Origin of the sequence: Actinomyces sp. Marseille-P3109 (assembly GCF_900323545.1) — a bacterium.
In the GTDB taxonomy this organism is placed as follows: Bacteria; Actinomycetota; Actinomycetes; order Actinomycetales; family Actinomycetaceae; genus Actinomyces.
Genome location: NZ_OOHN01000008.1, coordinates 1,497,705 through 1,555,375, shown reverse-complemented (window position 1 = coordinate 1,555,375; position 57,671 = coordinate 1,497,705). Strand labels below are relative to the sequence as shown.

Below are 57,671 nucleotides of genomic sequence, written 5' to 3'. Positions count from 1 at the left end.
AGGGCGGGAGGGCTCCACGCTCACCCTGTACCGTCGGGCCATCGCCCTGCGCCGTGAGCGCCGGCTCGGGCTCGGGTCGGTGGAGTGGCTTCAGGCTGATCCCGGGGTCCTGCTCCTGCGCAACGGGCGCACCGGGGTCGCCCTCAACACCACCGAGCATCCGGTGACGATCGAGGGAGCCTGCGAGCTTCTCATCACCTCCTGGTACCCGGCCGACCGGGGTGGGACGGGAGCCGTCGTCCTGCCGCCCAACGGCGCCTGCTGGCTGGAGATGCCCACTGGAGGACCCGATGGCGGCGACCCGCGCTGACGTGGCCAGGGCGGCAGGCGTGTCGCCCTCGACCGTCACCTACGTTCTCTCCGGTCAGCGCTCGATGCGCTCGAGCACCCGCGAGCGGGTCATGCGGGCCGTGCGCGAGCTCGACTACCACCCCAACACCGCCGCCCGCTCACTGGCCTCGCCGGTGCTGCGCACCGTAGGGGTCCTGTTCCGGCGTCAGCGCTCGACCATCGACGCCAATGATCTCGGCTACGTCGACGGCGTGCGCCGGGCCCTGGCTCCCAGTGGAATCCAGGTCGTCATCCCGGTCATGACCTCCTCTGCGCCGCTGATCGAGCTGCGCTCGCTCGTGCGCTCCGGCGCCCTGGGCGGGGTGGTGCTCATGGACGTGGCCGACGGCGATGAGCGCGAGGCGATGCTGCTGGAGGAGAAGGTCCCTGCCGTCCTCATCGGCTCCTCCGATCGCGCCGGTGGGGTGCCCGGCATTGACGCGGACTTCGCTCAGATGGCACACGCCGGCGTCGAGCACCTGGCCGAGCTCGGGCACCGTCGCATCGTCGCGCTCATGCGGGAGACTGCCTCCGACGACGCTCACGCCCGTCAGGACCAGGCCCATGAGCTCCTGCGTGCCGCGCAGGAGCTGGGAGTGGATGTCCTGGTGCGCCAGGTGCCGGAGGCGGCGCTGGCCGGCGCCGACATCGTTGAGGCCGGCGGCCTCATTGAGGGGTGCAGCGCCGTCCTGTCCAACAACCCCGCCGCCGTGGTGGGACTGGCCTGTGCGGCGCAAGCCCACGGACTGTCCGTTCCCGCGGACCTGTCCGTGCTCACCCTCGGGGTCACGCAGGACAGCGGCCGCCAGGGGGAGGCCTTCAGCGAGCTCAGTGTGGACCGTGAGGCCATGGGGATTGAGGCGGGCTCACTTCTCCTGAGCCGCCTCAGGGGAGAACCGGACCCGGCTCAGCACCGCAGACTCATGCCCGCCGTCCTCGCCGACCGCGGCTCGACGGCGCGCTGTTCGAATTAGCCGGAGCCGGTATGGAGTCTGCCTACTCCCTACTTCGGGCGCTCCACATGCTTGACGAAACGGAAGGAACGCTCTTTGTCCATGTCGGGGTCGGAGGGATCCGGATGGCGCTCGTTGAAGAACTCCACGATATGAAAACCGCACTTGTTGACGTAGAAGTGGATGTTGCGCACCTCGAAGTAAGGGGTCCCCAGCTCCCACTCCCGCACGTTGGGATATGCCTCCTCGATGGCGGTCCATGCGCGCGTGCCGACACCGCGCCCGTGCGTGCTCGCATTGATCGCGATAATCTCGACCTCTCCGCGATCTCCCTCCACTGTGAGGATAACGCCGCCGACTGGAGCGCCATCCTCGATGATGCGCAGAGCCTGGACCTCGAACCTGCTGAGCGACTCTTCAATGTCTTCTCGCGGAAGGATCGGAGGGGCAGCGGGGTTGACGGTCCCATCCTCGTAGAGGGACTCGTCGATGAATGAGCCTCGTGCGTCGCCCACGAAGTGCTCGAAAGCCTCCTGCAGGTCGGCGATGAAGGACTCGCGGTCGGCGGCTTCCAGGGGCTTCAGGTTGATCGTCATGGAGGCCAGTGTAAGAAGACCCCGCCTGGAGGTCCGACCGTCTGGACAGCGGGGTTCGGTAACGACAGGTCGCAGCGGTTGAGGTAACACCATCTGAGAAAGCGCCTACTGTGCCAGACTTGACGATGAGCGTGAGATGTTGGAGGAGAAGGGATGGCGCTGAGCAGAACCCGCGTGGTCAACGCTCTCATCGGCCTGCTGGTCCTGACCGTGGTAGCTCTCGCCGTTGTTCCGTGCCTGGTCCCCAGGACCCAGGAGACGCCGCGGAACAGATTCGACTCCGACATCGTCCTCACCGGGGACGTTGCCCGAGACTGCTCGGTGGCCAGCGACGAGGCGATCGACCGGGCTCGCCCCAGTCCTCCCGTTGACATCCAGCACCGCGCCGACCTCACGGGGGCAGGGGTGAGCATCGTGTTCGCCTCCATCGCCGTCATCGCGGTGGTGCTGTCCCGGCGGAATCGAGCCCACCTGACCCGTTGCCTCGCCTGGCTTCCCTTCGGCGGCGCCTTCGCACTGATGATCGGGGTCGTCTGGGGCTACACGGTTGGCAACGCCAGCATTCAGGACCACAACGGGGACGCGATGAACTGCCTCGGGGAACGCCTGACCTCACTCGACTCCCGACTCATCCCCTTCCTCAACCGCGACTGCGTGACTCAAAGCCGCATCGACGTGCTTGCGGCCCTGCTGGCCGCCGTGGTCTTCGTCCTCATCGAGTACCGGATCCTGCTGAGCCTCCGGCAGAGAACCGAAGGCGTGAACCTGCCCGGCAAGCCCTAGAACGACGACGGTGGCGCCGCCCCGAGGGGGACGGCGCCACCGTTCGTCACAGGACCGGGTGCTCGCGGCTCACTTCTTCTTGGCCGGGGCCTCGCCGAGCTCGGCGGCGGTCACCGTCACCGGGGAGGCGCCGTCGGCCGACTCGGAGTCCGCGGCCTGGGTGGCCTGCTCCACGGTGAAGGGGCCGGTCACCTTGGCAGCCTCCGTCAGGTCCGCACGCACCGCCTCGATGGCCTCGGCGTACTCGGGCCGGTCGGCGACGACGGCCAGCGCCACCGAGAGGATCGGCGTCTTCTGGCTCGTCTTGGCCTCCGACTTCACCTTGCGCAGTGCGGCCAGGGCGACTCCCGCGCGGGCCACCAGCTCGGCGTCGGCCCCGGCGGCGGCCTCACGCAGACCCGCGGACTGCGGCCAGGCGGCCCGGTGCACCGAGCCGGTGCGGTACCAGCTCCACACCTCCTCGGTGGCAAACGGCAGGAAGGGAGCAAGCAGACGCACGAAGGTGTCCACCGCGATCGCCAGCGTCGCCCGCGCCGAGCGGACGCCGGCGGGCTCGTGAGAACCGTCGAAGTCATTGGCTCGGTCCTTGACCAGCTCGATGTAGTCATCGCAGAAGGTCCAGAAGAAGGACTCGGTGACCTCCAGGGCCCGGGCGTGACCGAACTCCTCGAAGGCCGCCGTGGCGGTGTCGACGACGTCGGCCAGCGCGGCCAGGACCGCGCGGTCGATCGGCTCGCTGACCACCGAGGCGTCCAGGCAGGGGGCGGGGGCCGCGGCCACAGTGGCCTCATCGGCGTCCCAGGGGATCCCCATGGACAGGGCGAACTTGGAGGCGTTGAGGACCTTGATGGCCAGACGACGGCCGATCTTGATCTGGGTCTCCTCGAAGGCCGCGTCCAGGCCCAGGCGGGCCGAGCTGGCCCAGTAGCGCACGGCGTCGGAACCGTACTGCTCCAGCAGGCCCATGGGGGTGACGACATTGCCCTTCGACTTGGACATCTTCTTGTGGTCGGAGTCCAGGATCCAGCCCGACAGGCCGGCATTCGTCCACGGCAGGGCCGCGAACTCCAGGTTCGCGCGCACCACCGTGGTGAACAGCCAGGTGCGGATGATGTCCTGACCCTGCGGGCGCAGGTCCATCGGGTAGACCCGGCCGAAGAGGTCCTCGTCGCTCAGCCAGCCCGAGGCCAGCTGGGGCGACAGGGAGGAAGTGGCCCAGGTGTCCATGATGTCGAGCTCGCCGACGAAACCACCGGGCTCGCCGCGCTGGTCCTCGGTGTAGCCGGCTGGGACGTCGGAGGAGGGGTCCACGGGCAGCTCGGACTCGGCCGGCGTCAGGATCGCGTCGTAGTCGACCTCGCCGTCGACCCCGACCTGGTACCACAGCGGGAAGGGGACGCCGAAGAAGCGCTGACGCGAGACCAGCCAGTCGTTGTTGAGGCCGCGCACCCAGTTCTCGTAGCGCACGCGCATGAAGTCGGGGTGGAACTCCAGCTGGCGGCCGCGCTCGAGCAGCTCCTCGCGCAGGTCCGCGCCGGAGGCCGGGTTCGTCCATTCCTTGCCGCCGTTGCGGATGTACCACTGGCGGGAGGTGACGATCTCCAGGGGCTTGTCGCCCTTCTCGAAGAAGTTGGTCTGACGCACCGTCTTGACGGGCTCGCCGCGCATCTCACCGGTCTGCGCCAGGCGGGCCACAAGAGCCTCGCGGGCCGAGAAGGTGGTCTTGCCGGCCATGGCCTCGTACATCTCGCGGCCGGACTGGGAGGTGATCCACTCGGGGGTCTCGGTCTCAATGCGCCCGTCCTTGCGCAGGATCGCTCGCAGCGGCAGCTGCAGGTCGCGCCACCAGTCGATGTCCGTGGTGTCACCGAAGGTGCAGCACATGGCGATGCCGGCGCCCTTGTCCTTCTCCGCGGCCGGGTGCGGCAGGACCGGCACCTCGACGCCGAAGACGGGGGAGGACACGGTGGTGCCGAACAGGGGCTGGTAGCGTTCGTCGTCGGGGTGGGCCACCAGGGCCACACAGGCGGGCAGCAGCTCGGGGCGGGTGGTCTCGATGCACACGTCGACGCCGTTCTCCACCGGGGCGCCGGCGGCCTCGGCCTTGGCCGCGGCGGCCTCATCGACGATGTGGAAGGCCAGGCGGTGGTAGAAGCCGGGGTACTCACGAGACTCCAGCTCGGCCTGAGCCACCGCCGTCTGGAAGGTGACGTCCCACAGCCCGGGCGCCGCGGCCTGGTAGGCCTCCCCGCGCTCCAGGTTGTGCAGGAAGGCGGTCTGGGCGACCTTGCGGGCCCGCTCGCCAATGGTCTGGTAGGTGTGCGACCAGTCCACACTCAGGCCCAGGCGACGCCACAGGGCCTCGAACTGCTTCTCGTCCTCCACCGTGAGGCGCTCGCACAGCTCGACGAAGTTGCGACGCGAGACCGGCACCTGGTCGCGGGCCTTGATCGACTTGCCCTCCCCGCCGGTGTGCGGGGGAGTGAAGTCCGGGTCGTAGGGCAGGGAGGGGTCGCAGCGCACCCCGAAGTAGTTCTGGACGCGGCGCTCGGTGGGCAGGCCATTGTCGTCCCAGCCCATGGGGTAGAACACCGCCTTGCCGCGCATGCGCTGGAAGCGGGCCACGGTGTCGGTGTGCGTGTAGGAGAAGACGTGCCCCACGTGCAGGGAGCCGGAGACCGTCGGCGGCGGAGTGTCGATGGAGAAGACCTCGGCGCGCTCGGCGCTGCGGTCGAAGGCGTAGGTCCCCTCGGACTCCCAGCGCTCGCCCCAGGTGGTCTCCAGGCCGTCGGTCGACACCTTGGCCGGCACTCGCGGGCTGTGGGGCTCGGAGGGCAGCAGACGGCTGGATGACGACGGGGGAGCGGAGTGGCTCGTGGGGGTCTCAGACATGGGGCCGATTCTGTCACGGGGCGGCCGGAGGCCTCGACACGGCCCGGTGTGAGGTCGGCAGACGTCTGCTGCTCGTCCACATTGCAGGTCTGAATCCGGGTTACGAAACGAGTATGAATTGGTACGCTTGTACCACTATGGGTTGAGGAGGACCCGGACCGGTGCCGGGCCGCAGGCAGACCGGAATCAAGGAGGATGCGCATGGACGAGGAGCCGGTAGAGCACAAGGCCCCAGGAGGGAAGACGTTGTGGGGCGTCTCCGGGAACCCGTCTGCGGAGGTCATCGGGGATGTCGGTGCGGACGTGACCGACCGGTTGCGCGAGCTCACCGAGCAGGCCGGCGTGCTCAACCGCAAGAACGCCCACCTGGCCAACGCCCTGCGGGCGGCGCGTCAGGAGCTGGAGGCCCTCCACGAGGACGTCAAGGCCCTCCAGCTCCCGCCCCTGGCGCACGCCACCGTCCTGGCCGTGGACGCCACCGCACGCACCGCCGACGTCTCCATCGCCGGGCGGCGCCACCGGGTGGGCGTGGGCCCCGCCGTCGTGGCCTCCTCCCTGCACCCGGGTGACGACGTCGTCCTCAACGAGCACCTCGTCATCACCGCCACTAGCTCCTCGCCGCGCTTCGGGGAGGTCGTCACCGTCAAGGAGACCTACGACGACGCCACCGTCCTGGTCCTGGCCCGCCACGATGAGGAGCAGGTTCTCAGTCTCTCGGCGACCCTGACCGACCACCGCCCCCGGGTCGGCGACGCGCTCGTGGCCGATCTGGCCGTGCGCATGGCGCTGCGCCCCGTGGTGCGCTCCGAGGTCGAGGAGCTCGTCCTGGAGGAGGTTCCCGACGTCGGATACGAGGACATCGGGGGACTGGGTGAGCAGATCGAGCTCATCCGCGACGCCGTCGAGCTGCCGTTCCTGCACCCCGACCTCTACCGCGAGCACCGGCTCACCCCGCCGCGCGGTGTTCTGCTCTACGGCCCGCCCGGCTGTGGCAAGACCCTCATCGCCAAGGCGGTTGCCGCCTCCCTGAGCGGGGGTGACCGGGGCGAGGCCTACTTCCTCAACATCAAGGGGCCTCAGCTGCTGGACAAGTACGTGGGGGAGACCGAGCGGCGCATCCGCGTCATCTTCGCACGAGCCCGGGAGAAGGCGGCCACCGGGGTGCCCGTCGTCGTCTTCTTCGACGAGATGGACTCCCTGTTCCGCACCCGTGGGTCCGGACGCTCCTCGGACGTGGAGACCACCGTGGTCCCCCAGATGCTCGCTGAGATCGACGGTGTCGACGAGCTCGACAACGTCGTGGTCATCGGGGCCACCAACCGCGAGGACATGATCGACCCGGCGATCCTGCGACCGGGCCGCTTGGACGTCAAGATCCGCATCGGCCGGCCCGACCGGCGCGGGGCCGCCGAGATCCTGGCGACCTACCTGACGCCGGACCTGCCGATCAGCGAGGAGCTCCTGACCGCCCACGGTGGCGCTCAGGGGGCGGTGGACGCGCTCATCGACCAGGTGGTCGAGGCCCTCTACACCCGCCGCCGCGCCACCGAGATGGTTGAGCTCACCCACTCCGACGGACAGGTCGAGATCCTTCACGTCGCCGACCTCGTCAGCGGCGCCATGCTCGCCAACATCGTCGACCGGGCCAAGAAGGCGGCGGTCAAGGACCTGGTCACCAGCGGAAAGCGCGGTCTGACGCAGGAGCACCTGCGCTGCGCCGTCATCGAGGAGATCATGGAGAACGAGGGCCTGCCCGCCACCGTCCACCCCGACGACTGGGCCCGCGTCAGCGGACGGCGCGGCGCCCCGGTGGTCTCCATGACCGTGCTCCAGCGCCCCAGAGAGGAGTGAGAACGGTGGGATCGAGCTCCCGGCGGACCCCCGGCCGTGAGGTGACGGTCATGGGTCTGGAGACCGAGTACGGGATCCTCGGCGCAGAGCCCGAGGACGTCGTGGCCGCCTGCCTGGAGGCCGAGGGCGAGCGGGGGCGCAGCCTGGGTGTGCGCTGGGACTACTCGGGTGAGTACCCACTGCGCGACGCCCGCGGCTTCGAGGTGGACCGCAGCGCCGTTGACCCCTCCATGCTCACCGATATCCCCGGAGCCGCGTCCGTCGAGGGACCCGTTCCCGGGCGGTTGCGCACCACCGTCGTCGCGCGCCTGACCGCGCAGGAGGAGGCCTGGCAGCGCGGTACCGCCACCTGCCTGGCTACCGGTGGGCGCCTCTACGTGGACCACGGGCACCCCGAGTACGCCACTCCCGAGTGCACCGGGGCTGCGCAGGCCGCCCTGGCCGACCGGGCCGGGGATCTGATGGCGGCCAGGGGAGCTGACCTGCTGCGCCGGCGCGGGGTAGCGGCCCGCCTGTTCAAGAACAACGTCGACGGCAAGGGCGCCACCTACGGCACCCACGAGAACTACCTCGTGCCCCGCGCGATCGACTTCGACGACCTCGTTCAGGCCCTCGTGCCGCTGCTCGTCGTCCGCCCGCTCCTGGTGGGCTCAGGCCGGGTCGGAACCGGCGCCGTCGCCCAGAACGCCGACTTCCAGATCAGCCAGAGGGCCGACTACCTGGAGAAGGTCGTGGGCCTGGGCACGACGGTGAACCGACCTCTGGTCAACACCCGCGACGAGCCCCACGCCGATCCCGAGCGCTGGCGGCGCCTCCACCTGGTGGCCGGGGACGCCAACTGCTTCGATACCATGAACTGGCTCAAGCTCGGCATGACCTCCCTGGTGCTCCAGGTCCTGGCCGACGGCGTTCCCGCCTCCTGGCGCCGTCTGCGCCTGGCCGACCCCGTGGCCCAGGCCCGGGACGTCTCCCGCGACATCCGCCTGAGCGGCGCGCTCGAGCTCGCCGACGGTCGGCGCCTGAGCGCCCTGGAGATCCTGGAGCACTACCTCGAGACGGTGCGCAGCCACCTGGAGGGCCATGGGCGCCCCGCGCCGGCGCCGGCGGGCGATCCCCTGCGCCCGAACCTGGCCGCGCTGGCCGACGGCACGGACACCGACGGGGCTGAGACCGGCACCATCCTGGCCTTCTGGGAGGCCTCACTGAGCGAGCTCGAGGCCCTGCGCACCAGCGGCGGCGAGCCGGGAGAGTCGCGAGGCCCTGCCGGCCACCTGGAGTGGGTCGCCAAGCAGCAGCTTCTGGAGGCCACCGCGCGCCGACACCCCGGCGCGCGCGGACGCGACGTCCTCCACGCCGTCGACCTGGCCTGGTCCGAGCTGTCCCCGGCCGGGCGGGGCCTGTCCGAGCAGGTACCGGCCGGCGTCGTCGCCAGGAGCGGGCTCGGCGACCAGATGCTGGAGGCCGCCCTGAGCGAGCCGCCCGCCACCACCCGGGCCTGGCTGCGCGGTAGGCTCGTGAACGCCTATCCCGGACAGGTGGTCGCCGCCGGCTGGCACTCCATGGTCCTGGAGACCGGTGAGAAGGACCAGCGCCGTCTGCCCCTGACCGACCCGTTGTCCTTCACCCGTGCCACCGCGTCACCGGCCGTCGAGGGCGCCGCCGACGTCGTCGAGGTTCTCACGCGCCTCACGGGCGAGTGCCTGGACCGCCCGGCGCCGACCACCGAAGCTGCAACCGCATCCGCCACCCCGTCAGGAGAGCAGACATGAGTGAGTTCGCCCAGCCGTCCCGCAGCCGCCAGGACGACCCCGCCCCGGACGATGACCCGACCATCATGTCCAGAACCGAGTCCAGTCCCTGGCCCCGCCCGGGGCCAGGGACTGGACTCGGTTCTGGACATGATCGACGACGTCCTGGCCGTCGAGGCCCAGGAGTTCGTGCGCGGCTTCGTCCAGAAGGGCGGCCAGTGAGCGCCAGTGCCCCAGGACCGCGCGTCACCGGCCTGGAGACCGAGTTCGGCGTCCTGTGCGCCCCCGCCGGGTCGCCGGAAGCGGCGAAGGAGGACCTGCCGGACATCGAGCAGGCGGCGGCTCTCATCTTCCGCCACCGGCCCGTCGGATATCGCAGCACCAACCTCTTCCTGCCCAACGGTGGGCGCCTCTACCTCGACATCGGTGCCCATCCCGAGTACGCCACCGCCGAGTGCGTGCGCGTGCGAGACCTCGTGGCCCAGGACCAGGCTGGGCGCGAGATTTTGGCCGACATGGCGGAGCGCGCTGCCGCGGGCCTCGCCCAGAAGGGGACCTCCGCCCGCTTCCACCTCCTGGCCAACAACACCGACTCCGCCGGCCACACCTACGGCTGCCACGAGAGCTACTCCGTGCCCCGCCGCCTGCTCGACGACGCGTCCGGGACTCAGGGCGTCGATGCTGGGCGAGGTGAAACCACCATGGCGGTGCTCACCTCCTTCCTGGCCACCCGCCCCGTGCTGGTCGGCTCCGGGAGACCACTGGAGTCGGCTGCCGCCGGCAGTGACCCGGACTGTCATGGGCGGGAAGACGAGGAGGCCTCCTGGGGCCTGTCGCCGCGAGCCCCGCACCTCAAGGCCCTGGCCTCGGCCGACACCACCGGTCAACGAGCCCTGGTCAACACCCGCGACGAGCCCCACGCCGATGCCGCCCGCCTGCGCCGCCTGCACGTCACCTGCGCCGACACCACCATGGCTGAGCCGACGACGGGACTGCGCAGCGCCCTGACCCTTCTGCTCCTGGACGCCCTCGAGGCCGGGTGGGACTTCACCGACCTCGTCCTGGCCGACCCGCTGGCCACGCTGTCCGCGCTGGGGGAGAGCCCCTGGGGCGATGTCCCGGCGGTCACCGACGACGGACGCCGTCTGAGCGCCGTCGACCTTCAGGAGGCCTTCCTGGAACGCCTCACCTCCTACCTGGGCGACGTCGGGGAGCCGGACTTCCTCCGTGGCGCTGAGCACCTGCTGACCGACCTGGCCCCGCGCGTCATCTCCTCACTGCGCCACCATGACGACAGCTCCATCGACACCGAGATCGACTGGGCCATCAAGCGCCGCCTCATGCGCGCCCAGCGCGAGCGCCACCCCGAGCTCACGGGGGAGGTGCTGAACGCACTGCGCTCGCGGGTCGACCTGGCCTACCACGACCTCAACTCCGAGACCGGGATGGCCCCACGCCTGGTTGCCCAGGGGGCCATGGTGCGCCTGTGCGAGCCTGCAGAGATCGAGCGCGCCCGTCACACGCCCCCGGCAACGCGCGCAGCCCTGCGCGGAGAATTCGTGGCGGCCTGCCTGGAGGTGGGCGCCGACTTCTCTGTGACCTGGGAGAGCCTGCGCCTGGACTCGCCGCCCTCCGCGCCGATCGACCTGCCCGACCCCCTGGCGACGGTGAACGACGCCGCCCAGTCCCTGACCGAACAGGTGCGGCGCCTGCGCCCTGAGGAGATGCACCGCATCAACCTCGTGGGACGCGGAGGCCTGGGGGCCCCGGGCTAGGCTCCTCCACCCGCCGCGCCGGACTCCGCCATCGCCAACCCGCCAGCCGGTTTTCCCGGCTTTTCAGCGGTTAGTTCTGTGCGCCCCAGTGCTGCTCTGCGCCTGTTCGGCCCTTGCGGGAACCTCCGAGAAGGAGTAGATACTTAGGTATGCCTCACCAAAGCCGACTAGGGGGTGGGGTTCCGCTCGGAGTTGTCATGCTGGATGGGCGGCCCATCTCCCGCATTGTTGCACGACTGAAGTCGAGGCAATTCTCTGTGCAAGTCAATAATGATAATGATTTGCAAATACTGTAGCGTCGGAGTAGATGTGCGGTCATCGCGCTGGCGCGCCTGATGCGGAGCGTCCTCGGTGCTCCGGCACGACGTCGGACTGTTCACCGTGACCTGTGAGAACACGCAAGGAGAAACCATGAGCACCACCAGCCGCTCGCCAGAGGCGACTGAGCAGGAAAGACCCGTCATTCGCACCTCGTCGCGCTCGGGCCTGGCCGACTCCGCCCTGGGAACCCGCAACCTCATGACGATCGCCGCTCTGGCTGTCGTCTCGATGATCCTCCTGGTGCCCCTGAACTATCTGGCTCCTGCGGCGGGAGCCTCCCGAGACGCAGTGCTCCTGGGCTGCGCGATCATGGGGCTGTGGCTCGTTCCCTTCCTGCTGCCCGCCACCATCGTGCGCCGCCCCGGCGCCGTGATGATCGCGGCCCTTCTTATGGGGATCATGAGTGTCTTCACCACTCCGACCGGTCCCGCCGCCATCGTCGGCACCCTCATCGGCGGAGTCTTCGTCGAGGTACCCCTCGCCCTCATGCTCTACCGGAAGTGGACCTGGTGGTCCTTCCTGATCTCGGCGGCGACCTTCGGGCTGCTCAACGGCATCATGTACGTCTCCGTCATGAGCGCCTCGGCGGGCATCGCTTCCGCGGGCACCGGCGTCATCATCGCCGTGGTCTCGGCGCTTGTCGGCGGCGGCATCACCATCGTCCTGACCCGGTTGCTCAACCGCGCCGGCGTCGGCATCGACCACCGCATGACCGGCCGTGCCTGAGTCGGCACCCGCGGCACCCGCGGTGGAACGGCCTCCGAGCGAGCCGGCGGAACCGGCGCTGGTGAGGATCGAGGGCCTCAGCGTCCACTACCTCGGGCGCGAGAACTGGGTCCTGGACTCCGTCGACCTGACCCATCTGAGCGGCCAGGTCACCGCTGTCATCGGCCCGTCGGGCTGCGGCAAGACCACGCTGGTGCGTGCGCTGTGCGGTCTCATCCCGCACTGCCTGCCCTCGGAGTACTCCGGCAGCCTGAACCTGGCCGGCACGGAGGTCGCCGACGCCTCTGTCCAATCCCTGGCCGAGACCGTCGCCTACGTCGGTCAGAGCCCCGATGCCGCGGTCGTCACCCGCAGAGTCCACGATGACGTCGCCTTCCCCCTGCAGAACCTGTGCCTGCCTCGGACCGAGATCACGGCACGGGTCGAGGGCGCCCTGCGTGCGGTGGGGCTGATCGAGCGCATCTGGGACGACCCCTGGACGCTCTCAGGCGGGCAGCGCCAACGGCTCGCGGTTGCCGTCGCTCTGGCCATGCGCCCGCAGCTCCTCGTCCTCGATGAGCCGACCAGCACCATCGATGCCACTGGCCGTGAGGAGTTCTACGACCTCGTCTCCTCTCTGACGGCCTCCGGGACGGCGGTCGTCGTCATCGACCACGATCTCGACCCGGTGCTGCCCATCGTGGACCAGGTCCTGGCTCTCGATACAGCCGGAGGCATCATCGCCGTCGGCACCCCGCGTGAGGTCTTCATGGGGCACCGCAGCGAGCTGACCGACGCCGGCGTGTGGATGCCCCGGGCGCTGCGTGACGTCGAGGATGGCCTCCCCGCGAGCTCTTCCGCACCTGACGTACCACTGACCTGCGCCGAAGCCGGAATCCATGTGCCGCGACTCGCCGATCTGTGCGCGGACGTCGAGGTGCGCTACTTGGAGAAGCAGACGCGGGACTCCGCTGAGAGCTGGCAGCAGGTCGAGGTCATCGATACCCGTGACGCGCTCGCCGGCCGCGCCCGGTCGGAGCCCAGAACCAGTGTCGAGCTGATGGACCTCGAGGTGCCGGGGCGCTCTCCACGCGTGTCGATGCGGCTGGGTGGCGGAGAGCTCGTGGGGCTGGTCGGCCCCAACGGCGCGGGCAAGTCCTCGATCCTGTCCGCCCTGGCCGGCCTCGTTGGTTCCGTCGCGAGCAGGGCGGTCGTCGGTGGCCGGAGGGTGGGCAAGGGCCGGCACCTGGTCGGCTACGTCTTCCAGAACCCCGAGCACCAGTTCGTGGCCACCACTGTCGGGGCCGAGCTCGCCGTCGGAGGGACCTCACAGGCGAGGGTTGACCAGCTCCTTCAGCAGTTCCACCTCGTTGCCCATCGGGACCACCACCCCCTGACCCTCTCGGGAGGCCAGGCCCGCAGGCTCTCCGTGGCCACCATGGTCAGCGAGGAACGCGACGTCGTCGTCCTGGACGAGCCCACTTACGGGCAGGACTGGGACAACACCTGCGAGCTCATGGACTTCATCGACCAGCTGCGCGACCAGGGGCGTACGGTCATCATGGCCACCCACGACCTCGAGCTCGCCCTGGAGCACTGCACCCACATCATCGCCCTGCCGCGGCCGACGGTGCGAACCAGAACGGGCCCGGACCCAACGCAAAGGGTCGCCGCGGCCGAGGACGCCGGTGAGACGGCCAGGACAGTCGACGTCGAGGCGGATGCCTCGCCTTCCGGATCAGCCTGCCTTCCCCCGGTCCCGCCCAGGCCCCAGCCGCGGCGAGGCCTGTTCACCTCCCTCAACCCCTTCACCCTCTTCCTGGCGGTCCTGCCCGTCATGGTGATGATCTTCGCCCTGCGCAACCATCACCTCAACCTGGGCGTCCTGCTGACCTCCTCACTTCTCGTCATCGCCGCGCGTGCCTCCCTGCGGCGCATCATCGCCTCGGTGGTCGCCCCTTGGACGGTCACTGCGCTCATGATCTGGATCTTCAGTAGCGGAAGCCACCACCAGGAGACTGCTGCGCGCCTCTACGACCTGGGTGACGCGGTGACAGGAGGTACCGGCATCGGTGCGCTCGTCGCACTCATCCTCGTCTCCGGCGTCTCCACCGACCCTGAGGCCCTCATCCGGACCCTGACCACCACCTTCCATATGCCCTACCGTCTGGGGGCGGCGGGCACCGCAGCCATCGCCTTCATCACCCGCTTCCATGACGACTTCGTCCTCCTGCGCACCGCCAGGGCATTGCGTGGAATCGGACGGCGCTGGGGGCTGCTGGCCCCTGTGGTCCGCTGGGTCGGATCAATCCTGCCGCTGATGATCCTGGCCATCCAGCACGCCGAGCGCGTCGCCCTGTCCATGGACTCGCGCGCCTTCGGCGCCCACCGACGACGCACCGAGATGACCGACGAGCCCTGGAGAGCGCGCGACTGGGGAGTCGTCGTGCTCACCTGGACGCTGGTGGCTATCGCCTGGCTCGCGGTTGCATGACGGCGGCACCCCTGGACACGAGAGATGAGTCCCTATTTTTACGGCACCATGTAATCAAAGTAGCGGCGAGCTGCGCGTTCGACGGGTGTGAGCAAAGAGAGATGGCCGCCGCGATCAAGAACATGTGCCAGTCTTCTAAAATCCAGTGATTGCAGCGAATATTGCAGCATGTCTGACGGTCGAGCGAATCGGCCTCGCGCGCTGAGCAGAGGGTCGCTCTGGCTGAAGGTGCTCGCCCCATGCGTTCCCGAGTCGGGTGGAACCGATATTGACACGGAACTGCAACTAAGGCAAAGTATACCTAACCAAAGAAACAGTATATTTTGCGGAGAGCAGCCACCGGAGGTGACGTCGCGTCGTGCGCTTCTGTGGCTCGGCTATCGATCTGTGGGGAGGCGTCTTGTCGCAAGCTGCTAGCGGGCACCGCATCGGGGTCATCGGCTCCCACGGTGCTGTCGGGCGGGTGCTGGTCGCCCTCCTGCGCAGTGCGGGGTACGAGGTGGTCTGCGGCAACCGGACCAGGAGAGGCTCCGACGAGGACGCCGTCGTCGTTGACGCTCATGAACCGGACAGTGTGCGGAGGTTCGCCCGTGGGTGCCGTGCGTTGGTGAACTGCGCCGGCCCGTCCTACCTCATCGCAGACAGAGTCGCCGCAGCTCTGCCGGAGAGTGTGGTCTACGTCGATCCTTTCGGCGGTAACCTCTTTGAGGGATATCGCGGGCAGGGCTTGAGAATCGTCAATGCGGGCTGCACTCCTGGTCTCAGCGGGCTCCTGGTGCGACATCTGGCCTCGCGATTGGACGTCTGCAGCGCGGTGACCGTCTGCAGTGGTGGGAGGGAGCAGGGTGGCGTCGCGGGATTCGCCGACGTCATTCTCAGTACGCGTGAAGGATATGGCTATCCCAACCAGATGGTGCTGGATGGTCGCCCTCACCCCTACGTTGAGAGGACGGAGGAGGCGGAGGACACTGACGCCTTCCCAGCGGACGATGACAGTATTCGCTCTCCTTTTGTGACGGACGAGCTGCGCCAGGTGGCGATCGACTCAGGCATCCCTGCCTTGACGGGAATCCTGGTGATTCCGGATCGAGACTCGTTGCACCTCCTTCTCAAGGCGATGACGTGCAGTCAGGAGGGTGATACAGACGATCTCATCGGCATGCTCTCTCAGATCGACGACGCCAAATCAAGACTGGATGCAGGCAAGAAGAACTGGTTCGCCATCCAGGTGACGGCGCGCGGATATCTCCGAGGCAGGCCCCAACGGAGCACGATGACCGTCCGCTCTCGAGACAGCAGTGAGCTGACAGCGGCCTTTCTGGCGCAGTCGGTGGTTCGCGGCCTCGAATCGGACTGTCTGCAGGGGGTCGTGTGGGGCTACGAGCTCATGAAGGTGGATCCGCTTCTGGATGCCTTGCGCCTCATGGGCGTCAGCGTTGAAGCAGAGGGGGCGACGACTGCGGGTGCCAGCGCCCACGAGTCTGAGCTGATCGAATCCGGTTTCCTGTGATCGGGGGTGGTCCTTACTGGACCGTGGTCAGCTGTTCTGTGAAATGCGTGGTTCTGGAAAGTGTGTTCTGAGGGCTTCGGGGGAGTGCAAGTGAGTAAGTTGCGGGCAGTGGTATGTGGCACCACCTTCGGTCGTCTCTACGTTGCGGGGCTTCGGCTCCGCCCTCTGAGCTACGAGCTGGTCGGCATGCTCTCCCGGGGCAGCGAGCAGTCTCGTGATTTCGCGAGGAGGCAGGGAGTGCCCCTGTATACGGATATCGAGGACCTTCCCGGTCACGACGTGTCCTTCGTCGTGGTCCGATCAGGGGTCATGGGCGGGGAAGGGACGCGCTTGGCTCAACGGTTCCTCGCCGCAGGAAAGCACGTGGTCATGGAGCACCCTGTTCACAGGTCCGACGCGGTGAGCTGCTACCGAGAGGCGGCCGGAAGCGGGCGCGCGTTCATCATCAACAGCTTTTACCGGCACAGCTCCACGATCAGGACCTACCTCAAGCTGGTGGAGGCTCTGCGTGTCCAGTATGGAATCATTCATGTTCAGGCCGAGTGCAGCATACATTTTCTTTTCTCCATGATAGACATCGTCGGGAGAACGACCGGCGGGTTCACGCCGTGGAGCCTTGATCTGCAGGGCGGCGAGTCCGAGGTTTTCACAACCGTCCTCGCCTCGTTCAGAGATGTTCCCGTCAGTTTTCGCGTGGTCAACAGGATGAATCCCTCGAATCCGGACGACTTTGCTCACGCGGGTCACAGAATCAGCGTCTTCACCTCGGCCGGGACTCTCGTGCTCACTGAGACGGATGGGAAGATCATCTGGCATCCGAACATTGTCAGCCCTCGTACTGGGCAAGGCGTTCTGGATGTCGATGCCGACGAGCGTATGAGCTCGGCGGTGCTCCACGAGGAACTGGCCGTTGAGACGAACGTGACGCGTCGCAGCCTGTTCGAGCTGGTGTGGCCGGACGCGGTGGCCGAGTTTCTCGATGAGGCCCTCCGTCAGATGAACCACCCGACCGAACGCGCTCATGAAGCCGAGTACACGTTGGCTCTTTGCTCCGTATGGGCTCAGATGGGAGGCCTCCTGGGGTCGTCACGGGAGCTGGGATCTCAGATGTCCCCCGACCATCTCTCCTTGGCGCGGCTCATGGAGTACGCCTCCGTCGGTGCCGGCGGGTAGCGACGGTGACAAGCACGTCGTTCACGGTTGCAAGAGTGTCAGGAGATTTTCTGTGGATATTGAGGAACTGATCGAGGGGCTCCGGCTTCGCGGTGTCGTCCTGTGGGACAACGGCGACAAGCTGGGTTACCGGGCGCCCACAGGTGTGTTGGGCGAGCAGGACTTCGCTGCTCTGAAGAAGCGTAAGCATGAGATCCTGGCCCATCTGCGATCTGTGGGAGCAATCCAGCATGACGCCGAGTCGCGGTACGAGCCGTTCCCCATGACGGATATTCAGCGCGCCTACAACACCGGGCGGCATGCCGGCTACGAGCTCGGGGGAACCGGTTGCCACAGCTACGTCGAGCTGCGTACTCCGCGCCTGGACCGAGCACGTCTGGAGACCGCCTGGCACGCCCTGATCCAGCGGCATGACCTGCTGTCGGCGGTGGTGGTGGCGCCGGACATGCTCCAGGTCGTCCCCTTCGGGGAGGGACCTGTGCTCAAGGAGCGCGATCTGCGCGGGCACGACCCTCAGATCCCGGATGAGGACTACCTGAGCTGCCGTCGCGAGATGGAGGACAGGACCTACTCCCCGGATGAGTGGCCGCTTCATGAGTTCCGCCTGCTCCAGTTCGATGAGTGCAGCATCGTGCAGTTCTCCGTCGACATGACGATCGCCGACTTCGTCAGCGTTCAGGTCATGGTGGATGAGCTCATGGCCCTCTACGCCGGCAGGCCACTCGCCCCTCTGCCCGAGGCGTCCTTCAGAGACATCGTCGTCTCCCGTATCTCTTGGCGTGCTTCCGCAGCCGGGAGGGGGGAGTACGACAGCGCCAGGCAGTACTGGCTGGACGCCATCGGCTCCCTTCCGGCCAGGCCGTCCCTCCCGATTGAACGTGGCGTCGGGGAGGTCGACGGTCCCGTCCGCTTCACCCGCCGCACCTGGAGGTGCTCGCCGGAGTCGTGGGCCGCGTTGGTGACCCGGGCGAAGAAGTACGCAGTGACACCGTCGAACGTCCTCCTGACCGTTTACACCGACGTCCTTCGGCGATGGTCGACCTCACCGGACTTCTGCGTCAACGTGACCTCCATGAGCCGCGGCGACCGCGTGCCCGGGATCGAGCGCGTCGTCGGGGACTTCACGGACGTCACCGTCCACGCCAGCCGCGCGCACCCCGGACCTTTCATCGACAGAGTCAGGGTCACCCAGCATCAGATGGCCGAGGAGCTCTCTCACACAGCCTTCTCCGGGACGGAGGTTTTGCGTGAGATGAGCAGGGCGAAGGGCGAGAGCGTCGTGGTCCCCGTGGTCTTCACCGGTGCGCTGGGAACCGGACCGCGGCGTCAGGACGACGCAGCGGTCGAGCTCGTTCACGGCGTCAGCCGGACACCGCAGGTGTGGATCGACTGTCAGGCGCTGGAGGACGGTGCCACCTGCAACGTCAACTGGGACGTGCGGGAGGGCACCATCCCGCCGGCGATTCTCCAGGACATGTGGGAGAGCTTCACGCAGGCGCTTGACCGCCTGGCCGATGACGAGTCCGTCTGGCAGTCCGACGACGTCGTACGCCTCGGGAGCCGGATGCAGGCCGTGCGTGCCCGCATACGGCGAACGGACACCGAGCGGCCCGCCACGACGCTGCACGCCGGTTTCTGGGATCAGGTCCGGGACCGTCCCGACGACATCGCCCTGGTGCACGGTGGCAGGAGCCACTCGTACCGACATCTGGCGGGATACGTCCAGGCCCTGGACCCGCTGCTGTCAGGCATCGGGGAAGGAGATCGGGTTGCCATCGTCCTGGGCAAGAGCGTCTGGCAGGTGGCCGCCGTGCTCGCCGTCCTGTCCAGAGGGGCGATCTACGTCCCGATCGACCACGACCAGCCGGCCGCTCGCCAGGAACGGATGGTGTCGGTCTGCCACCCGCGGCTGATCATCGCCGACGCAGGCTACAGCGCGGGGAACAGTGCACCCCACGTCGTCGATGTCGACGAGCTGCAGCCCACCACCTGGACCGGTCCGCTCCCGCCGCCCGTGCCGGCCAACGCGCCCGCCTACATCATCTTCACCTCCGGTAGTACCGGAACCCCCAAGGGCGTTGTCATGACGCATGCCGCCGCGATGAACACGATCGCCGACGTCAATGAGCGCTTCGGGCGCTCCCGCCCAAGGACTGTGCTCGGAGTCTCCCGCCTCTCCTTCGACCTGTCCGTCTACGACATCTTCGGGGCCTTCTCAAGCGCAGGGACCCTCGTCCTGCCGACAGAGTCCGAGGTCAGGGACCCGAGCGCGTGGATCGAGCTGATCCGTGCCGGCGGCGTGGACACCTGGAACTCCGTGCCCGCCCTGTTCGAGATGCTCCTGGAGGAACGCCGGGCCGGGCAGCTGTCGCCTGACGTGAACCTGGAGTTCGTCCTGCTGTCGGGCGACGTCATCCCCCGCACGTTGCCGGCGCGCGCCGTGCCGGTCTTCCCCCGCGCCGAGCTCATCAGCCTGGGAGGCGCCACCGAGGCGGGTATCTGGTCGATCTACCACGTGATGACCGATCACACCGGTGAGGAGAACATCCCCTACGGAGTGCCTCTGTCGCGTCAGGCGGTGTACGTGCTCGACGAGCTCCTCAACGAGTGCCCCGACGGCGTCAAGGGCAGGATCCATATCTCCGGAGACGGCCTGGCGGTGGAGTACCTCGATGACCCGCAGACCACGGAGCAGAAGTTCTTCGTCTCCGCGCGGCAGAATCGCCGTCTCTACGACACCGGTGACATCGGCAGCCACCGTCCCGATGGGGTCATCGACTTCCGCGGCCGGGCGGACAACCAGGTCAAGATCAACGGGTACCGGGTCGAGATGGGCGAGATCGAATCCGTTCTACGTGGGCACCAGGACGTGGAGCAGGCCGTCGTCATCGCCGAGGACGTCAACGGGCGCAAGGCGCTGAGGGCATTCGTGACGCCCGCCCGGAAGGAGACCTCCTCGGCCGTCGAAGCGGCTCATGAGGCCTCTAGGAACCCCGGTCCGCTGGTGGAGGCTCTCACCCGTCAGTGGGCCGTGAAGGCCTCACCCGCCGGCCCGGACGCCGCAACCTACGCAGCATGGATGCGGGCCGGTAACGAGGCGTCCCTGGCCGCCCTGCTGGCGGCGTTCACCGAGGCCGGGCTCTTCACTGAGCCGGGCACCCACCATCAAGGTGGTGACGACGGCGATATCGTTGCCCGTCTCGCTCCCGCCCCCGATCTCAGGAGGCTGGTGGACCGCTGGCTTGACATCCTCGTCTCCGAGGGCATCCTGCTGCGCGACGACCGTGGATTCAGCATCACCCGGGACAGCCTCGAGCGTTATCGCATGAAGGAGAGATGGAACCGATTCGCTGCGCTTGATGATCAGGTGGGCAACAGCTCCGAGTCATTCGAGTATCAACGTCGTGCGGCAAATACCCTGCTGAGTCAGGTGCGAGGCGAGGTGAATCCGGTGGAGATACTGTTCCCCGGAGGCGGGACGGGCAAGGCCCGCGCGATCTACGGGGGGAATCGTGCGAGCGGCTCGATCAACACGGCCGTGTCTGATGCGCTGGTGAGCATCATCGAGGCACGCGGGGACCGACCAACCAGGATCCTCGAGGTCGGCGCCGGTGTGGGAGCGACGACCGAGCACATTCTTCCTCGACTTCCCGGCACCGTCTCCGAGTACAGATTCACCGACGTATCCGAATTCTTCCTGCGTCGCGCGAAAGAGAATTATCGTCAGTATGATTTCATGACCTATGGGATTTTCGATATCAATGCCGATTGTGGCCACCAGGATATCGAGGGGGGCTCGTACGACGTTATCGTGTGCGCCAACGTCCTGCACAACGCGATCAACATCGATGATGTCTTCGCCCGGTTGAACCGGCTGCGCAGTCCGGGCGGGATCATCGTCATGGTGGAACCGGTAACTGAGTTGTACATAGCGCTGATCTCGATATTCATCAAACTGAGTCTGACGGAGTTCACGGACGTGCGTGCCGGCGGCCACAAGGTGTTCATCACGGACGAGCAGTGGAGAGATGTCTTCGCCCGAGCCGGGCTGGAACGGGTCGCCGAGTACCCGGCTGCGGGAGACCCCCTTCGCGAGTGCGGTCAACGGCTCCTCGTCGTCGGGGAGGGTGGCGCGCGCCCGGTCCTCGAGGAGGACCTGCTGGACCTCCTACGTGAGAACCTCCCGGGCTACATGGTTCCCGCCTCCGTCAAGGTCGTGGACGCCATGCCGCTGAGCCCTCAGGGGAAGATCGACAGGCGGTCGCTGGTCGGGGCGGGCTCTCCCGGCCCCGCCCCCAGCGCTTCGGCAACCACCCGGCCGCAGGGCGATCTGGAGGAGAGGATCGCCGCGGTGTGGCGTGACGTGCTCGACGTCGAGGGAGTAGGTCGGGATCAGGACTTCTACGCCCTGGGCGGGGACTCGCTCCTGATGGCCCAGACCGTTACGAGGATGCGCCAGGAGGTTGACGCCCTGAGCGGGCAGAGCTGGGACTTCATCATGCGAGAGATGCTCAAGCACCCCACGGTGGCTGACATCGCCTCAGCGACCAGGGAGGCCGCGCCTGCTCAGGGCGACGCACTCATTGAGCCGGACCGGACCGAGCGCGTGCATGTCTACACGATCCCTGACGGCAGCAAGCGGTGCCGAGCCGTGTTCCACACGGGAACCGGCCGGCTCAAGGACTACGAGCACCTCGTGCCGGCCCTCATGGAGATGGACCCCTATGCCGCCCACATCGGGTTCACCGCCGCGGACGCGGACGAGTACCTGGATAGCCCCACGGATTCGCTCATGACCGAGCGGGCGCGACTGTATGCCCAGGATCTCGTGGACCTCAACATGGACAGCTATGAGCTGGTCGGGTACTGCATCGGAGGATTCTTCGCCATCGAGACGGCGAAGATCCTCACCGAGTTGGGAAAGCACGTCGAAAGGGTCGTTGCCCTCAGCACCCACCTGTGCCCGCACCGCATCACCAACGAGCTCCTGTGCGAGCTCGCCTACGGCTGCATTCTCGATATGGATCCTCGTACCATCGGAGCGTCCTTCAGCCTCGGTCAGCTCCACGACGCGCTCAGTCAGATTCTCGACGGCGTCAACCGCGACATCGCCGATGAGGAGCTCTGCTCCCTCGATGGGGACTACGCCGCCATCGGCGCATTCTTCACCGACCTGTCGCGAATGTCTCCACGACGCCGTCGACGGCTCATCTACGAGGCCATCGAGGGAATCGATGCCGACTCCGACAGCGCCCGGACCATGCTGGAGATTCTGTACGACGTCTTCAGACACTCCCTGCGGGGAACGATCGGCTACGTCCCGGACGTGTATCTGGGCAGGGTCCTCGTCCTGCAGCCGGAGCACGGCGTGGACGGCTTCTACCCCTCGCTGGGCGGTGACGTCGACTGGCCCGGCACCGTCCTGGGAGAGCTGGAGACGGCGACCGTCAGAGGCTCGCACGCAACCTGCCTGCTCGAGGGCAACGTCGAGTCCATCATCCGCTACTTCGACGAGAGCAGGTGACGGGTGGTGGCCAGGATCGGGCACGTCATCTACAAGGCCGATGATCTTGCACAGGCCGTCTCGCGTTTCCGGCAGGAGGGCTTTGAGGTCGAGTACGGGCAGGCGAGGAGCCCCAGGAACGCGGTGATCTACTTCTCCACGGGACCGTACCTGGAGATCATCTCCGGCGTGTTCATACCCCGTCTTGCCCGTGCATACCTCAAGATTCTCGGTCAACACCGCATGGTGGCGGTCTCGGACTCCGTTGCGCAGCAGCGTGAGGGATACAGCCGAGTCGTCCTCGAGGTGGAACGGGAGGAGTTCACCGAGCTGGCGAGCATCTGCCGGGAGCACGGTCTGAGAACACTCACCCCGACGATCTCCCGCAAGGATGTGCACGGCAGACGACTGTCGTGCCTCTGCCTCGTACCGGACGACTGGAGTGTCCCGATGTTCGTCACGCCCTTCGACATCGACACGCACCGGCGCTCGGCCCACCCCAACGGGATCACACGGATCGAGCAGATCGTCTTCGAGGGGAGCGCCATCGCTGTGGACATCTGCCGCCGATCCGGGGCCGAGGACAGGCTCAGGTGCCGCCTCGGTGGAGGAGACATCTCGGTGAGGTTCGCGTGATGGGGGCAAGGATGCAACCCGAACGGGTGCTTACCGAGTACGAGTCGAGCGGATATCTCTCCAGGAAGACTCTTGGCGAGGAGCTGAGCGAGGTGTGCCGGCTCCGGCCGGGCGCGCGGGCCGTTGTCGCCACGGACGCCACGCTTACCTACGAGCAGCTCGACCGGGCCATCACCGGGTACGCACGGAGCTTCCTGGCCAAGGGCCTGGCTAAAGGTGATCAGGTGCTGCTGCAGCTGCCCAACAGTGCGGCCTACGTGGTAACGCTGTTCGCGCTCATGCGTATCGGCGTCGTGCCGACGCTGCTGCTGCCATCCCACCGCCGCAGCGAGGTGGTCTCCCTGGCCCACGAGCTCCACCCCGTCGCCTACATCGGTGGCCGGGACCAGCTTGGTTTCGACTGCGTCGAGATGGTGGAGCAGATGGATCCCGGGTCTTTGGGAATCGGGTTGATCTACGCCGACTCCGGGCCCGAACGCGACGGCGACGTGCCTCGTCACCGTTTACCCGGCCTGCAGGTCGGCGAGCCTTCTGACTGTCCCAACGCAGTCGACGGTGCCACCTCGGTGGACCCGCCGCACTACCGGGACGTGGCGCTCAACCTGCTCTCCGGTGGTACCACGAACAACCCGAAGATCATCCCGCGGGTGCATGAGGCGTACGCCTACAACGCGCAGGCCGCCGCGCGGCGATGCGGTGTCGACTCCGACAGCGTCTACATGGCGGTGCTCTCCACCTCTCACGACTTTCCGCTGGCCAACCCCGGCATCCTGGGAACCCTTCTTCACGGTGGAACAGTCGTCATGTGCCACACCGCAGCATTCGACGAGGCCTTCGCCGCGATCGAGGCCAACGCAGTGACCATGACAGCCATCGTTCCGGCGATCGCCGAGGTGTGGAACGAGGCATGGGACTGGTACCCCGCCGACACCTCCTCCCTGCGACAGATCCTTGTGGGCGCGGCCAGGTTCGAGGAAGCGTTGGGGCGGGAGATCATCTCGAAGACCGGAGTGACGATCCAGCAGGGCTACGGGCTGGGTGAGGGGATCACGACATTCACCTCGCTTGACGACCCCCTACCGGTGGCACTGAGAACGCAGGGAAAACCGATCTCCTCCGGAGACGAGCTGCGGATCGTCGATCCGCAGGGGCGGTGCCTTCCTGCGGGGGCCTCTGGGGAGATCATCGAGAAGGGTCCCTACACCTTCCTCGGCTACCAAGGTTCACACGCCTCGGACGACAGCTTCACCGACGACGGCTTCTTCCGGACCGGCGACCGGGGGTACCTCGACGAGGAGGGCAACCTCGTCGTCCGTGGCCGCGTCGTCGAGCAGATCAACCGGCTGGGGGAGAACGTCTCGCCTCAGGAGATCGAGCAGCTGCTGGAGCAGCTCGAGCAGATCCGGGAGGCGGCCGTCTTCGGTGTGCCGGACGCGGAGCTGGGGGAGAGGACAGTAGCGGCTGTTGTGACCGAGTCGTCGGGACTCGATCGCCGAGCCGTCCTGGACAGCTTCGTCAAACGGGGGATAGCCCGCTACAAGGTGCCCGATGAGGTGGTCGTCGTCGAGGCGATTCCCCTGACCAACATCGGCAAGACCGACAAGAAATCGCTTCGAGCGCTGGTATCGGAGCGACATGCCGACCAGGCGGATTGAGGAAGGACGACGCGTGCTGACCAAAGACGAGATCCGTGAGCGGCTCCGTAAGTCCCTGTCCACGTTGATCGGTGATGAGGTCGCGCTGGAGGACACGGACAACCTTCTTAAGCTGGGGCTGGAGTCCCTCCCCACCATGCGGCTGCTCGCCGAGTGGATCAAACAGGGGTACCGCGTGTCCTTCGGCTCCTTCATGCGCAGTCCTACCATCGCTCAGTGGGCCGACATGCTGTACGAAGCCGCTCCCGGAGGGCCGGCCGACGACTCGGCTGACGACCAGGCTGACGGTCCTGACGAAGCCGCTCCGGCGGATAGCAACCCTCATCCCTCCGACGCTGCAGACTTCGAGCCCTTCGACCTCACAGACGTCCAGTACGCCTATTGGATCGGTCGTGGTCGGGAGCAGCAGCTGGGCGGTGTCGGTTGCCACGGGTATGTCGAGATCGAGGCCGGGGCTATCGACGCGCCACGGCTGGAGGCCAGTTGGAACGCCGTGCTGCGAGCACACCCCATGCTCAGGGCCTGCTACACCCGAGACGGCCAGCAGCGCGTGCTGCCCGAGCCACCGGACGCCACCGTCGTCGTGCACGATCTGACCGACCTGGATGAGCAAGGACAGCAGGCGGCGCTCCTGGAGATGCGCGACACGCTGTCCCACCGGCTGCTGGACATTGAGAACGGCCAGGTGTGCTGCCTCCAGGTCAGCCGCCTGAGTCAGGACCGCGCCATCGTCCACTTCGACATCGACCTTCTCGTGTGCGATGTGCGCAGCTTCCAGATCATCCTGCGCGACCTAGCCCATCACTATCTCACTGGACAGCCACCCAGGGTGGACCCGTCCTGGAGCTTTGCGACCTATCTGAAGGAGAAGGCGCGTCGGGACGCGGCGAACCGTGAACAGGACGAGGAGTACTGGCGCTCGCGCCTCCCCGAGCTGACCGGAGGTCCTCAGCTCCCTGTGCGCCAGGGCTCCGAGCTGACGACGACGATCCCACGTTTCACCCGCCGTTCGCACACCTTCAACCAGAAGTCCTGGCAGGACCTGCGGGCACTGTGCGAGGACCACGGGACGACCCCGGCCATGGTCCTGCTGACCGCGTACGCGCGCACCATTGCCGGCTGGAGTGAGGACAAGCGGTTTCTCATCAGCATCCCACTGTTCAACCGGGACTCCGATCCTGCGATCGAGGACGTCGTCGCCGACTTCACCACCCTCACCCTCACCCAGGTCGATCAGTCGTGTCACCGCCGCTTCGTCGATGACCTCGGCGCCATCCAGGACTCCTTCTATGAGGATGTCTCCCACTCGGCGTACTCCGCGGTCAAGGTGCTGCGTGACCTGCGCTCTCAGCGGGGCGAGCAGGTCCTCGCCCCGGTGGTGTTCTCCTGCAATCTTGGCAGCCCCCTGGTGGACGAGGAGTTCGTCGAGGCATTCGGCGAGATCGGATACATGATCTCGCAGACTCCTCAGGTGTGGATCGACCTGCAGGTCTTCAACACCATCGACGGGTTCACCCTCATCTGGGACGCCGTCGAGCAGATCTTTCCCACCGGACTCCTGGATGAGATGTTCGACTGCCTTGTCCGTGAGATCGAACGGGTCATCTCCGCCGGGCTGGATCACGGCGACGTCGTCGAGAGCCGCGGCGTGGCTCAGCGCCGTTGGGCGCTTGCGGACCTGCCCCGGTGGCGGCTGCCCGACTCGACGCTCATCGACCGCTTCTTCGACACCGCGGCACGTCACCCGCAGTCCGAGGCCGTCAGCACCGGCGACGGCCAGGTGACGACGTACCATGAGCTGGCCGCTCGCGCGCGAGCAGTCGCCCAGTCCCTGGTGGCAGCCGGAGCGGGCACAGGAGACCTGACGGCCGTGATGCTTCCCCGGGGACCGGAGCAGATCGTCGCGGCGCTCGGAGTGATGGCCGCCGGCATGGCCTACGTACCGATCAGCCCGAGCCAGCCTCAGCAACGGGTCGCCACCATTGTCTCCTCTCCTCGACTGCGTTTCCTCCTGACTGACGACCCCTCACCGGACCACTGGGCGCAAGCCGGCGTTACCGTCATCACCTTCGATGAGGCCCTTGCCGGTGACCAGGACGTCAGTCTTCCCGCCGTGGGGCCGGCGGATTCCGCCTACGTCATCTACACGTCGGGAACGACAGGGACGCCCAAGGGTGTGGAGATGAGCCACGGGGCCGTGTGGAACACGATTGAGACGGTGAGCAGAAGGATCGGGCTAGGCCCCCAGGATGCGGTCCTGGGCGTCTCGGCCTTCGACTTCGACCTCTCGGTCTACGACGCCTTCGGCACTCTCTGCGCCGGGGGGACGCTGGTGACGATTCCCGAGTCGGCTCGTCGAGACGCCGACTACTGGCTCAGGGCGGTTCAATCTCACCGCATCACCGTGTGGAACTCGGTTCCCGTGCTGTTCGAGATGCTTCTGACCAGCGCCGAACAGGACCCGCGCCCGCTGGCGAGCCTGCGCCACGTCCTGCTTTCCGGCGACTGGATCGACGTGAGCCTGCCGGCACGGCTGAGGACGCTCTTGCCCAGCTGCCGCCTGCTCGCGATGGGAGGGGCCACCGAGGCCGCGATCTGGTCGAACGCTCTCGACGTCGATGAGGTTCCCGAGGAATGGGTGTCCATCCCCTACGGGCGCGCGCTGGATCGCCAGGCCTACCGCGTGGTCGACGCCACCGGGCGGGACTGCCCGGACTACGTCGTCGGCGAGCTGTGGATCGGCGGGCTCGGTGTGGCCAGGGGATACGTTGACGACCCCCGACTCACGCAGGACAAGTTCGTCGTCCACGAAGGAAGCCGCTGGTACCGCACCGGCGACCTGGGAAGGTTCTGGCACGACGGCACCCTGGAGTTCCTCGGCCGGTCCGACACCCAGATCAAGCTGCGCGGTCACCGCATCGAGCTCGGTGAGATCGAGGCGGCCTGTGAGGCGCTGCTCGCCGCGAAACGGGCCGTGTGCGTCCTGCACCCGGGGCAGAGCGCCCAGTCCCTGGTGACGTTCATCCAGCCGGAGACCGCTCCGGTTCCCGATCCCGCGCCGTCCGAGGCAGTGAGCCTGGAAGCCGCCGACGTGCTCGCGCCTCTACTCACCGACGACGCGATGCTTGAGGCCATCGCGCACGACGAGAAGGTACAGGACGCATACGCCCGCCAGACCATGCGGCGGTGGATCCAGCGCCTCGCAGATCGCGATGCCGGTCCCGACGCAGCCGACTCACCCATCCGGCTTGATCGACTGAGGCGACGGTGGGCGCAGTGGCTCACCCAGGACACGGTGACGACTCCTGTGACGGCAGCTGAGCGAGCGGAGCTCGACGGCTTCATCACCCCCTTCGGCAAGACGTTCATCGACGACGAGGCGCCGATGAACGCGGCCGATCTTGTTCAGTCACCCGACTTCCTGCCCATCGAGGCCTTCATCGCCGATCGGCCTCTGGGCCGGCTCACCCATCGTGCGATCCGAGCACTCCTGGACGAGATCCACCGACAGCTCGGCAGCGGGCTGAGGGTGCTCGAGGTCGGTGCCAGACGGATGAACGAGACCGAGGAGTACCTCCGCGCCACCCAGCCGTCCCTCTATGTCGTCGCGGACTACTCCCGGTACTACCTGGACCAGGTGGAACGGCTTGCAGACGGACGGTTCGAGCAGATGCTGCTCACGCCCCGGGCTCAGGCCCCGGCCGCCGAGAAGGGGACTTTCGCCGACCAAGGGATCGACCTGGCGATCTGCAACCAGACGCTCCATCAGTCCGTCGACATCGACGCGACTCTTCGCAGAATCCGCAAGCTGCTCAAGCCGCAGGGAACGCTGATCCTCCTCGAGCCGACGGGGGCGTCCCCGTTGGCCGACATCAGCGCGGCATTCTTCAGCCCCGACTATCGAGATGCTCGCCGTCATACCGGAGACATGCTTCTCACCGCGGAGGAATGGGCCGAGGCGCTGGAACGCACGGGCTACACCCGGGTCTCGCGCACCAACCTGACGGACTCCCTGATCCTCCTCATCGCCTCCGGGACTGGAGCGGAGACTCCCACCCTCCTGTCGCAGCAGCACTACGAAGAGGCCATCGTGCTGTTGTCGAGGCGATTGCCCGACTACATGCTGCCCCACAGGATCGTGCGCGTATCGGACTTTCCTGTGACGGCCAACGGCAAGGTGGACCGCAAAGCGCTCGCGGCTCTGGTACCGCTGGAGCAGTCTGAAGACGGCCAGGGCACTCGCGCAGAGCCTGTGACGCAGACCGAGGCCAGGCTGATCGAGATCTGGAACGCTCTGCTGGGGACGGATGCCAGTCCCGACAGCGACTACTTCCGACTCGGTGGTGACTCGTTGATGGCCACCAGGCTCAGGCGGCAGATCGAGGAGTGCTTCGAGATCGAGTTCAGCCTGGAGGTCGTCTTCGAGGCTCCGGTACTCGCTGATATGGCGGCGCGAATCGAGGCCAGTGCGAGCCAGGTCCCTTCCAAGGCCGAGCTGCCAGCGATGGAGCACGGTGAGGACCAGTACGAGCCCTTCCCCCTGACCGATGTGCAGCAGTCCTACCTCATCGGGAGCTCGGGAGCCATTGAGCTGGGGGACGTATCGAGCCACTGCTACGTCGAGATGGACGTGCCCGTGCTCGATCTGGAGAGGTTGGAGGACTCCTTCAACGCTCTCATCAGCCGACACCCTATGCTCCGCGCCGTTGTCTGCGATGACGGTCTGACTCAACGCTTCCTGCCAGAAGCGCCTCACTACACGATCGTCGAAGTCCCGGACGACAAGACACCTGAGGACAGACGGATCGCCGAGGTGAGGCGGGAGATGTCGTGTCAAAGGTTCGATCCCCGCCGCTGGCCGTGCTTCGACGTGCGCTACACGGCCTTCGGGGACCGCGGAGCACGGCTCTTCCTCAGCTTCGACAACACCTTCGTCGACGGTTGGAGCATGTTCCAGGTGTTCCGCGAGTGGAAGGAGCTGTATGAGGTAGGCCCCCTGTCCATTGACGCGGAGGCGACCGCATACTCCTTCAAGGACTACGTGGAGGCCACAGTCCGTCTGAGGGCCGGCGATGCGTATCGCCGGGACCTGCAGTACTGGGAGGATCACCTGAGCCAGATCCACCCGGCGCCGCAGCTGCCCGTGTCGCCCGTCGACGCCTCCTCGGAGTTCGTGAGGCAGCAGGCACGTATCGACGCCCCCGTCTGGGGCGCTGCCAAGGAGCGGATACGAGCCGAGGGCCTGACCGAGGCCGCGTTCCTGGCGGAGGTCTACGCGGAGGTACTGGCTGCCTACAGCGAGAGCCCGAGGCTCAGCATCAACCTGACGCAGTTCGACCGGATCCGGTTCGCTCCCGAGGTCGACTCCATCGTGGGTGACTTCACGAGCCTGTCGATCCTGAGCGTGGACACTCACAGCGGCTCCTCCTTCAGTGAGCGCGCTCGTGCACTTCAACGGCGGATGTGGAGCAACCTCGCTCACAGTCACGTCTCCGGAGTCGCGGTGGAACGCATGCTCAACCGGCAGCGCAGGTCCCAGATCACCATGCCAGTGGTGTTCACCTGCGGGCTGGGCGTCGTCGAGCAGGGCCCAGATACTGCTCATCCGTATCTGGGGAGTATCGACCACGGTCTGTCTCAGACACCTCAGGTGTGGATGGACCTGCAGGTGTACGACGACGCCGGAAGCCTTGTCCTCAACCTCGACTCCGTCGAAGGCATCTTCCCCGACGGGATGGTGGCCGAGATGTTCCGGGCGCTCACTCAGGCTGTACGGCTACTGGCGACGACCTCAATCTTCTGCGATGAGACGCTCACGGTCTGCCCGAGGTTCAACACGGAGGCGATCGCCGAGCTCAACGCCACCGAGACATCGGATGCCGGAGCCTTGGACACGAGAACCACCGACCCGACGCTGCTCGAACTGTTCCATGAGAGCCGTCATCGCCACGCCGAACGGGCAGCGGTGATCGATCAGTCACGCGAGCTGACCTATGCCGAGCTGGACGCCGAGTCGGATCAATGGGCCCGGCTCATCGCCGCCCAGGCGCTTGCACCGGGCAGCGTCGTGGCGATACTCATGGAGAAGTCGGCCTACCAGGTCAGTGCAGCTCTCGGCGTGCTCAAGGCGGGCTGCGCGTACCTGCCGCTCAATGCCACTCATCCTCAGGCCCGCAACGGCAGAATCATCGCCGACGCCGGAGCCCGCATCATCCTGACCGATAGCCATGACCACGTGAGCGAGACCATGGTGCGGCAGTGCGTCGTCATGTCAGTGCCGGAGGTGCAAGAAAGTACTGCCGGCACAGTCGATGCCGTCCGTCCTACCCGCGCAACGGGTGAGCAGGATGATGATGCATGGCGCGGGTCAGCGAGGGCGTCCGTGGAACCCTTCCCGCGTCACACGGACTCCCGCGCGGATGAACCGGCCTACATCATCTATACCTCGGGGACCACTGGAAGACCCAAGGGAGTGGCGATCACCAACCGCTCCGCGGTGAACACCATCCGTGACGTCAACCACCGACTCAATGCCGGGCCCGACGACCGGATTCTGGCCCTGTCTCAGATGAACTTCGACCTGTCCGTCTATGACGTCTTCGGAATGCTCGCCTGTGGCGGGGCAGTGGTCATGCCCTCACCGGCAGCCGAGCTCGAGCCGTCGCACTGGTGGGATCTGGTGCGGTCACATGGCGTCACGCTGTGGAACTCCGTACCCGCGCTCTTCTCGATGTATGCCGGCCATCTCAAGGACAGAGCACTTGTCGACGAAACCACCCGAGCGGTGCTCCTGAGCGGTGACTGGATCCCGGTCGACATCGCGCTGCGCGTCGCAGAGACCTTCAAGAGCTGTCGAGCCTATGGGCTGGGCGGAGCGACGGAGGCATCGATCTGGTCCAACTGGTACGAGATCAGCGCCGCGGACGCCATGTTGGCGAGCATACCGTACGGCCGGCCACTGGCGAATCAAAAGATGTACATCCTCGACTCGGCCCTTGAACACCGTCCGAGTCTCGTCCCCGGAGACCTGTATATCGGAGGTCGGGGGCTGGCACTGGGCTACTGGAACGATCCTGAAAAAACAGCAGAGTCGTTTATCCACCATCCGAGATCGGGCGAGCGGCTCTATCGTACGGGTGACCGGGCCATGTATGGTCGCGATGGCAAAATCGTGTTCCTCGGACGGAGCGACAGCCAGGTCAAGGTCGGTGGCTACCGGATCGAGCTGAAGGAGATCGAGTCCGTCGCCCTTGACCTGCCCGGTGTGCGCGACTGTGTAGCCACCGTCACCGACGGCGTCATCCTCCTGTACGCCGTTGTCACCGATAAGACTCGGGACGCCCTGATAAGCCAGCACCTGGCCGAGTTCCTCCCTGACTATATGCAGCCTCGCCGAGTCATTCTGCGTGATGATCTTCCTCGTACGTGGAACGGAAAAATTGACAGAAACCTTTTAGGGTCGGAGTCGTTTGATCGGCGGGCGGAACCCGCTGCTCCAGGTAACGACAGGGAAAGAAGAGTTCTTGAGATGTGGACAAGAATCCTGGATGAGAAGGAGGTTGGCATTGATGACGACTTCTTCCAGCTCGGAGGTGATTCTCTCGCCGCCGTTCATCTTGTCAACTCGATCAAGCGAGAGATGTCGGTGGAGGTCTCTATACAAGACGTCTTCATGGCTCCGACGATTCGTTCTCTGGTAGAGCGCATTGAGAAGAGTCTTGGGGCAGATGTCGATGAAGGTGAGTTATAGGTGAAGCCTGCAGGCTGCCTCATTGAAAGGATCGGTGACACGTGAACAGCTGATGTTGAGACCTGATGCCGGCAAGAACCGCACGGCTTTTGTCGGTGAGAGATGAAAAGTATTCCGTAGCCGCTGAAGTGGAGATGAGATGGAAGACAAGGTGAATGACCGCAGTCAAGCGTCGAGATATCAAAGACTCAATATTACGGACTTCATGACGATAGGTATTTTCTTCGTCATCATCACGCTGGTGGGAACGGTCGTGGCATTCGTGGGGATCACTCCAGTGACGTTCGTGATGGTCAGCTCCATCCAGGGTCTGGTTCTCGGCATCCCCACCATGCTGTTCTACTCCAAGGTCAAAAAGCCCGGGATGCTGCTGATCACGGCGATATTGTCGGGGACGTTCAGCCTTCTCATGGCGCTCGGTCCGTATCACTTGATCGTTGGGGTGCTGCTGGCTCTGGTTGCAGAGCTCATCCTATGGTCCGGTCAGTACAAGAGTGCCCGCAACAGCGTTATCGCATATATGCTCACCTCGATCGCCGTCACAGCGAACTATATTCCGCTGTTCTTTGCCACAAGAAGCTACATTCTGAATAGTGACATGGCGGGGAAATATAGTGAGGGGATGGCCAGGGGGATGACCGAGATCGGCGAACGAGGCTTTGCTCTGTATGCCGTCATCGTTGGAGCGACGGCCGTGACGTCCCTTCTTGGTGGTATCCTCGGAAGAAAAGTGTTCAACAAGCACTTCCGGCGCGCAGGAATCGTGTGATGCGTGCGGCATCCCCAGGGCTGGGTGGATCCACTGGTGGGCTGGTGCTGGATCCGCGGACGAAGCTTCTCATTGTCGTAATCGTCTCCTGGGTGCTCATGTCCACCTCCGGTAGCGAGTCCAGGTCTGTCATGGTGGTGAGATGGCTTCTTATAGCCCTGCCCTTCTTCCTGCTCGTTCTCTCGAGGATCTATGGGCCTGCCCTGCGCTATGCAATAACCTACGCAGCTCTTGCCGGCCTGCCTCCGCTCATATGGAGGGTCATGACTGCGGGCAACGCCATGCTCGATATCACTCTTACATGGCTGGGGGCGCTCTCTCTCATTGTCCCAGGAATGACGTGCGGACTTTACATGCTGCGTACCACGACCGCTAGTGAGTTTCTTGTGGCGATGCAACGTATTCACTGCCCGGACGTGCTCACCATCCCCACCGCCATTATCTTCCGCTTCTTCCCAACCGTGAGGGAGGAGTATCGAGACATCAAGACCGCCATGCGGATGCGAGGTGTCGGAGGCATCCGGCAACCGATCAGAATGCTGGAGTACCGGCTTGTTCCTCTGTTGGTCTCGGTAGTCAGTATCGGTAACGAGCTGTCGCGGTCCGCGGTCACGAGGGCGCTGGGGGCCAAGCGCAAGAGAACCAGTGTTTGCGACATCAGGTTCCGGATCATTGACGGCGCAGCACTAGTGCTGCTTGCAGCCTGTGCCTGGGTCGTGTTTATCGGAAAGGTGTGGTAGTGCATGCTTGAACTGAAGAACGTGACGATGGCGTATGGCGAGGAGGACGGCCCTCCGGTGCTTGATGACATCAGCCTGCGTATCGAGCAGGGTGAGGTCGTCCTGCTTTGTGGTGAGTCCGGTTGCGGCAAGACGAGCATGCTGTGGATGATTAACGGGGTCGCGCGCTACTTCTTCCAGGCTCAGGTATCCGGCGAGGTTCTGCTGAACGGTGAGAACATCGCTCATCAAGAGGCGAGCGACATCGCCCAGACGGTCGGCTCAGTGTTTCAGAACCCGAAGTCTCAGTTCTTCACGCTTGACGTGAGAAGTGAGCTCGCATTCGGCTGCGAGAACCTCGGGATTCAACCCGATGAGATCATCAGACGCCTGGCGGACGTTGAGCAGGACTTCAGCATGGGACACCTTGCGGAAAGGAGCCTCATTCAGCTCTCCGGGGGTGAGAAACAGAAAATTGCTTGCGCATCCGTAGCAGCGATGGAGCCGCAAGTTCTCCTGCTTGACGAGCCCTCTGCCAATCTCGACGTCGGTGCCGTCGAGGATCTGAGACGGACCGTGACGACCTGGAAGGAACAAGGGAAAACCATACTGATCGCCGAACATCGTCTCTACTATCTTGCCGACGTCGTCGATCAGGTGATCTATCTGAAAGACGGACGCATCGCTGCCGAGTTCACGGGAGAGGAGTTCCGGTCCCTGGGAGACGACTATCTGCGTGAACTTGGTCTCAGGTCTATTAATCCGGTGCCGGAGGTGGCGGATGAACGCGGCTCAAGTGACAGGGAGCTGCTTCTGGAGTCTTTCAGCTTCCGCTATCGGGGAACGTCTCATCCGGCTCTGAACATCGAGCGCCTGACGCTCCCCGAGGGGCGAGTTATCGGCGTTGTCGGTAAGAACGGAGCCGGTAAAACGACGTTTGTGCGGTCACTGGCGGGACTTGATTCCAAGGCCAAAGGAGTTCTCCACCACGGAGGGTGCACCTATCGCAGGCCGAAAGAGCGCCTGCGGCACGTCTACCTTGTCATGCAGGACGTCAATCACCAGCTCTTCGGCGAGAGTATCGATAGTGATCTGTTCATTGACTCCGAGAGTTTTCTTCGTGATCGAGAATCTGAGATTACCGAGATTCTGACGTCACTGAACCTGGCTGACAAACGGGATAGGCACCCGATGTCACTTTCCGGTGGTGAGCGTCAGCGGGTCGCCATAGCCGGTGCCTTGGTGTGCGGCAGAGAGATCCTCATTTTCGATGAGCCTACCAGCGGGCTGGACTACAGGCACATGAAGCAGGTCGCCAAGGAGCTCGGCGATCTCGCCCTACAGGGCAGAACAGTTTTCGTCGTTACTCATGACATCGAGCTCCTCGCTGAGTGCTGCGACTTCCTTCTGCTCATTGATGGCGGGGAGGTCGGGATTGCGAAGCACTGCGATACTGATGTGCTACGTGAAATTATGGGACTGCTGAAGGAAGGAAACTGACAGGGAGGATCTGTGAATGGGGTCGCGTCGTCTGTGTCGTGCGCCGGTCCGATTCGGTGCCGATCTGCTTGCATGTCTCGTGTCCCGCCGCCGGTGAGTCGTCTCATACTTCAGGCAGCATCTGGTGCTCTTGGTAAGAGTCGATTAAGGTGAACTTCGTTCACGCTTACGTCTGTGGTCCTACGTCTTCGTGGATGACGAGCTGCTCGTTGACAGCCGCGTCGTGAAGGGAGAGCACTTATGTTCCAGTTACCGACAGCAGAACATGATCAAGCAGCACTGCGTGTGTGTGACCTGTGTAAGACGTTCGGACGCGGGAGCAAAGCGACTGATGTGCTCAAAGGGCTCACGTTTGAGGTGCCGCAAGGACACGTTGTGTCTCTGCTCGGCGCTAACGGCGCCGGTAAGACGACACTGGTCAACATAGCCTCCACGCTCATGCTCCCGACCTCGGGTGAGATCTCCGTGTGTGGCACGGATGTGGTGGCGGACCCCGCGGCAGTGAGGCGGTGCATCTCCCTGACGGGACAGTTCGCCGCGGTGGACGGAGAGCTGACCGGCAGGGAGAACCTGGTGTTCTTCGGCCGCCTGCACGGACTGAGCGCGGCCGGGGCTCGTGAACGTGCTGACGAGCTCCTAGAGGCTTTCCGGCTGGCCGACGTCGGCGATCGACGAGTGGCGAACTACTCGGGTGGAATGCGGCGCCGTCTTGACATTGCCGCCTCGCTGATCGTTGAGCCCTCCCTGCTCTTCCTCGATGAGCCGACGACCGGCCTGGACCCGTTGTCCCGTCATGAGCTGTGGGACGTGATCGACGACCTGCGTGACCGTGGGGTGTCGGTGCTGCTCACCACCCAGTATCTCGATGAGGCCGAAAGGCTCTCCGATGACATCGTGGTGCTGCGCGAGGGGCGGGTGGTGTCCCAGGGCACTGCCAGTGAGCTCCGCCGTCAATTCGGTGCACCGATGTGCCGCCTGGGCTTCGATGAGGCCGATACGGCCAGACGATGCGCCGAGTCTCTTCTTCCGGAGGTACTCGATCGTCCAGCCAGCGACTTCCAGGTCGATACTCTGGAGGTTTTGTTCACTTCACACGACGGGATTCACGACCTGTCCCGAGGGGCGGAGGGGCTGGCGGCCCTCGGGATCGACGTGGTTTCGGCTTCGCTCAGCCCTCCGTCCCTCGATGAGGTCTTCATGGGCACAGCATTCGAAGCTGTTGCGGAGGACTGAAGCATGGGCCGTTCCTTGACGTCGGACGCCGAGATCCTGCCGAGCAATCTCACCGCGTTATGGGGCGCCACCTGGCGCAACTCGGTGCGTCTGTCACGAAACTCGGCGTCCTTGGTCTCGGCGCTGGTGATCCCCGGAGTATTCATGCTGGCGTTCTGGGCCGTTTTCGGTCATGCCGCCAGCCGCTCCGGATTCGACTACGCCCTGTTCCTCATGGCGGCATCCATGTTCCAGGCGGTGATGTTCGCCGCCGGAGGGTCGGCGATGGCACTGGCCGTTGACGTGGAGTCCGGACTTCTGGGGCGGATGCGAGCGATGCCGATCCACGCCATGGTAGTCATCGGTGGTCGTATGCTCGCAGACCTGGTGCGCTCGATCGCCTCGTTGTGCGCTGTGATCGGAGTTGGGCTCGCCTGCGGTGCAAGACCGGCGAGCTGGACAAGGCTCGGCCTGACGTTCCTCGTGGCTTTGGTGATGGGTGAGGTACTGGTACTGGTTTTCCTGGGCATCGCCCTGCGTTCAAGTCATCCGGTTCAGACGGCGGGACTCATACAGGCTCTGGAGATGCCGTTGCTCATGCTGTCAACGGCGTTCATTCCACTGAGCACGTTACCGGACTGGCTCGAGCCGATCATCGCCCACATGCCCTTCTCTCCGATGATCGATACCAACCGTGCCCTGTTAACGGGTGTCTCTCCCGGCGGCTCTGGCTGGGAAACGCTGGCCTGGCTGGCCGGCGGGCTCGTCCTGGGGTCGTGGTGGGTGTCTCGAGAGTTTCGGAGGCGGAATGACTGACACCGAGAAGCTTCGTGTCAGCTGGCTGCAGGCCGTCGAGGTGCATGCAGGCAGGCTGCTGACGCGCTGGATGCGGTCACCGGCTGCAATCGTCTATACCGTGGGCGTACCGGTAGCCATGGTTGCCATCATCAGGTTGATGTTCTCCGGGATGGTCCAGCAGTTCAGCGGGACACCGATGGATATGACCGATGTGGCCATCATGGTCGCGGTCTCCCAGGCCTTCACCGGCGGGCTGTCTGGGGCGGGCGCAATCGTTCAGGAACGTCACGAGGGACTGCCGCAGCGGCTGGCCACGTTACCGGGACCCCGTGGCACAGCAATTTCTGGACGCATTCTCGCCGAGTCGATACGCGCTTTCGCCTCGATGCTGGTGGCCTTGGCCGTCGGGGCACTGTGCGGTGCATCCTTCGGTGGGCCGGTGCACCTCCTGGGGATCATTGCCAGCCTGACGGTCGTTGCCATGGCGGCGGGTGCTTTCGGAGTCATGCTCGGCTACGTCGTGGAGACCCCGCAAGGCGCTTTCAGTTTCACTCCTCTTGTCATGGCGTTCACGGTCTTCAATACAGCCATGATGCCGCGGGACATGTACGCGGCTGCACTTCGTCCTTTTGTCGACGCCTCTCCGGTAACCGCGGTCTCACGTCTTGTCGATGCTATCGTCTCCGAGCGGGTCCAAGCATGGCAGATTCTGGTTTTTTTCTGCTGGTTCGTAGGGCTGGTCCTTCTCAGTGCGCTGGTCCTGAGTCGCAAGATGAATGGTCTCCAGCGCTAGGATGGTCGACAGCATTTCTGTCGGTAAAAGAAGAGGAGAAAACGGTGGGGCTCGACATGAGGCCGTTTCCATTTTTTGTTGACTCCGCTGGTGATCGGTTGTTGTTCTGTTTCCATCATGCGGGAGGGAGTGCTTCAGTATACCGTTACTGGGTGGAACGTGATCCTCGGGTCGCCGTCGTTCCGGTTGAGCTCCCGGGCAAGGCGACCCGAATGAGTGAGCAGTGGATTGATGATTTTTCTCTGTTGGTCAGAAGCCTTGCTGACAACATTCATCTTCTGGCGCACGGAGTTCCGGTGGTGCTCTATGGGCACAGCATGGGGGCAGCCCTTGCATATCAGTGCGCTGCCCATCTTCAAGAGACTTACCACCATGTTCCATTGGCTGTCGTCGTCGCCGCGCGCCAGGCCCCCGGGGAGGTGGTCGAGGGGGAGTACCGCAGCTGCATGGGGCTGGCTGCGTTGCGCGAGGAGCTGGTGAAGGTGGGGGGTACCCCTCCCGAGATCCTCGCAGATGACGCTCTCATGGAGGTTCTGCTTCCAAGTGTGCGCCGCGACTACGCGCTGCATGAGTCCTTCTGTCACGCTTCGACGGTGCTGAGGTGCCCCATCCTCGCTCTTGCAGGTTCTGAGGATCCGACGGTGACGCCGCAGATGATGGAGAAGTGGTCTCAGTACACTTCCGCTTCCTTCATGCTCAAGACTGTTCCTGGAGGTCATTTCTTTCCCGTGGACTGCGGGATCAGTTTTCTTGAGGATCTGGTGGATGACATCGATCGGATTGCGTTGGGAGATAAGTTGATCTTTCCCCAGAACTCTGTGAAGGAGTGATGGGTGCGGTATTTTGCGGTCTCGTTCATCCGATGACTCCGGGTGCTGTATCTGTGGGAAGAATTGTTGTCGGTTACGGCGAGGAGCTAGGGCGATGGGGCTCCGCAGACGCGCACGCGGAAGTTCGTTGGTGGGTGGTGAATCCTGGTGGAGTGCCCCTCAGTGCATGGTTCGCCGACTCGGAGACTGACCGCATCATGCGATTGAGGAGAATGGAGGACCGTCGCAGTCACTTCTTGGCGCACTGCCTCGCCAAAAATATGCTGGCGGACCATGTGGAGGGGATCGATGGCCCAGGTTCTGTTATCAGTCATGAGGCATCCGGTCGTCCTGTGGTTGCGTGCGGAACTGAGCTGAGCATTTCTCATTCGGTGTCAAGCGTTGCGGTTGCGGTGACTCACTCCGGGGTCGTGGGCGTAGATGTCGAGGATCTGTCTAGAGCCAATGACGTGGCGGCGGTTCGCGATATTATGTGCAGTCAGAGTGAACTGAGAATTGTTCATGAAGAAGGTTGCGATGAGATCGACCTGCTGCGGCTCTGGGTGGCCAAGGAGGCCTTGGTTAAGATCGGCGCGGTCACCCTGGATGGGTTTCGTCGGGCGGATCTTTCGGCACTGTTGTTGAACGGGCCAGTCAGCACTCAGGTGAACCGGCGCTGGTGGAGTGCGACTTGTGGAGAGGTCGATCTGACTGTCTGGCGGGACAGTCGATGTGTTGGTGCTGTGGCGCGCGCCGCATGGAGAGGCTGCTCGCAAGTGTCAACGACTGAGCGAGTGTGAGTGTTGATGCAGCGGGCGTGGTCGTTTGACGAGCGCCCGGAGCGCTGAGTCGCTGGCCGCTTACTGTCCGTATCGGAGGGTGAACATTAAAGTTCATGCGCCCATGTCGGGACAGGTGTCGTCAAAGGATCTGACCTGACTCCTGACTTTTTTGTTGGTTGAAGGTGTTGGTGGTGGGTTTTCGTTGGGATTGTGCGGGTGGCTGAGTTGGTTCGGGCACTAATTCGGGGTGTGTAGGGTTGGTGGGTGACGCCTTCGATCAACACTTATGTGACGTCTTCTGGGGCGACGGCGGTCAAGGTCGTGTTCAAGAGCCGCGGTAGGCGCATGGTTAAGCACGTTGGCTCGGCTCATGATGAGGCCGAGCTCGCCGTCCTGATGGAAAAGGCTCGCCAGATCGCTCAGGCGGGCCAGACGAGCTTGGACCTGGAAGCCCTGGTCGGCGCGCCCAAGCCGATCGTGTCGGGCAGCGCCCTGATGGGCGCTACGACGAGCGCGCTGCTGATCCAGGTCCTGTCTCATGCCTGGGAGGTCCTTGGTCTGGGCGAGGCGGTCGACGGCGATGAGGGCTTTAAGCAGATGGTCTTCGCACGGCTGGTGGAGCCCACCAGCAAGGCGCAGGTTCCGCGGGTGCTGGGCGAGATCGGGGTTCAGCCGCTGACGGTCCGTACGCTCTACCGGTCGCTGGCCAGTTGCGTCGACAATGACTGGAGGAGCAGTATCCAGGCCGCCCTCTACAAGCGTGTCAACGCCTGCGGTGACCTCTCACTGGTCTTATACGACGTGACCACGTTGTACTTCGAGACGGAGACGGAGGATGACCTGCGCAAGGTCGGTTTCTCCAAAGAGCGCAGGGTAGATCCGCAGATCACGGTCGGCATGCTCGTCGATAGAGGCGGCTTCCCCCTCCAGGTGGGGTGCTGGGAAGGAAACCACGCCGAGACCAAGACCATCGTACCCACGGTCCAAGGCTTCCTGGACGCCCATGGTGTCGATCCGGCAGACCTGGTGGTGGTGGCGGATGCCGGCATGATGTCCTACACGAACCTGACCGCCTTGGATAAGGCTGGTTTGTCGTTCATCGTCGGGTCCAAGACCACCAAGGCGCCCTGGGACCTGGCCGAGCACACGCATTTCCACGGTGAGGCCTATACCGATGGCCAGATCATCGAGACCACCACTCCCAGGAAGGGAATCAAGTCTCTCAAGGGCAGGTCGAAGTTCAGGAGCCGCCCGGCCTGGACGCCGCAGGACAACCCGGAGTCGTGGCGGGTCGTGTGGCACTACAGCGCCAAGCGCTTCGCCCACGACAACACGACCCTGACGGCGCAGGAGAATAAGGCCAAGGCTGTGATCGACGGCGAGAAGACTGCCCGCCGCCCCAGGTTCGTGAAGGGATCCGCAGACCACTTGTCACTTGATGAGGCATCCCTCAAGCGGGCCCGCGCAACAGCGGGCCTGAAGGGCTATGTCACCAATATGACAAGTAAGCGCATGAATGCTGCTGAGGTCGTCAGCTCCTACCGGAGCCTGTGGCACGTGGAGCAGTCATGGCGAATGAGCAAGCACGACCTGCGCGCCCGCCCGATCTTCCACCACCGCAAAGACTCCATCGAAGCGCACTTGACCATGGTGATCACCGCTCTCGCCGTCGCCCGCTACCTCCAAGACACCACCGGCACATCAATCAAGAAGATCATCCATACACTCAAACCAATCCAGACCGCCCAGATCCACCTAGCCGGCCAGACGATCACCGCTAGCCACCCACTCACGCCCCAAGCCCAGACCATCCTCAACGCGCTAGACATCGCCCCCGAGATCTGACACCCCAAACGGGCACTAAACTGTCAGGACTCAGGTCTGACACCAATGCATCTAAACCGTGGAAAATCTCACTGAGGCTCCGCTGATGCCTGTCATCTGTTAGATTTGGAGACGTGCTTATTGCGCTGCTGCGTAGGTGTCTGTGTCCGTATGTAGCCCTGTTGCTGTGTGTGTTGGTGCTTCAGTTCGCTGAGGTGATGGCCTCCCTGTACCTCCCCACCCTCAACGCCGACATCATCGACAAGGGTGTGGCCACCGGGGACACCGGCTACATCTGGCGGATGGGCGCGTTCATGCTGGGGGTCAGCCTGGCCCAGGGCGTGTGTTCGGTCGCGGCGACCTATCTCGCGGCGCGCGCGGCGATGAGCATGGGCCGGGACCTGCGCGGCGAGGTCTTCGACCGGGTCAGTGGCTTCTGTGAGCGGGAGATCTCCGCTTTCGGGGTGGGCTCGCTCATCACCCGTAATACCAATGACGTCCAGCAGGTCCAGATGCTGGTGATGATGAGTGCCACGATGCTGGTGACGGCGCCATTCATGGCGGTGGGCGGCATCATCATGGCGGTCACCCGGGCGCCGGGCCTGTCGTGGTTGATCGGGGTGTCGGTGCCGGTCCTGCTGGTGGCGGTGGGCGGCATCGTGGGCCGGATGCTGCCCCTGTTCCGCTCCTACCAGGACAGGCTCGACGCCATCAACCGGGTGATGCGCGAGCAGCTCACCGGTATCCGGGTGATCCGCGCCTTCGTGCGCGAGCAGGCCGAGACGCGGCGCTTCGAGGGGGCCAACACTGATATCGCCTGGGTCGGTGAGAGGGTGGGCCAGCTCTTCGTGCTGCTGTTCCCGCTGGTGATGCTGGTGCTGGATGTCACGATCGTGGGTGTCATCTGGTTTGGCGGGCACCAGGTCGGTGACGGTGACGTGGAGGTCGGCACCCTCATCGCCTTCATGTCCTACCTCATGCAGATCCTCATGGGCATCGTCATGGCGAGCTTCATGACGATCATGATCCCGCGCGCCGCCGTGTGCGCCGAGCGCATCAGCGAGGTACTGGCCACCGCGCCGGCTATCGTCTCGGTGCCGGGGGCCGTGACCAGCTTCCCGGCTCCCGGAACGGTTGAGATGCGGGACGTCACCTTCGTCTACCCCGACGCCGACGCCCGTGTCCTGGCGGAGGTGAGCTTCACGGTCCAGCCCGGTACGACGACGGCGATCGTCGGCTCGACGGCGTCGGGCAAGTCCACGGTGGTGCGGCTGCTGGCCCGGCTGCTTCAGGCCAGCAGCGGGCAGGTGCTCATCGGCGGCACCGACGTGCGCGAGGCCGACCCCGAGGCGCTGTGGTCGCAGATGGGGCTCGTGCCCCAGCAGCCCTTCCTGTTCGCCGGGACCGTGGCCTCCAACCTGCGTCTGGGGCGCGAGCAGGCCACCGACGACGAGCTGTGGGAGGCCCTTCAGGTCGCCCAGGCCAAGGACTTCGTTGAGGCGATGGACGGGGGCCTCCAGGCCTCCATCGCCCAGGGTGGCACGAACGTCTCTGGCGGTCAGCGTCAGCGCCTGGCGATCGCCCGGGCCCTGGTGCGCCGGCCGGACATCCTCATCTTCGACGACTCCTTCTCGGCCCTGGACGTGTCCACTGACGCGCGGCTGCGCGAGGCCATGGGGCCGGCGACGGCCGGCATCACGAAGGTGATCGTGGCCCAGCGCATCTCCACGATCGTCGAGGCCGACCAGATCCTCGTCCTGGACGGCGGCCACCTGGTGGGCAGCGGCACCCACAAGAGCCTGCTGGCCACCTGCCCCGTCTACCGCGAGATCGTCACCTCCCAGCTCGGGGCGGAAACCACAGCATGAATGCCTCGGTAAGTCCTCGGAAGCGATCGCGACTGTCCGGTGGGCCGCGGCACGCGCGCAGGGCCACCGGCTGGTTGTGCTTTTCACGGAGAGCCCGGAGAGGTCGTCGTGTACCTGCGCAGGCCCCGGTCCGCGACTCGGTGATCATGACGGCGCCGGAGTCCGGCGGGGAGGACGTCGAGCCGGTGGCTGGGGCGCAGGCATCTCTTGGTGAGTTGGCTTCTGGTCCGGCCTCGGGCAGGGCCGAGGTCTTCTGGCCCTCCTTCAAGCGGATGGTCGGGCTGCTGGGCGCCTACCGGGTCTCGTTGGTGGTTGTGGCCCTGGCCGCGGTGGGCACGGTGGTGCTGGCGGTGGCGGCCCCCAAGGTGCTGGGTCAGGCCACCAACGTCATCTTCGAGAGTGTGCTGCAGGGTGTGGGCATCGACTACACCCGTCTGGGGCGGGTCCTGTCGGTGGTGCTGGCCCTCTATATCGGCTCGGCGGTCCTGAACTGGCTGCAGGGCTGGCTCCTCAACCGCGTCACGGTCAGGGTCCTGTTCCGGTTGCGCGCCCGGGTGGAGGACAAGGTCCACCGTCTGCCGCTGAGCTACTTCGACACCGTCGCGCGCGGAGAGCTGCTCAGCCGGGTGACCAACGACGTCGACAACATCACCAACACCCTCCAGCAGTCCCTGTCCAGCGCCCTGACCTCGATCCTCACGGTCGTGGGCGTGCTGGGGATGATGTTCTCCATCTCCTGGCGCCTGGCGCTGGTGGCGCTGGTCATCTTCCCGCTCATGGGCGTGGTCTTCGCCGGTATCGGGCCGCGCTCGCAGAAGGCCTTCACCAGTCAGTGGGCGCGCACCGGGCGGATCAACACCCGGGTGGAGGAGTCCTTCTCCGGACACGCCCTGGTCCAGGTCTACGGGCGCACCGAGGCGGTGCGCGAGGCCTTCGCCGCCGAGAACGAGGAGCTCTACGCCGCCTCGCTGCGCGCGCAGTTCCTCTCCGGGATCATGATGCCGATCATGCTGGTCATCGGGAACCTCACCTACGTGGCCATCGCGGTGGTCGGCGGCGCCATGGTCGCCTCCGGGTCCCTGCGCCTGGGCGACGTGCAGGCCTTCATCCAGTACTCCCAACAACTTAACCGACCAATGAGTCAGCTCGGCGGCATGGCCACGGCCGTGCAGTCCGGCACCGCCAGCGCCGAGCGGATCTTCGAGCTGCTCGACGCCGACGAGGAGCGCCCCGACACCCCCGCTACCCGCACCGCCGGCAGTACATATGGCGTCGCTGGAACACTCGCGTCCGCCGGCAGGCAAAGCTCCCCGGTAGCGGGGACGACCGACCAGGCGGGGTCCTCACAGTTGCCCAATGTGGTCGGCCAGCAGGCGGGTGTTATCGAGATGGAGCATGTGCGCTTCTCCTACAGCCCGGAGGTCGAGCTCATCGGTGACCTGTCGCTGCGGGTCGACCCCGGACACACGGTCGCGATCGTGGGGCCCACGGGAGCGGGCAAGACCACCCTGGTCAACCTGCTCATGCGCTTCTACGAGCCGGACGGCGGGCGCATCCTGCTCGACGGGCGCGACATCGCCACCATGACGCGCCACAACGTGCGCCGTCGCACCGGCATGGTCCTGCAGGACCCGTGGCTGTTCGCCGGCACGATCCGCGAGAACATCCGCTACGGGCGCCCCGGGGCCAGTGATGCCGAGGTCGAGGCCGCTGCCAGGGCGTGCTTCGTCGACCACATCATCAAGGCCCTGCCGCAGGGATACGACACTGTTCTGGAGGAGGACGCCGCGAACATCTCCGCCGGCGAGCGCCAGCTGCTCACGATCGCGCGGGCCTTCGTGGCCAACCCGGCCGTGCTCATCCTCGATGAGGCCACCAGCAGCGTGGACACCCGCACCGAGCTGCTGGTCCAGCAGGCCATGAACGCGCTGCGCCAGGGCCGCACGAGCTTCATCATCGCCCACCGCCTGTCCACGATCCGCGACGCCGACACCATCCTGGTCATGGAGCACGGCGACATCGTCGAGCAGGGCAGCCACGATGAGCTCATCGCGGCCGACGGCACCTACACCCGACTCCACGCGGCCCAGTTCATGGGTCACACCTCCATCGGTTCAGAGACATCAACATCCAGGGTTTCCTCTCAGCCTCCGAAGTGGAACTGGAGGACAGGCGTCCTGGCGTCGTTGTCATCGGCACCGTTGTCGGAGGTCGCCTGCTGGGCCATGGCTCATGGTTCTCCTGGAGCGGTGAATGAGGATATGACGGCCACGATAGAGCTCCCCGCCTTGACGTGATGAACTGATGTATTTGGATGATTGGGAGGTGCTGTCACGGTGTCGTTTGTGCGTCATGAGTTTTTCTTGTGTCGTCAATATCTGACTGGATGGTTGTGGCCGCGTATGAGTGGCTTGCATCGGAAAATAGTTGCGTTATTTCACTGCGGTTAGAAGGGTGTTGTATTGTGAAGGCTCTTGCAGTCGTTCTGGGTTCTGAAGGTGATGTCTCCCCGTTCATCGTGCTGGGGAGGCGTCTTGCTGAGCGCGGTCATAAGATGATGATTGCGGGATTCCAGGAGTTCGCTGCTCGCGTAGAAGCGGACGGAATTGACTACATTGCTGTTCCTGGAAGCTGTGAGCAGCTCATGAGACGTTTGCTGGGTGATGTTGAGAGTGTTGCGGATGCGGTTCGGGGTGTTCGCGAGATGCTCGGCAACCCCGGGATATTCGATGCCCTGGAAGGGGTGATGCGAGATGTCGACGTCGTCATGTACAACCAGTTCGGGGAAGTGGCGCGTCTTCTCTCTGCGGCAGCAGGTGTGCCGTGCGTACGCGTGCAGGTCTACCCCAGTGATCCCTGTCGGTCGTACAGTTTAGTGGATCCTCGTCGCCATGACGGTACATGGCGAGCGCCAGTCATACACCGGTTGTCGAACCTCATGATGGTCTGGGCAATGGCTCCGGTGATGAGCGCGTGGCGGCGCCGTCTAGGCCTTTCTCGGCGGTCTGTTCCAAGGCGTGTGAGAACGATCTACCAGTTCAGTCCTTCGCTCAATCCGCCGGATCCGGCTTGGGGGAGCAATGTGTATGTAACTGGGGAATGGATTGATAACTCCTCTGCCTCTGAGCGTCTCGATGCGCAGGTGGAAAACTTCCTTGGTCGCGGAGATGCTCCGTTGCTCGTCACTTTCGGTAGCGTGGTGTCCTTCCGTCTACCGCAGGCTCGGACCTGGATTGAAGAGATTCTGCTGGAGCGGAAATTGCGGGCAATTATTGTCGACCCCAGCCGTCCCAACGGTGAGAGGAATGGAATTATTGGTGTTGCGAGGGTGCCGTACGGCGCCGTGTTACCGCAGTGTCGCGGGATGATCTGCCATGGTTCCTTGGGTGCTACGGGGGCCGGGGCGCGTGCCGGCGTGCCGTGCTTGGTGATTGCCTTCGGGGGAGATCAGCATTTTCACGCGCAAACCGTGTTCCGTAATGGGGCGGGGCCGGACTATATCGATGCTCAGCGGGGAGAGCTGACGCGTCCTGTTCTTGTGTCGCGTATCGAGGAGCTCGTGAGCGGGTCCTATGATGAGGCTGCGCATGGCTTGGCTTATCGAACGGCGGACGATCCGGGAGTTGATGCAGCGGTTGACCTGCTGCTCGAGCTTTCCCTCGTTGGTGGTGGCTCGTCTCGGGCCTGATTCAACGGTGCTCGGATGGAGCACCAACCGCACTGGCCCCGATCTCGTGCCTCAGTTGAGCCTGGGGGTGTTGGAGTCGACGTCGATGTGGATCGCCGGAGGCCGTGAGGCGCTGATCCCGGCCGCCTGTCGGAGCGTCGTCTCCAGGTAGCCCCCAGGCCGCGTCCTGGCAGCGCTCCTGCCATCCTGGCCTGCCTGATTGCCGCGACTCTGCCTGATTCCACCCTCACCCGCGGGCATATCCCGGTATCCTTCACCGCGAAGGTACCTCTTCTCTGGAACGCCCGGACTTCAATCGTCCGCATTATTCCAGACGGAACGGAACCTTCACCCCTCGTTCAGCACATGGACGATGAAATCTTGCGATTAATATGTTCTCGACTGAGAGCTGCTCTTTCGCGAGATCTGTCATGAGTCTGCCCCTCCCCGGGGCGGCTCCGACGAGGCAGGACGAATCGTTCTTAGGGGGATCAAGGAACCTGAGGAGAGGACAGCAGCATGACAGTTACTGTCAATGAGCTCATCAGACCTGCGCGACGGGCCATGGTCGTTTCGGGAGTACTGACCGCTATGGGGGCCCTGATGTCCATCGTCCCCTTCGAGGCCATGCGCAACATGGCGGCTATCTGGCTGGGGGAGACCTCGCCGGAGGGATGGCGCGGCAGCCTGTGGATCTGGGCGGCGATCGCAGTCGTCGCCCTGTTCGCCTCCCAGGCCCTGTACCTGGCCGGCCTCGGGATCACGCACCTGGCTGAGGCCAGACTGCGTCACCGCCTGCGCCAGCGGATCGTTGACGCCATCAGCCGGCTGCCTCTGGGCAAGGTTGCGCAGATCCCGCACGGCACCATCCGCAAGATGGTCTGCGATGACACCGCCTCCATCCACACCCTCGTGGCCCACGTCCCCGGGGACGCCACCAACGCCGTCGTCATGGCGGGTGCCGGGGCGGCCTACCTGCTGTGGACCGACTGGCGACTGGCCTGCGCGCTGCTCGGGCTGTGGGTACTCGCCCTGGGGATCATGTCTCTGACCCTGGCCGGCATGTCAGGTATCACTGAGCGCTTCGGCGCCGCGCAGACCGCGCTGGCCGCCGCGACCGTCGAGATGATCGAGGGCATCAAGGAGATCAAGGGGTTCCAGGCCACCGACGCCTCCCGGACGCGCTTCAGCCAGGCCCGCGCCGAGTTCTCTCGGCTGTCCTACTCGTGGGTGAGCCGGTCCGGCCGCAGTATGAGCGCCATGACCGCGGTCCTGCGCCCCTCCACGGTCTTCACCACGGTCGCGCTGCTGGCCGTCCTGTTCACCTCCCAGGGGTGGACGCCGCTGTCAGCCACGCTGCCGTTCTTCCTGGTGGCCCTCGGGCTGCCGGAGGGGCTCATGATCCTCGTCGGTCTCATGCAGCACATGTACGAGTCCAGGATGGCCGCTCAGGCCACCGCCGATCTGCTCTCCCAGCCGTCGATGCCCGAGGGGACCCACGACGACGGTGAGGGGGCCGTCCCCGGGCGTGTCGAGGTCGAGGGCGTCACCTTCTCCTACGAGGTGGGCTCCCCGGTCCTGCACGGTGTGTCCTTCACCGCCGAGCCGGGAACCGTGACGGCGCTCGTCGGCCCCTCCGGGGGCGGCAAGTCGACCCTGGCCCGCCTCATCGCCCGCTTCTACGACGTCGACGACGGCGCCGTGCGCCTTAGCGGCATCGACGTGCGTGAGGCGACCTTCCCCTGGCTGCTCTCACGTGTGGCGATCGTCCTGCAGGACGTGGCCCTGGCCCACGAGTCCGTCCACCACAACATCGCCCTGGGACGTCCCGGCGCCACCCGGGAGCAGGTCGAGGCGGCGGCCCGCGCGGCCTGCATTCACGAGCGCATCACACGTCTGCCCCACGGCTACGACACGGTCCTGGGAGATACGGGCGGCTTCCTCTCCGGTGGAGAGCGCCAGCGCATCACCCTGGCGCGCGCCTACCTCCAGGACGCCCCGGTCCTCGTCCTGGATGAGGCCACAGCTCAGGCCGACCCCGCCTCCGAACGAGACATCCACCGGGCCCTGTCCCAGCTGGCGGCCGGGCGGACCGTCATCATCATCGCCCACCGCCTGTCCACGATCCGCGATGCCGACCAGATCCTCGTCGTCGACGCCGGACGCATCACCGAGCGCGGCACGCACGAGGAGCTTCTGGCCGTTGGTGGTCGCTACGCGAGGATGTGGACCAGCCAGGACCTGAGCGAGGAGACCGACGCCGCGGCACTGACGGCCTCAGCCGCCCCGGCCGAGCCGGCCGGAGACAAGGCCGTGGGACAGGAGGAGAAGTAGCCATGTGGAAGCTGCTGATGCGAGTCGTCAACGCCGCCGAGATGCGGGCTATCACCGCCTGGTTCGCTGCCTCCGCCGTCCTTCAGGGCCTCACCCTGGCTCTCATGATCCCCTTTCTGCGCGCCCTCTACTCGCGCTCGGAGTCGCTGACCGGTTGGCTGATCGCTGTCGTGCTCATGGGAGTGAGCACCGTCGTCGTCGACACCACCGCCATGCACCGGTCCTACCGGGTCAGTGTCTTCGAGGTCTGCGACACCATGATCGACCGCATCGCCGAGCACGTCCTGACTCTGCCCCTGGGATGGTTCAGCGCCGAGCGGGAGGCCGCGGTCGTCAACGCCACCTCCAAGGAGGTCAACACCCTCTCCCACCTGGCCTCCTTGGTGATCCCCAACCTGTGCAACGCCTTCATCGTGCCACTGGTCATGCTGGGGGTCACGGCCGTCGTCGAGTGGCCCCTGGCGCTCATCATGGCCGCCACCATCATCCCGCTGACCCTCGTGTGGCGACTCATGGGAGTGGCCACCACCCGCGCCAACGAGATGGAGGACCGCACCTCGAGCGCCGCCGCCGGGCGCCTCGTGGAGCTCGCCCGGCTCCAGCCGGTGCTGCGCGCCACCGGTGTCATCGGAACCGGCTGGGAGCCGGTGCGCACCGCCCTTGAGGACGACTCCGCCTCCACCCTGGAGGGGCTGCGAGTCAAGGGCAGGCCCGGACAGTACTTCAACCTCATCGTCAACATCGCCTTCGCACTGGTCATGGCAGTCGGTCTGTCACGCGTGAGCGGGCACCGGCTCGACGTCGTCGGATACCTCGCGATCATGGCCGTCACCGCGCGCACGCTGCTGCCGCTGACGAAGGCCGCCATGTACGCCTCCGAGGCCAACAACGCGAAGGTCGCCCTGCGGGCCGTAGGGGGCATCCTCGACGCGCGTCCACTGCCCGACCCCGAGCCCGGCCAGGAGGTCGAGCCCCGGGGAACCACGATCGCAATGAGCGACGTCTCCTTCTCCTACGACGCCGGCCGCCCCGTCCTGGCCGGCGTCTCCCTGACCGCGCCCCAGGGCCGGGTCACCGCCCTGGTCGGCCCGTCGGGTGCGGGCAAGTCCACAATCCTGCGCCTGGCAGCCCGGTTCTGGGACGTCGACGACGGGACCGTCACCATCGGCGGGGTTCCGGTTCGCTCCATGCGGGCCTCGACGATCATGGGTATGACCTCCATGGTCTTCCAGGACGTCTACCTGTTCGACACGACCATCCGGGAGAACCTGCGCATCGCCCGGCCCGAGGCCACCGACGCCGAGCTGGCCGAGGCCGCCCGGCGTGCCCGCCTGGACCGCGTCATCGAGGCGCTGCCGCGCGGGTGGGACACGCAGGTCGGTCCCGGTGGGCTGAGCCTGTCCGGCGGGGAGCGTCAGCGCGTCGCCATCGCCCGAGCCTTCGTCAAGGACGCCCCGATCCTCCTGCTCGATGAGATCACCTCGGCCCTGGACGGTGAGAACGAGTCCGCCATCACCGAGGTGGTGCGCGAGCTCTCCGAGGGGCGCACCGTCATCGTGGTGGCCCACCGTCTGTCCACTGTCCGTCAGGCCGACGAGGTCGTCTTCCTCGAACCGGCCGAGGCCGGTGCCCGCGTGGCCCAGTGCGGTACGCCGCAGGAGTTGGCTACCGTCCCCGGACCCTTCCGCGAGTTCATCGAGGCCTCCTCAGCCTCCTCGCGCTGGCACATCCGCCAGCGGGTGTGACCCCGGACGGAAGAGGCTGACCCCGCTGCACGCAGACCGATGCCGTTTCCATACCACTCGGTATGGAAACGGCATCATTGTGTTTGCTAGTCAAAAGCAGGAAAGTATCGTATGGTTTCGTCCATACTGAACGGTATGGATCTGTTGTTGACCTCATGCCTTCGATTCCAGACACAACGCCGAAAGGAAAGGGATCCATGGCTGACGTACTGACCATCGAGGACCTCCACAAGCACTTCGGAAGCGGTTCGCACATCGTCCAGGCCAATGCCGGGATCACCATGACGGTGGGGGCGGGCGAGGTGGTCGGCCTCCTCGGGCACAACGGCGCCGGCAAGACCACTCTGGCCAACCAGGTAGTGGGCCTGTTGCGCCCCACCTCTGGACGCATCGTGCTCGACGGCGTCGACGCCGTCGCCAACCCCGCCCTCGCCCGTCGCCTCACCAACGTCCAGGCGCAGGCCAATGTCCCCATCACGGGGCTCACTCCTCTAACGGCGATCGACCTCGTGGGGCGCATGCGAGGAGGGCGTCCGCGTCAGACGCGCAGGCGCGCCGAGGAGCTGATCGACGCCCTTGACCTGGGGGAGTGGGCGAGGACGCCGGCTCAGAAGATCTCCGGCGGCGTTGCCCGTCTGACTGCCTTCGCCATGTGCGCCGTCGTCCCCGGGCGCCTGGTCATCCTCGATGAGCCCACCAACGACGTCGACCCGGTACGCCGCCGCCTGCTGTGGGACCAGATCCGTCTCCTGGCCGAGGCCGGGTCCGCGGTCCTCCTGGTGACCCACAACGTGCGGGAGGCCGAGCGGGCAGTCGACCGGCTCGCCGTCCTGGATCACGGCCACGTCATCGCTGAGGGAACCCCTGCGGCACTCGTGGCCGGTCACGGATCGCCCTTCGTCATGGAGGTCACCCGGGTTCCCGGCCGTGAGCTCGAGCCTCCGACAGATATGAGCCTGACACGGCACGACGACGTGCGCACATCCGTGGCGGTTCCCTCTCACCTTACGACGCAGGCCGTGGAGTGGGCCGCTCACGCCCTCGAGGACGGAGTGATCGAGCGCTACGAGCTGGCACCGATCTCACTGGAGGAGGTCTACGTCGACCTCACCGGAGAAGGGGGAGATGGGCCGCGACGTCGTGCCGCGTGAAACCGGCTGAGCCCCAGCCACATCTGATGATCCGTGTCGATCCGCATCGAACCCCGCCGCTGCCGCATGGGCGGATGCGACCCCCGACCCCACAAGATCAAGGAACGAAGGAGACCCTGATGACTACTCCAACCAGTGCGAGCACCGAAACGAGCCAGGTCGGTACGACCGATCCCGGAGCGGCGCCCCAGACGACTCCGCTCCGGCGCCAGCTCGGCCTCCTCATCCAGTGGCGGTTCCGCCGCAGCCTGCCCGTGCTTCCTCTCTTCATCATCGTCCAGACGCTGCTGTCCGTTTCAATGGTCCTGGGATACGGGCTCATCGCGGGCCACCCGGGACGCGAGGCGAGCCTTCACCTGGCCGGCGGCGGCCCGGCGATCGCGCTCATCTCGCTGGGACTCATCATGACGCCCCAGTGGGTCTCCCAGTCCCGCACTGAGGGCAGCCTGGACTGGATGCGCACCCTGCCCGTCCCCAGGATCGCCTTCCTCCTGGCCGACCTGACGATCTGGACCCTTCTGGCGCTGCCCGGGCTGTTGATAGGCATCCTCGTCGCCAACGCCCGCTTCGACGTCGACCTCGCTCCGCAGTGGTGGCTGGCTCCCGGAGCCGTGCTGGTCGCCCTGACGGCCGCCTGCATCGGTTACGCCATTGCCGTTCTCCTGGCCCCGGCCCTGGCCCAGGTCCTTTCCCAGGTGCTCGCCTTCGGCATCATGTTGTTCTCGCCCGTCAGCTTCCCCGCCGACAGGCTCCCCGGCTGGGCCCAGGAGACCCACCGGTGGCTGCCCTTCGAGTCCATGGCCCAGGTGGTGCGCGCCGGTCTGTTCTCCCACGACGCCGCCATGTCCGTCCGTTCCTGGATTCTGCTGGGCGGATGGTGCCTGGTGGCCGTCGTCGGAGCGTCATGGGCCCTGGGAAGGCGGCCCTGAGCCGGCCGAGGTCTACGGATGGTTGGGGAATAGCGGGAAAGCACGGTGGGCTGCGGAGGAAGTGCCGTGGCCCCATCCTGAGAAGCCTCATCTACAGTGGGGACATGACCGCCAGGAGCTCCGACCACGGGCAGAACAGTGACAGCGACTCCAGGGCCTCCGCCTCTGACGACATCAGGGAGGCGACGCGCGCCCTCAATGAGGCGATCAGCGCCTTCTCCCGAGCAGTGGGAGCGGCCGGTCAGGGAGCGCGCCGGAGCAGCGAGAGTGCGGTAGCAGCCTCCCTGGATCTTGCCTCCCGGAAGCTGGCCTCCGCCTCCACTGCGGTCGGTGCTACCGTCCCGGGGCGGGGCGGCGGACGTCGTCGCAGCGAGGAGACCCGGGCGCGAATCCTTGCTGCGGCCAGAGAGGTCTTCGCTGCCAAGGGCTACGAGGGGGCGTCGGTCAGTGACATCGCCTCGGCGGCTGGATTCACCAAGGGCGCCTTCTACTCCTCCTTCCCCTCCAAGGAGGCCCTGTTCCTGGAGGTCGTCACCTGTGGTGAGGAGAGCTCGGATGAGGTCGCTCAGGAGCCGGCGAGTCCCGACCGGTGGGGCGAGCAGCTTCAGGAGCTTCCCGTGGAGGATGTTGTCCTGCACCTGGAGACCTGGCTCTACGCGATTCGTCATGAGGACTCCCGGGACCGGCTGGCCGGCAGCTGGCGCCGATGGCTGAAAGAGACCTCCCTCATGGTGGCCCGTTCCCACGGACGCCGCGAGCCGAGCCAGCAGGACGAGGAGACGGCCTTCGGGCTCCTCGCGGTGAGCATCTTCGGGCGCGTGAGCGCCGCAGCCACCACCTCGCAGGAGGTCGAGCCCATCATCCAGAGACTGTCCGAGCGACTCCTTGAGAATGGTGGTGACTGACGTTCCTCCTCCGCCGAGAGCGGCATGTTTCTCGTAGGGGTACGGAAGAACGGTTGCCCTCCGTGAGGAATGCCCGGCTCGGCGGTGGGGTGCGCTCGCGGTCAGTCGATCAGCTCCCGGTAGCGGTGGACCACCAGGTCGGCGACCGCCGGATGGTCGCCGATGGGAGCGGCCACGACGTCGGCGCCCGTGGAGTGCAGGGCCCGGTGGAAACGTCCCTCCGCCAGCAGGTAGGTGGCCACGCCCACCCGCCTGGCACCCCGGGCCCGGGCCGTGCTCACCGCGTCACGGACGCTGGGGCGCGCAGCTGAGAGGTAGGCGGGCGTCACCTCGCGTCCCAGGTGCGCCCCGAGCAGGTGGGTGATGTCCTCGACCTCCTCCAGTGCCGCCCCCTGACGTGATCCGGCCGCGCCCAGGACGATGTGGTCGAGTCCTGCGAGCCCGCCCAGGGGTGCGGATGCCTCGTGGAGACGCTGCGCGACGGCCTCCACCAGGTGCTCCTCGACCCCCAGGTGCCCGGTGACCGTCCCTGAGCCGTGCCGTTCCACCGCGGCCGGTACGTCATTGAGGACGTGGTAGCCCCGGGCCAGGAAGAAGGGAAGGACCACCGGATCCACCAGCCCCTCCATCGCCGTGGCCGGATCCGGGTGCTGGAGCTCGACGTAGCCGGTGCGCACCTCCACCTCCGGCAGGATCGTGCGGACGCGCTCGGCGGTGCGCGACAGCAGGCAGGACGGCCCGGGCCGGCGCGAGCCGTGGGCGAGGAGCACCAGAGGACGTGCACTCATACCGGCTCCACCACCAGATCTGCGCGCGTGCGAGAACGGGCCGACTCGATCGACGTCGACCCGCCGGTGCCACCGGCGGTGGCCGGCTCGTCCGGTACGGCGGCCTCAGGTGCATGGTCATGCCGATGAGCGGATCGAACCTCCTCAAGCACCTGATCGGTCTCCTCCCGGACGTCCTTGGCGGCAGTCCGCGCCTTGCGCACCGCCAGGGCCAGGAAGGCCGTCCAGGCCGCCCCGAGCGCGCCGTACAACAGGACCCCGGTCCGGACTGAGGCCTCGGCCCAGGACAGCAGGACGCGCAGGTTCGTGGCCAGGATCAGCCCGCCGACGGCGGTGCCCAGCACCGCTCCGGGCAGACGGGAGACCAGCCAGGCGGCGATCGGTGCAGCCACCAGACCGCCGGCCAGCAGGGCCAGGACGATCCCCGGGCTGATGCCCGCCGTTCCCAGGCCGGTGAGGAAACCGGCCGAGGCCGCCACCGTCACCAGGAACTCCGAGGCCCCCACCGAGCCGACTACTGTGCGCGGCGCCGTGCGACCGCCAGTGAGCAGCGTCGTCGTCACCACCGGTCCCCAGCCGCCACCGCCGGTGGCGTCGACGAAACCGCCCACCAGCCCCAGGGGAACCAGGAGCCGCCTGCCGTGCGGGGAGCGCCGGTTACCAGAGCCGCGGGGCGGGCGCAGGGCGAAACGCCCCAGGACGTAGGCCCCCAGCAGGATCAGCAGGCTCGCGGTCACCGGGGTCGCCGCGCGGGTTGACAGGTGAGACAGGACCGTGGCGCCGCTGAAGGCACCCACCGCACCGGGCAGCCCCAGCCGGACCACCAGGCGGGGATCGGTGTTGCCCAGCCGCCAGTGGGAGGCCCCCGAGGCCAGGGTCGTGCCGATCTCAGCCAGGTGCACCGAGGCCGAGGCCAGTGCCGGGCTCAGTCCGGCCAGAAGCAGCAGGGAGGACGAGGTCATGCCGTACCCCATCCCGAGGGAGCCGTCGACCAGCTGAGCGGCCAGGCCGACGAGGGCGAGTAGAACAAGCTTGCGCATCAGTGACTCCAGGACGTTCGGTCTGTGTGCGCCGAGGCGGGCTAGGCGGCGGGGCTCGCCGGCCTGGTCTCCTCGACGACTCGATCAGCCCAGTGAGGACTGAGGGTGACGACGTCGCCGATGACGATGACCGCGGGGGCGGTCACGCCGTACCGGGCGGCGACGTCGGCCAGACATCGCAGCTCGGTGGTCATCACGCGCTGGTCGGGGTGGTAGCCGCGCTCGATGACCGCCGCCGGAGTGGCCGGATCGCTGCCGGCCTCCAGCAGGGAGGTCACCGAGTCCCGCAGGCGGGAGACACCCATGAGCAGGATGAGCGTATGGTCGCGGCGCTGAGGGAGGACCCCCAGGTCGGCGTGGGCCGTGATGACCGAGAAGCCGCGCGACAGACCGCGGTGGGTGACGGGGATGCCCGCCGCAGCCGGGACGGAGACGGCGCTCGTGATCCCCGGGACCACCTCGACGGCCACGCCCGCACGCTGGCAGGCGACCGCCTCCTCCCCGCCTCGCCCCAGGACGTAGGGGTCCCCGCCCTTGAGGCGGACCACTCCCTTGCCTCGACGGGCCAGGTCGACCAGGAGCGCATCGATCTGCGCCTGACTCATGACGTGCTCGCCACGTCGCTTGGAGGCGTCGATGACCTCCGTGTCCGGGTGCAGGTCCTTCAGCAGCCCGCGAGGAGCCAGTGCGTCGACGACGACCACGTCCGCCTGGTCCAGCAGCTCCAGACCACGGGCGGTGATGAGGTCGTTGCTGCCCGGGCCTCCGCCCACCAGGGCCACCCACCCCTGTCCGGATCCGGTGAAGGACTCCGGGAGGACCTCGGGCACGGGCGGCACCGGGGAAGGAACGGAAGGAGACGGAGGTGCCGGTTGCGCCGGAGCGACCTCGGTGATCTGTGCACGTGACATGACGATGCTGACCCGTCCCTCACGCCCGACCGGCCCTGGCGGGACGGTTGGGCAGTCTCACCATTCCGGCCGCCAGCGTGCCGCCCTCGTGGGCGTCGATGAGGAGGAAGGCGCCGTCGGACCGGGAGAGCGAGTAGTCGGCCAACGGCACCGGGGAGGCCAGGCGCAGCTGCACCAGGCCGATGTCGTTGAGCTCAAGGGCGTCCGCCGGCACCGTGGTCAGGTCGTCCAGGTCGAGGCGGCCCTCGATGGTGCGCACGATCGCCTGGACCGTCTGGGCGCCGTGCTTGAGCAGCACCCGTGCCCGGGGGCGCAGGGGCTCCTCGCTCAGCCAGGACACGCGGGCCTCGACCTCGGTGAGCACCTGGGGCGCGTCGCCCGCCGCGGCCAGGGTGTCGCCGCGGGCGACGTCGACGTCGTCGGCCAGACGAACCGTGACGGACTGGCCCTCA

39 protein-coding genes (2 of these 39 cut by a window edge) are annotated in these 57,671 nt (G+C 65.9%); 32 read left to right on the top strand and 7 right to left on the bottom strand.

The window, feature by feature from the left end; genetic code table 11:
- Both BQ8008_RS06910 and BQ8008_RS06905 read left to right on the top strand, forming a co-directional pair.
- On the top strand, nucleotides 1-310 hold the 3' portion of the coding sequence (locus BQ8008_RS06910) for a glycoside hydrolase family 13 protein (protein ID WP_108833372.1). It extends 1,451 nt beyond the left edge of the window; the window shows 310 of its 1,761 coding nt (coding positions 1,452-1,761); its start codon lies off the left edge, out of view; the stop codon is at nucleotides 308-310.
- Nucleotides 291-1,304 carry a LacI family DNA-binding transcriptional regulator gene (locus BQ8008_RS06905; protein WP_108833371.1) on the top strand — a complete coding sequence of 338 codons (1,014 nt, stop codon included), beginning with the start codon at nucleotides 291-293 and terminating at the stop codon, nucleotides 1,302-1,304. Before BQ8008_RS06910 ends, BQ8008_RS06905 begins: the two co-directional genes overlap by 20 nt.
- A gap of 29 nt (nucleotides 1,305-1,333) precedes the next feature.
- Here BQ8008_RS06905 and BQ8008_RS06900 read toward each other — a convergent pair whose 3' ends face one another.
- Nucleotides 1,334-1,879: a GNAT family N-acetyltransferase gene (locus BQ8008_RS06900; RefSeq protein ID WP_108833370.1), complete on the bottom strand. Its 546-nt coding sequence runs from the start codon at nucleotides 1,877-1,879 to the stop codon at nucleotides 1,334-1,336.
- A gap of 153 nt (nucleotides 1,880-2,032) precedes the next feature.
- On the opposite strand from BQ8008_RS06900, the gene BQ8008_RS06895 reads away from it, so the two are divergent.
- Nucleotides 2,033-2,662, top strand: a complete 630-nt coding sequence (locus BQ8008_RS06895) for a hypothetical protein (RefSeq protein ID WP_108833369.1) — start codon at nucleotides 2,033-2,035, stop codon at nucleotides 2,660-2,662.
- Between the two features lie 69 nt (nucleotides 2,663-2,731).
- Here BQ8008_RS06895 and valS read toward each other — a convergent pair whose 3' ends face one another.
- Nucleotides 2,732-5,554: a valine--tRNA ligase gene (valS, locus tag BQ8008_RS06890; RefSeq protein ID WP_108833368.1), complete on the bottom strand. Its 2,823-nt coding sequence runs from the start codon at nucleotides 5,552-5,554 to the stop codon at nucleotides 2,732-2,734.
- A gap of 201 nt (nucleotides 5,555-5,755) precedes the next feature.
- Between valS and arc the strand changes: the two genes are divergently transcribed.
- The 24 genes from arc to BQ8008_RS06770 all read left to right on the top strand — a co-directional run bounded on the left by arc (nucleotide 5,756) and on the right by BQ8008_RS06770 (nucleotide 47,437).
- Nucleotides 5,756-7,405 (top strand): proteasome ATPase, encoded by a 1,650-nt coding sequence (arc, locus tag BQ8008_RS06885; RefSeq protein WP_108833367.1) that lies wholly within the window; start codon nucleotides 5,756-5,758, stop codon nucleotides 7,403-7,405.
- Nucleotides 7,406-7,410: 5 nt separating this feature from the next.
- Nucleotides 7,411-9,174 (top strand): proteasome accessory factor PafA2 family protein, encoded by a 1,764-nt coding sequence (locus BQ8008_RS06880; RefSeq protein ID WP_234415274.1) that lies wholly within the window; start codon nucleotides 7,411-7,413, stop codon nucleotides 9,172-9,174.
- A complete protein-coding gene (locus tag BQ8008_RS06875; protein ID WP_234415273.1) occupies nucleotides 9,175-9,375 on the top strand; it encodes a ubiquitin-like protein Pup in 201 nt (66 codons plus the stop codon).
- Complete coding sequence (locus BQ8008_RS06870; protein WP_108833366.1) at nucleotides 9,372-10,928, top strand: proteasome accessory factor PafA2 family protein; 1,557 nt, start codon at nucleotides 9,372-9,374, stop codon at nucleotides 10,926-10,928. The genes BQ8008_RS06875 and BQ8008_RS06870 overlap by 4 nt, the downstream gene beginning before the upstream one ends.
- A gap of 411 nt (nucleotides 10,929-11,339) precedes the next feature.
- On the top strand, nucleotides 11,340-11,975 hold the full coding sequence (locus tag BQ8008_RS06865; RefSeq protein ID WP_108833365.1) for an ECF transporter S component: 636 nt from the start codon (nucleotides 11,340-11,342) through the stop codon (nucleotides 11,973-11,975).
- A gap of 61 nt (nucleotides 11,976-12,036) precedes the next feature.
- Entirely contained in the window at nucleotides 12,037-14,448 is a 2,412-nt protein-coding gene (locus BQ8008_RS06860; RefSeq protein WP_108833364.1) for an ATP-binding cassette domain-containing protein, read from the top strand.
- A 358-nt stretch (nucleotides 14,449-14,806) separates the two neighbouring features.
- On the top strand, nucleotides 14,807-15,958 hold the full coding sequence (locus tag BQ8008_RS06855; protein ID WP_267896216.1) for an NAD-dependent epimerase/dehydratase family protein: 1,152 nt from the start codon (nucleotides 14,807-14,809) through the stop codon (nucleotides 15,956-15,958).
- Between the two features lie 90 nt (nucleotides 15,959-16,048).
- Complete coding sequence (locus BQ8008_RS06850; protein WP_108833363.1) at nucleotides 16,049-17,131, top strand: Gfo/Idh/MocA family oxidoreductase; 1,083 nt, start codon at nucleotides 16,049-16,051, stop codon at nucleotides 17,129-17,131.
- Nucleotides 17,132-17,183: 52 nt separating this feature from the next.
- Entirely contained in the window at nucleotides 17,184-22,655 is a 5,472-nt protein-coding gene (locus BQ8008_RS06845) for a non-ribosomal peptide synthetase (protein ID WP_108833362.1), read from the top strand.
- Between the two features lie 3 nt (nucleotides 22,656-22,658).
- Nucleotides 22,659-23,270, top strand: coding sequence for a VOC family protein (locus BQ8008_RS06840; protein WP_234415271.1), 612 nt, complete (start codon nucleotides 22,659-22,661; stop codon nucleotides 23,268-23,270).
- A gap of 26 nt (nucleotides 23,271-23,296) precedes the next feature.
- On the top strand, nucleotides 23,297-24,925 hold the full coding sequence (locus BQ8008_RS06835; protein WP_234415270.1) for an AMP-binding protein: 1,629 nt from the start codon (nucleotides 23,297-23,299) through the stop codon (nucleotides 24,923-24,925).
- 13 nt (nucleotides 24,926-24,938) lie between these two features.
- The gene (locus BQ8008_RS06830; RefSeq protein WP_234415269.1) at nucleotides 24,939-32,675 is read left to right on the top strand and encodes a non-ribosomal peptide synthetase; all 7,737 of its coding nucleotides are present in this window, start codon (nucleotides 24,939-24,941) and stop codon (nucleotides 32,673-32,675) included.
- A 139-nt stretch (nucleotides 32,676-32,814) separates the two neighbouring features.
- The gene (locus BQ8008_RS06825) at nucleotides 32,815-33,444 is read left to right on the top strand and encodes an MptD family putative ECF transporter S component (protein WP_108833359.1); all 630 of its coding nucleotides are present in this window, start codon (nucleotides 32,815-32,817) and stop codon (nucleotides 33,442-33,444) included.
- A complete protein-coding gene (locus tag BQ8008_RS06820; RefSeq protein ID WP_108833358.1) occupies nucleotides 33,444-34,184 on the top strand; it encodes an energy-coupling factor transporter transmembrane component T in 741 nt (246 codons plus the stop codon). Before BQ8008_RS06825 ends, BQ8008_RS06820 begins: the two co-directional genes overlap by 1 nt.
- 3 nt (nucleotides 34,185-34,187) lie before the next feature.
- Complete coding sequence (locus BQ8008_RS06815; protein WP_108833357.1) at nucleotides 34,188-35,663, top strand: ABC transporter ATP-binding protein; 1,476 nt, start codon at nucleotides 34,188-34,190, stop codon at nucleotides 35,661-35,663.
- A gap of 240 nt (nucleotides 35,664-35,903) precedes the next feature.
- Nucleotides 35,904-36,896, top strand: a complete 993-nt coding sequence (locus BQ8008_RS06810; RefSeq protein ID WP_108833356.1) for an ABC transporter ATP-binding protein — start codon at nucleotides 35,904-35,906, stop codon at nucleotides 36,894-36,896.
- Nucleotides 36,897-36,899: 3 nt separating this feature from the next.
- Nucleotides 36,900-37,691: an ABC transporter permease gene (locus BQ8008_RS06805; protein ID WP_108833355.1), complete on the top strand. Its 792-nt coding sequence runs from the start codon at nucleotides 36,900-36,902 to the stop codon at nucleotides 37,689-37,691.
- Nucleotides 37,684-38,466, top strand: coding sequence for an ABC transporter permease (locus tag BQ8008_RS06800; RefSeq protein ID WP_108833354.1), 783 nt, complete (start codon nucleotides 37,684-37,686; stop codon nucleotides 38,464-38,466). The genes BQ8008_RS06805 and BQ8008_RS06800 overlap by 8 nt, the downstream gene beginning before the upstream one ends.
- Nucleotides 38,373-39,296 (top strand): thioesterase II family protein, encoded by a 924-nt coding sequence (locus BQ8008_RS06795; protein WP_325048125.1) that lies wholly within the window; start codon nucleotides 38,373-38,375, stop codon nucleotides 39,294-39,296. The genes BQ8008_RS06800 and BQ8008_RS06795 overlap by 94 nt, the downstream gene beginning before the upstream one ends.
- 212 nt (nucleotides 39,297-39,508) lie before the next feature.
- Complete coding sequence (locus tag BQ8008_RS06790) at nucleotides 39,509-40,075, top strand: 4'-phosphopantetheinyl transferase family protein (protein ID WP_159086778.1); 567 nt, start codon at nucleotides 39,509-39,511, stop codon at nucleotides 40,073-40,075.
- 246 nt (nucleotides 40,076-40,321) lie between these two features.
- Nucleotides 40,322-41,902, top strand: a complete 1,581-nt coding sequence (locus tag BQ8008_RS06785; protein ID WP_108833352.1) for an IS1634 family transposase — start codon at nucleotides 40,322-40,324, stop codon at nucleotides 41,900-41,902.
- Between the two features lie 113 nt (nucleotides 41,903-42,015).
- Nucleotides 42,016-43,749: an ABC transporter ATP-binding protein gene (locus tag BQ8008_RS06780; RefSeq protein WP_108833351.1), complete on the top strand. Its 1,734-nt coding sequence runs from the start codon at nucleotides 42,016-42,018 to the stop codon at nucleotides 43,747-43,749.
- A gap of 146 nt (nucleotides 43,750-43,895) precedes the next feature.
- Nucleotides 43,896-46,046 (top strand): ABC transporter ATP-binding protein, encoded by a 2,151-nt coding sequence (locus BQ8008_RS06775; RefSeq protein ID WP_325048124.1) that lies wholly within the window; start codon nucleotides 43,896-43,898, stop codon nucleotides 46,044-46,046.
- A 95-nt stretch (nucleotides 46,047-46,141) separates the two neighbouring features.
- On the top strand, nucleotides 46,142-47,437 hold the full coding sequence (locus tag BQ8008_RS06770; protein ID WP_234415267.1) for a glycosyltransferase: 1,296 nt from the start codon (nucleotides 46,142-46,144) through the stop codon (nucleotides 47,435-47,437).
- 51 nt (nucleotides 47,438-47,488) lie between these two features.
- Here the strand turns inward: BQ8008_RS06770 and BQ8008_RS06765 are convergent, their stop codons facing one another.
- Nucleotides 47,489-47,677 carry a hypothetical protein gene (locus BQ8008_RS06765; protein ID WP_108833349.1) on the bottom strand — a complete coding sequence of 63 codons (189 nt, stop codon included), beginning with the start codon at nucleotides 47,675-47,677 and terminating at the stop codon, nucleotides 47,489-47,491.
- Between the two features lie 258 nt (nucleotides 47,678-47,935).
- Here BQ8008_RS06765 and BQ8008_RS06760 point away from each other — a divergent pair, with 258 nt between their 5' ends.
- The 5 genes from BQ8008_RS06760 to BQ8008_RS06740 all read left to right on the top strand — a co-directional run bounded on the left by BQ8008_RS06760 (nucleotide 47,936) and on the right by BQ8008_RS06740 (nucleotide 54,480).
- Nucleotides 47,936-49,750: an ABC transporter ATP-binding protein gene (locus tag BQ8008_RS06760; protein WP_108833348.1), complete on the top strand. Its 1,815-nt coding sequence runs from the start codon at nucleotides 47,936-47,938 to the stop codon at nucleotides 49,748-49,750.
- Nucleotides 49,751-49,752: 2 nt separating this feature from the next.
- Complete coding sequence (locus BQ8008_RS06755) at nucleotides 49,753-51,495, top strand: ABC transporter ATP-binding protein (RefSeq protein WP_108833347.1); 1,743 nt, start codon at nucleotides 49,753-49,755, stop codon at nucleotides 51,493-51,495.
- A gap of 197 nt (nucleotides 51,496-51,692) precedes the next feature.
- Nucleotides 51,693-52,646, top strand: a complete 954-nt coding sequence (locus BQ8008_RS06750) for an ABC transporter ATP-binding protein (protein WP_108833346.1) — start codon at nucleotides 51,693-51,695, stop codon at nucleotides 52,644-52,646.
- Nucleotides 52,647-52,765: 119 nt separating this feature from the next.
- Nucleotides 52,766-53,575, top strand: a complete 810-nt coding sequence (locus tag BQ8008_RS06745; RefSeq protein ID WP_108833345.1) for an ABC transporter permease — start codon at nucleotides 52,766-52,768, stop codon at nucleotides 53,573-53,575.
- Nucleotides 53,576-53,679: 104 nt separating this feature from the next.
- Nucleotides 53,680-54,480: a TetR/AcrR family transcriptional regulator gene (locus tag BQ8008_RS06740; protein WP_108833344.1), complete on the top strand. Its 801-nt coding sequence runs from the start codon at nucleotides 53,680-53,682 to the stop codon at nucleotides 54,478-54,480.
- 101 nt (nucleotides 54,481-54,581) lie between these two features.
- On the opposite strand, the gene BQ8008_RS13915 is transcribed toward BQ8008_RS06740, so the two are convergent.
- The 4 genes from BQ8008_RS13915 to BQ8008_RS06720 form a co-directional block, all read right to left on the bottom strand.
- Complete coding sequence (locus BQ8008_RS13915; RefSeq protein ID WP_108833343.1) at nucleotides 54,582-55,268, bottom strand: sirohydrochlorin chelatase; 687 nt, start codon at nucleotides 55,266-55,268, stop codon at nucleotides 54,582-54,584.
- Nucleotides 55,265-56,308 (bottom strand): sulfite exporter TauE/SafE family protein, encoded by a 1,044-nt coding sequence (locus BQ8008_RS06730; protein ID WP_108833342.1) that lies wholly within the window; start codon nucleotides 56,306-56,308, stop codon nucleotides 55,265-55,267. The genes BQ8008_RS13915 and BQ8008_RS06730 overlap by 4 nt, the downstream gene beginning before the upstream one ends.
- Before the next feature lie 41 nt (nucleotides 56,309-56,349).
- On the bottom strand, nucleotides 56,350-57,090 hold the full coding sequence (gene cobA / locus BQ8008_RS06725) for a uroporphyrinogen-III C-methyltransferase (RefSeq protein WP_234415458.1): 741 nt from the start codon (nucleotides 57,088-57,090) through the stop codon (nucleotides 56,350-56,352).
- 148 nt (nucleotides 57,091-57,238) lie between these two features.
- On the bottom strand, nucleotides 57,239-57,671 hold the final stretch of the coding sequence (locus BQ8008_RS06720) for a sulfate adenylyltransferase subunit 1 (RefSeq protein ID WP_108833340.1). The gene runs 905 nt beyond the window's last position; 433 of the gene's 1,338 nt are visible here — the last part of the coding sequence; its start codon lies off the right edge, out of view; the stop codon is at nucleotides 57,239-57,241.

Bases quoted from the DNA above. Each gene is read 5' to 3' on its own strand.
- BQ8008_RS06905 (WP_108833371.1), top strand. From the start codon at position 291: ATGGCGGCGACCCGCGCTGACGTGGCCAGGGCGGCAGGCGTGTCGCCC.
- BQ8008_RS06900 (WP_108833370.1), bottom strand. From the start codon at position 1,879: ATGACGATCAACCTGAAGCCCCTGGAAGCCGCCGACCGCGAGTCCTTC.
- BQ8008_RS06895 (WP_108833369.1), top strand. From the start codon at position 2,033: ATGGCGCTGAGCAGAACCCGCGTGGTCAACGCTCTCATCGGCCTGCTG.
- valS (WP_108833368.1), bottom strand. From the start codon at position 5,554: ATGTCTGAGACCCCCACGAGCCACTCCGCTCCCCCGTCGTCATCCAGC.
- arc (WP_108833367.1), top strand. From the start codon at position 5,756: ATGGACGAGGAGCCGGTAGAGCACAAGGCCCCAGGAGGGAAGACGTTG.
- BQ8008_RS06865 (WP_108833365.1), top strand. From the start codon at position 11,340: ATGAGCACCACCAGCCGCTCGCCAGAGGCGACTGAGCAGGAAAGACCC.
- BQ8008_RS06825 (WP_108833359.1), top strand. From the start codon at position 32,815: ATGGAAGACAAGGTGAATGACCGCAGTCAAGCGTCGAGATATCAAAGA.
- BQ8008_RS06820 (WP_108833358.1), top strand. From the start codon at position 33,444: ATGCGTGCGGCATCCCCAGGGCTGGGTGGATCCACTGGTGGGCTGGTG.
- BQ8008_RS06815 (WP_108833357.1), top strand. From the start codon at position 34,188: ATGCTTGAACTGAAGAACGTGACGATGGCGTATGGCGAGGAGGACGGC.
- BQ8008_RS06810 (WP_108833356.1), top strand. From the start codon at position 35,904: ATGTTCCAGTTACCGACAGCAGAACATGATCAAGCAGCACTGCGTGTG.
- BQ8008_RS06805 (WP_108833355.1), top strand. From the start codon at position 36,900: ATGGGCCGTTCCTTGACGTCGGACGCCGAGATCCTGCCGAGCAATCTC.
- BQ8008_RS06800 (WP_108833354.1), top strand. From the start codon at position 37,684: ATGACTGACACCGAGAAGCTTCGTGTCAGCTGGCTGCAGGCCGTCGAG.
- BQ8008_RS06795 (WP_325048125.1), top strand. From the start codon at position 38,373: ATGGCAGATTCTGGTTTTTTTCTGCTGGTTCGTAGGGCTGGTCCTTCT.
- BQ8008_RS06790 (WP_159086778.1), top strand. From the start codon at position 39,509: ATGGAGGACCGTCGCAGTCACTTCTTGGCGCACTGCCTCGCCAAAAAT.
- BQ8008_RS06775 (WP_325048124.1), top strand. From the start codon at position 43,896: ATGACGGCGCCGGAGTCCGGCGGGGAGGACGTCGAGCCGGTGGCTGGG.
- BQ8008_RS06765 (WP_108833349.1), bottom strand. From the start codon at position 47,677: ATGCCCGCGGGTGAGGGTGGAATCAGGCAGAGTCGCGGCAATCAGGCA.
- BQ8008_RS06760 (WP_108833348.1), top strand. From the start codon at position 47,936: ATGACAGTTACTGTCAATGAGCTCATCAGACCTGCGCGACGGGCCATG.
- BQ8008_RS06755 (WP_108833347.1), top strand. From the start codon at position 49,753: ATGTGGAAGCTGCTGATGCGAGTCGTCAACGCCGCCGAGATGCGGGCT.
- BQ8008_RS06750 (WP_108833346.1), top strand. From the start codon at position 51,693: ATGGCTGACGTACTGACCATCGAGGACCTCCACAAGCACTTCGGAAGC.
- BQ8008_RS06745 (WP_108833345.1), top strand. From the start codon at position 52,766: ATGACTACTCCAACCAGTGCGAGCACCGAAACGAGCCAGGTCGGTACG.
- BQ8008_RS06740 (WP_108833344.1), top strand. From the start codon at position 53,680: ATGACCGCCAGGAGCTCCGACCACGGGCAGAACAGTGACAGCGACTCC.
- BQ8008_RS13915 (WP_108833343.1), bottom strand. From the start codon at position 55,268: ATGAGTGCACGTCCTCTGGTGCTCCTCGCCCACGGCTCGCGCCGGCCC.
- BQ8008_RS06730 (WP_108833342.1), bottom strand. From the start codon at position 56,308: ATGCGCAAGCTTGTTCTACTCGCCCTCGTCGGCCTGGCCGCTCAGCTG.